The organism is Pseudomonas sp. GL-R-26, from assembly GCF_019947365.1.
Classification (GTDB): domain Bacteria; phylum Pseudomonadota; class Gammaproteobacteria; order Pseudomonadales; family Pseudomonadaceae; genus Aquipseudomonas.
Genome location: NZ_JAGYGI010000001.1, coordinates 1 through 56,812, shown reverse-complemented (window position 1 = coordinate 56,812; position 56,812 = coordinate 1). Strand labels below are relative to the sequence as shown.

Annotated in this window: 51 protein-coding genes (1 of these 51 cut by a window edge); 25 read left to right on the top strand and 26 right to left on the bottom strand. The window is 59.4% G+C overall.

Features of this window, described 5'->3' with window-relative positions; translation table 11 throughout:
* From rpoD to rpsU, 3 genes are all read right to left on the bottom strand, one after another.
* Positions 1-1,756: the 5' portion of an RNA polymerase sigma factor RpoD gene (gene rpoD / locus KGA96_RS00255; RefSeq protein WP_046039462.1), read on the bottom strand. It extends 92 nt beyond the left edge of the window; the window shows 1,756 of its 1,848 coding nt (coding positions 1-1,756); the start codon lies at positions 1,754-1,756; the stop codon falls past the left edge of the window.
* Between the two features lie 67 nt (positions 1,757-1,823).
* On the bottom strand, positions 1,824-3,791 hold the full coding sequence (gene dnaG, locus KGA96_RS00250; RefSeq protein ID WP_046039464.1) for a DNA primase: 1,968 nt from the start codon (positions 3,789-3,791) through the stop codon (positions 1,824-1,826).
* A 481-nt stretch (positions 3,792-4,272) separates the two neighbouring features.
* A complete protein-coding gene (rpsU, locus tag KGA96_RS00245) occupies positions 4,273-4,488 on the bottom strand; it encodes a 30S ribosomal protein S21 (RefSeq protein ID WP_002551877.1) in 216 nt (71 codons plus the stop codon).
* 199 nt (positions 4,489-4,687) lie between these two features.
* Between rpsU and tsaD the strand changes: the two genes are divergently transcribed.
* The gene (gene tsaD, locus KGA96_RS00240) at positions 4,688-5,713 is read left to right on the top strand and encodes a tRNA (adenosine(37)-N6)-threonylcarbamoyltransferase complex transferase subunit TsaD (RefSeq protein ID WP_046039465.1); all 1,026 of its coding nucleotides are present in this window, start codon (positions 4,688-4,690) and stop codon (positions 5,711-5,713) included.
* 23 nt (positions 5,714-5,736) lie between these two features.
* Here the strand turns inward: tsaD and plsY are convergent, their stop codons facing one another.
* Positions 5,737-6,306 carry a glycerol-3-phosphate 1-O-acyltransferase PlsY gene (gene plsY / locus KGA96_RS00235; RefSeq protein WP_046039467.1) on the bottom strand — a complete coding sequence of 190 codons (570 nt, stop codon included), beginning with the start codon at positions 6,304-6,306 and terminating at the stop codon, positions 5,737-5,739.
* A gap of 74 nt (positions 6,307-6,380) precedes the next feature.
* On the opposite strand from plsY, the gene folB reads away from it, so the two are divergent.
* Both folB and folK read left to right on the top strand, forming a co-directional pair.
* Positions 6,381-6,737, top strand: coding sequence for a dihydroneopterin aldolase (gene folB / locus KGA96_RS00230; RefSeq protein WP_046039469.1), 357 nt, complete (start codon positions 6,381-6,383; stop codon positions 6,735-6,737).
* A complete protein-coding gene (gene folK / locus KGA96_RS00225) occupies positions 6,728-7,246 on the top strand; it encodes a 2-amino-4-hydroxy-6-hydroxymethyldihydropteridine diphosphokinase (protein ID WP_046039471.1) in 519 nt (172 codons plus the stop codon). Before folB ends, folK begins: the two co-directional genes overlap by 10 nt.
* An 81-nt stretch (positions 7,247-7,327) precedes the next feature.
* Here the strand turns inward: folK and KGA96_RS00220 are convergent, their stop codons facing one another.
* The 11 genes from KGA96_RS00220 to KGA96_RS00170 form a co-directional block, all read right to left on the bottom strand.
* On the bottom strand, positions 7,328-8,557 hold the full coding sequence (locus KGA96_RS00220) for a multifunctional CCA addition/repair protein (RefSeq protein ID WP_223511205.1): 1,230 nt from the start codon (positions 8,555-8,557) through the stop codon (positions 7,328-7,330).
* Between the two features lie 63 nt (positions 8,558-8,620).
* Positions 8,621-10,183: a SpoVR family protein gene (locus tag KGA96_RS00215; RefSeq protein WP_046039475.1), complete on the bottom strand. Its 1,563-nt coding sequence runs from the start codon at positions 10,181-10,183 to the stop codon at positions 8,621-8,623.
* On the bottom strand, positions 10,180-11,451 hold the full coding sequence (locus tag KGA96_RS00210) for a YeaH/YhbH family protein (RefSeq protein ID WP_007993202.1): 1,272 nt from the start codon (positions 11,449-11,451) through the stop codon (positions 10,180-10,182). The genes KGA96_RS00215 and KGA96_RS00210 overlap by 4 nt, the downstream gene beginning before the upstream one ends.
* A 204-nt stretch (positions 11,452-11,655) precedes the next feature.
* The gene (locus KGA96_RS00205; protein ID WP_007982655.1) at positions 11,656-13,578 is read right to left on the bottom strand and encodes a PrkA family serine protein kinase; all 1,923 of its coding nucleotides are present in this window, start codon (positions 13,576-13,578) and stop codon (positions 11,656-11,658) included.
* A gap of 297 nt (positions 13,579-13,875) precedes the next feature.
* The gene (glpE, locus tag KGA96_RS00200) at positions 13,876-14,205 is read right to left on the bottom strand and encodes a thiosulfate sulfurtransferase GlpE (RefSeq protein WP_008051614.1); all 330 of its coding nucleotides are present in this window, start codon (positions 14,203-14,205) and stop codon (positions 13,876-13,878) included.
* Positions 14,206-14,238: 33 nt separating this feature from the next.
* Positions 14,239-15,120, bottom strand: a complete 882-nt coding sequence (locus KGA96_RS00195; RefSeq protein WP_046039478.1) for a symmetrical bis(5'-nucleosyl)-tetraphosphatase — start codon at positions 15,118-15,120, stop codon at positions 14,239-14,241.
* Positions 15,120-15,500, bottom strand: coding sequence for a Co2+/Mg2+ efflux protein ApaG (apaG, locus tag KGA96_RS00190; RefSeq protein ID WP_007980214.1), 381 nt, complete (start codon positions 15,498-15,500; stop codon positions 15,120-15,122). Before apaG ends, KGA96_RS00195 begins: the two co-directional genes overlap by 1 nt.
* Before the next feature lie 115 nt (positions 15,501-15,615).
* Positions 15,616-16,425, bottom strand: coding sequence for a 16S rRNA (adenine(1518)-N(6)/adenine(1519)-N(6))-dimethyltransferase RsmA (rsmA, locus tag KGA96_RS00185; RefSeq protein WP_046039480.1), 810 nt, complete (start codon positions 16,423-16,425; stop codon positions 15,616-15,618).
* A complete protein-coding gene (gene pdxA / locus KGA96_RS00180) occupies positions 16,422-17,411 on the bottom strand; it encodes a 4-hydroxythreonine-4-phosphate dehydrogenase PdxA (RefSeq protein ID WP_046039481.1) in 990 nt (329 codons plus the stop codon). Before pdxA ends, rsmA begins: the two co-directional genes overlap by 4 nt.
* Positions 17,408-18,724, bottom strand: coding sequence for a peptidylprolyl isomerase SurA (surA, locus tag KGA96_RS00175; protein WP_404942351.1), 1,317 nt, complete (start codon positions 18,722-18,724; stop codon positions 17,408-17,410). The genes pdxA and surA overlap by 4 nt, the downstream gene beginning before the upstream one ends.
* A complete protein-coding gene (locus tag KGA96_RS00170; protein WP_223511196.1) occupies positions 18,705-21,539 on the bottom strand; it encodes an LPS-assembly protein LptD in 2,835 nt (944 codons plus the stop codon). The genes surA and KGA96_RS00170 overlap by 20 nt, the downstream gene beginning before the upstream one ends.
* Positions 21,540-21,669: 130 nt before the next feature.
* On the opposite strand from KGA96_RS00170, the gene KGA96_RS00165 reads away from it, so the two are divergent.
* The 3 genes from KGA96_RS00165 to KGA96_RS00155 are packed head-to-tail and all read left to right on the top strand — an operon-like array spanning position 21,670 to position 24,126.
* Complete coding sequence (locus KGA96_RS00165) at positions 21,670-22,689, top strand: aminoglycoside phosphotransferase family protein (RefSeq protein WP_223465330.1); 1,020 nt, start codon at positions 21,670-21,672, stop codon at positions 22,687-22,689.
* Positions 22,686-23,357, top strand: a complete 672-nt coding sequence (gene murU, locus KGA96_RS00160; RefSeq protein WP_046039484.1) for an N-acetylmuramate alpha-1-phosphate uridylyltransferase MurU — start codon at positions 22,686-22,688, stop codon at positions 23,355-23,357. Before KGA96_RS00165 ends, murU begins: the two co-directional genes overlap by 4 nt.
* Before the next feature lies 1 nt (position 23,358).
* Positions 23,359-24,126, top strand: coding sequence for a TerB family tellurite resistance protein (locus tag KGA96_RS00155; RefSeq protein WP_046039485.1), 768 nt, complete (start codon positions 23,359-23,361; stop codon positions 24,124-24,126).
* Positions 24,127-24,264: 138 nt separating this feature from the next.
* On the opposite strand, the gene KGA96_RS00150 is transcribed toward KGA96_RS00155, so the two are convergent.
* Positions 24,265-25,254 carry an alpha/beta hydrolase family protein gene (locus KGA96_RS00150; protein ID WP_223465332.1) on the bottom strand — a complete coding sequence of 330 codons (990 nt, stop codon included), beginning with the start codon at positions 25,252-25,254 and terminating at the stop codon, positions 24,265-24,267.
* Positions 25,255-25,327: 73 nt separating this feature from the next.
* On the opposite strand from KGA96_RS00150, the gene KGA96_RS00145 reads away from it, so the two are divergent.
* The 10 genes from KGA96_RS00145 (at position 25,328) to trpE (ending at position 37,853) form a co-directional block, all read left to right on the top strand.
* Complete coding sequence (locus KGA96_RS00145; protein ID WP_223465334.1) at positions 25,328-27,724, top strand: PAS domain S-box protein; 2,397 nt, start codon at positions 25,328-25,330, stop codon at positions 27,722-27,724.
* 102 nt (positions 27,725-27,826) lie between these two features.
* Positions 27,827-28,456 (top strand): response regulator transcription factor, encoded by a 630-nt coding sequence (locus tag KGA96_RS00140; protein ID WP_008051638.1) that lies wholly within the window; start codon positions 27,827-27,829, stop codon positions 28,454-28,456.
* A gap of 350 nt (positions 28,457-28,806) precedes the next feature.
* Entirely contained in the window at positions 28,807-29,931 is a 1,125-nt protein-coding gene (locus KGA96_RS00135) for an ABC transporter ATP-binding protein (protein WP_046039490.1), read from the top strand.
* A gap of 48 nt (positions 29,932-29,979) precedes the next feature.
* Positions 29,980-31,023 carry an ABC transporter substrate-binding protein gene (locus KGA96_RS00130; protein WP_223465336.1) on the top strand — a complete coding sequence of 348 codons (1,044 nt, stop codon included), beginning with the start codon at positions 29,980-29,982 and terminating at the stop codon, positions 31,021-31,023.
* 226 nt (positions 31,024-31,249) lie between these two features.
* Entirely contained in the window at positions 31,250-32,497 is a 1,248-nt protein-coding gene (locus KGA96_RS00125; RefSeq protein WP_223465338.1) for an ABC transporter permease, read from the top strand.
* Between the two features lie 12 nt (positions 32,498-32,509).
* The gene (locus KGA96_RS00120; protein WP_046039496.1) at positions 32,510-33,334 is read left to right on the top strand and encodes an ABC transporter permease; all 825 of its coding nucleotides are present in this window, start codon (positions 32,510-32,512) and stop codon (positions 33,332-33,334) included.
* 214 nt (positions 33,335-33,548) lie between these two features.
* Entirely contained in the window at positions 33,549-34,697 is a 1,149-nt protein-coding gene (locus tag KGA96_RS00115) for an iron-containing alcohol dehydrogenase (RefSeq protein ID WP_223511194.1), read from the top strand.
* Between the two features lie 115 nt (positions 34,698-34,812).
* Positions 34,813-35,487 carry a ribulose-phosphate 3-epimerase gene (rpe, locus tag KGA96_RS00110; RefSeq protein WP_046039500.1) on the top strand — a complete coding sequence of 225 codons (675 nt, stop codon included), beginning with the start codon at positions 34,813-34,815 and terminating at the stop codon, positions 35,485-35,487.
* Complete coding sequence (locus KGA96_RS00105) at positions 35,484-36,302, top strand: phosphoglycolate phosphatase (RefSeq protein WP_046039502.1); 819 nt, start codon at positions 35,484-35,486, stop codon at positions 36,300-36,302. Before rpe ends, KGA96_RS00105 begins: the two co-directional genes overlap by 4 nt.
* A 69-nt stretch (positions 36,303-36,371) precedes the next feature.
* Positions 36,372-37,853 carry an anthranilate synthase component I gene (gene trpE, locus KGA96_RS00100; RefSeq protein WP_046039503.1) on the top strand — a complete coding sequence of 494 codons (1,482 nt, stop codon included), beginning with the start codon at positions 36,372-36,374 and terminating at the stop codon, positions 37,851-37,853.
* Positions 37,854-37,928: 75 nt separating this feature from the next.
* On the opposite strand, the gene estP is transcribed toward trpE, so the two are convergent.
* Complete coding sequence (gene estP / locus KGA96_RS00095) at positions 37,929-39,839, bottom strand: esterase EstP (RefSeq protein WP_046039504.1); 1,911 nt, start codon at positions 39,837-39,839, stop codon at positions 37,929-37,931.
* A 408-nt stretch (positions 39,840-40,247) separates the two neighbouring features.
* Between estP and KGA96_RS00090 the strand changes: the two genes are divergently transcribed.
* The 4 genes from KGA96_RS00090 (at position 40,248) to KGA96_RS00075 (ending at position 43,534) form a co-directional block, all read left to right on the top strand.
* Positions 40,248-40,841, top strand: a complete 594-nt coding sequence (locus tag KGA96_RS00090; RefSeq protein WP_007906885.1) for an aminodeoxychorismate/anthranilate synthase component II — start codon at positions 40,248-40,250, stop codon at positions 40,839-40,841.
* A gap of 9 nt (positions 40,842-40,850) precedes the next feature.
* Entirely contained in the window at positions 40,851-41,900 is a 1,050-nt protein-coding gene (trpD, locus tag KGA96_RS00085) for an anthranilate phosphoribosyltransferase (protein ID WP_046039507.1), read from the top strand.
* A complete protein-coding gene (gene trpC, locus KGA96_RS00080; RefSeq protein WP_223465342.1) occupies positions 41,897-42,733 on the top strand; it encodes an indole-3-glycerol phosphate synthase TrpC in 837 nt (278 codons plus the stop codon). Before trpD ends, trpC begins: the two co-directional genes overlap by 4 nt.
* A gap of 99 nt (positions 42,734-42,832) precedes the next feature.
* Entirely contained in the window at positions 42,833-43,534 is a 702-nt protein-coding gene (locus KGA96_RS00075; RefSeq protein WP_046039510.1) for a biotin/lipoate A/B protein ligase family protein, read from the top strand.
* A gap of 10 nt (positions 43,535-43,544) precedes the next feature.
* On the opposite strand, the gene crp is transcribed toward KGA96_RS00075, so the two are convergent.
* Positions 43,545-44,189 (bottom strand): cAMP-activated global transcriptional regulator CRP, encoded by a 645-nt coding sequence (gene crp, locus KGA96_RS00070; RefSeq protein ID WP_046039511.1) that lies wholly within the window; start codon positions 44,187-44,189, stop codon positions 43,545-43,547.
* 228 nt (positions 44,190-44,417) lie between these two features.
* On the opposite strand from crp, the gene KGA96_RS00065 reads away from it, so the two are divergent.
* On the top strand, positions 44,418-44,840 hold the full coding sequence (locus KGA96_RS00065; RefSeq protein ID WP_007941657.1) for an OsmC family protein: 423 nt from the start codon (positions 44,418-44,420) through the stop codon (positions 44,838-44,840).
* Between the two features lie 239 nt (positions 44,841-45,079).
* Positions 45,080-45,871, top strand: coding sequence for an adenosylmethionine decarboxylase (gene speD / locus KGA96_RS00060; RefSeq protein ID WP_007986012.1), 792 nt, complete (start codon positions 45,080-45,082; stop codon positions 45,869-45,871).
* 117 nt (positions 45,872-45,988) lie between these two features.
* On the opposite strand, the gene coq7 is transcribed toward speD, so the two are convergent.
* From coq7 to hemJ, 6 genes are all read right to left on the bottom strand, one after another.
* A complete protein-coding gene (gene coq7 / locus KGA96_RS00055; protein ID WP_008051652.1) occupies positions 45,989-46,636 on the bottom strand; it encodes a 2-polyprenyl-3-methyl-6-methoxy-1,4-benzoquinone monooxygenase in 648 nt (215 codons plus the stop codon).
* A 149-nt stretch (positions 46,637-46,785) separates the two neighbouring features.
* The gene (locus tag KGA96_RS00050) at positions 46,786-47,124 is read right to left on the bottom strand and encodes a histidine triad nucleotide-binding protein (protein ID WP_046039514.1); all 339 of its coding nucleotides are present in this window, start codon (positions 47,122-47,124) and stop codon (positions 46,786-46,788) included.
* A gap of 80 nt (positions 47,125-47,204) precedes the next feature.
* On the bottom strand, positions 47,205-47,993 hold the full coding sequence (locus tag KGA96_RS00045) for an SDR family NAD(P)-dependent oxidoreductase (protein ID WP_032829767.1): 789 nt from the start codon (positions 47,991-47,993) through the stop codon (positions 47,205-47,207).
* Positions 47,994-48,054: 61 nt separating this feature from the next.
* Entirely contained in the window at positions 48,055-49,020 is a 966-nt protein-coding gene (locus KGA96_RS00040; protein ID WP_046039516.1) for a DUF805 domain-containing protein, read from the bottom strand.
* A gap of 93 nt (positions 49,021-49,113) precedes the next feature.
* Positions 49,114-50,082, bottom strand: coding sequence for an NAD(P)H-dependent flavin oxidoreductase (locus tag KGA96_RS00035; RefSeq protein ID WP_223465350.1), 969 nt, complete (start codon positions 50,080-50,082; stop codon positions 49,114-49,116).
* Between the two features lie 33 nt (positions 50,083-50,115).
* Positions 50,116-50,544: a protoporphyrinogen oxidase HemJ gene (gene hemJ / locus KGA96_RS00030; protein ID WP_046039521.1), complete on the bottom strand. Its 429-nt coding sequence runs from the start codon at positions 50,542-50,544 to the stop codon at positions 50,116-50,118.
* 294 nt (positions 50,545-50,838) lie between these two features.
* Here hemJ and argC point away from each other — a divergent pair, with 294 nt between their 5' ends.
* Both argC and erpA read left to right on the top strand, forming a co-directional pair.
* Positions 50,839-51,873 (top strand): N-acetyl-gamma-glutamyl-phosphate reductase, encoded by a 1,035-nt coding sequence (argC, locus tag KGA96_RS00025; protein ID WP_046039523.1) that lies wholly within the window; start codon positions 50,839-50,841, stop codon positions 51,871-51,873.
* Positions 51,874-52,027: 154 nt separating this feature from the next.
* Positions 52,028-52,378 carry an iron-sulfur cluster insertion protein ErpA gene (gene erpA, locus KGA96_RS00020; protein ID WP_007906865.1) on the top strand — a complete coding sequence of 117 codons (351 nt, stop codon included), beginning with the start codon at positions 52,028-52,030 and terminating at the stop codon, positions 52,376-52,378.
* Positions 52,379-52,446: 68 nt separating this feature from the next.
* Here erpA and KGA96_RS00015 read toward each other — a convergent pair whose 3' ends face one another.
* Both KGA96_RS00015 and KGA96_RS00010 read right to left on the bottom strand, forming a co-directional pair.
* On the bottom strand, positions 52,447-53,538 hold the full coding sequence (locus KGA96_RS00015) for an anhydro-N-acetylmuramic acid kinase (protein ID WP_046039525.1): 1,092 nt from the start codon (positions 53,536-53,538) through the stop codon (positions 52,447-52,449).
* Between the two features lie 3 nt (positions 53,539-53,541).
* Entirely contained in the window at positions 53,542-54,960 is a 1,419-nt protein-coding gene (locus tag KGA96_RS00010; RefSeq protein WP_046039527.1) for a peptidoglycan DD-metalloendopeptidase family protein, read from the bottom strand.
* A gap of 211 nt (positions 54,961-55,171) precedes the next feature.
* On the opposite strand from KGA96_RS00010, the gene tyrS reads away from it, so the two are divergent.
* Positions 55,172-56,371 (top strand): tyrosine--tRNA ligase, encoded by a 1,200-nt coding sequence (tyrS, locus tag KGA96_RS00005; protein ID WP_046039529.1) that lies wholly within the window; start codon positions 55,172-55,174, stop codon positions 56,369-56,371.
* Positions 56,372-56,812 lie beyond the last annotated feature (441 nt).

Genomic DNA, 56,812 nt, shown 5'->3' with positions numbered 1-56,812 from the left:
GGGTCACGTCGAACTGCTTACCAACCTCTTCGAGGGTGTGGTCGGTATTCATGTCGATACCGAAGCGCATGCGCAGTACCTTGGCTTCACGGGCAGTGAGGCCGGACAGCACTTCGCGAGTCGCTTCTTTAAGGCTCTCAACGGTTGCAACATCGATTGGCGACTGCATGGTCGAGTCTTCGATGAAGTCACCCAGATGGGAGTCTTCGTCATCACCGATCGGGGTTTCCATGGAGATCGGCTCTTTAGCGATCTTCAATACCTTGCGGATCTTGTCCTCAGGCATTTCCATGCGTTCGCCCAGCTCTTCCGGGGTCGGTTCGCGACCCATTTCCTGCAACATCTGGCGGGAAATGCGGTTGAGCTTGTTGATCGTCTCGATCATGTGCACCGGAATACGGATGGTGCGGGCCTGGTCGGCGATCGAGCGAGTGATCGCCTGACGGATCCACCAGGTGGCATAGGTCGAGAACTTGTAGCCGCGACGGTATTCGAACTTGTCTACCGCTTTCATCAAGCCGATGTTGCCTTCCTGGATCAGATCGAGGAATTGCAGGCCACGGTTGGTGTACTTCTTGGCGATGGAGATCACCAGACGCAAGTTGGCTTCAACCATCTCTTTCTTCGCGCGGCGGGCCTTGGCCTCGCCGATCGACATGCGACGGTTGATGTCCTTGATCTCGGCGATGGTCAAGCCGGTTTCGGTTTGCAGCGCGGTCAGCTTCTGCTGGCAACGGATGATGTCCGGCTGCAGACGACCAATGGCTTCAGCATATTTGCCTTTGCCTTTGGCCAGGGCATCACTCCAGCTTTCGTCGACTTCGTTGCCCGGGAACTGGCGCAGGAAGTCGGCACGCGGCATGCGTGCATCACGAACGCAGAGCTGCATGATTGCGCGCTCTTGCTGACGCAGGCGATCCAGGGCACTGCGAACACGCTCGACCAGGCCTTCGAATTGCTTCGGCACCAGTTTGATCGGCATGAACAGTCCGGCCAGGGCCAACAGCTCGGCAATCGTTGCCTTGTTGTTGCGACCGTGCTTTTTCAGCGCCTTGCGGGTGATTTCCATCTGATCGGCCACAGCGCCAAAGCGCTGTGCAGCGATGATCGGATCCGGACCGCTTTCGGCTTCTTCCTCGTCATCCGAGGCTTCGCCGTCTTCGTCGTCGGAATCGTCATCCGCCTTGACGGCTTTCGCGTCAACCGGTGGCGGCACTTCTGCCGCAGGCGGCGCGATGCCATCGTCCGGGTCGATATAACCGCTCAGGACGTCGGACAGGCGACCACCTTCGGTGGTGACGCGGGTGTACTCGGAGAGAATATGATCAACCGTGCCGGGGAAGTGCGCGATTGCGCTCATCACCTCACGGATGCCCTCTTCAATACGTTTGGCGATTTCGATTTCGCCTTCACGCGTGAGGAGCTCCACCGTACCCATTTCGCGCATGTACATGCGCACCGGGTCGGTAGTACGACCAATGTCGGTCTCGACCGCAGCCAACGCTGCAGCGGCCTCTTCGGCTGCGGCTTCGTCGGTATCGGCGTCGGCCAGCATAAGGGAATCCTTATCTGGCGCAACCTCGAATACGTTGATCCCCATGTCATTGATCATGCGGATGATGTCTTCCACCTGTTCCGGATCTGAAATATCCTCCGGCAGGTGGTCGTTGACCTCCGCGTAAGTCAGGTAGCCCTGCTCACGACCAAGTGTGATCAACTCTTTGATACGAGACTGCTGTTGCGCTTTTCCGGACATAACACCCTATCCACTGAAGGTCTTGGCGGGCAAAAAACAAGCCGAGGATTATACCTGAGCTATGACCTCACGCGCCAGTTGAGGTCGGGTTTGATGCGGAAACATTGCGACTCAAGAGGTCGCGCAGTTGATTTTTCTCTTCGCTGGTCAATTCGCTTTGACGCGCTTTTCGCAGAAGTTGTTCCAGGTTTCGCTCGCGTTGGCGGGCTGACAAGCTAGTAATGGTGTCGAAAAACTGTTGTTCAAGGTTATCTCCATCAATCAGCCATTCCTTTTCCGCCAGGGCCTTGAGCAAACGGCCTTGTTCTGTGCCGTGCCAACGCGCAATCAGTTGAATTGAGTTTAGCTTGGGATTCTTCTGCACGGCTTCGAGCAGCGCCACCAGCAATTGCGTGTTGGTGTGATCCTCGGCGGCGAAGTGCCCGGCATCCTCGACTTTTTCGGCCAGTTGCGGGTGATGCAGCAACGTGCGCAAGGCGGCGAGGGTCGGCGGTTCTACGGCGGCGGGCACTCGTGGCGCGCGGGGTTGATCACGATCACCGCCCCGTTTACCATTCTTGTCCCACGGTTTCTTGTCCCATTTCTTGCCTCCTGCACCGGGTTTCTTCGGGGTCCATTCCTGCTGCGGCACATACATTTCCTGTGCCTGCGGCTGATGATAGTCGCTGTAGTCGGGCATCGCGTCGTAATCGATGCCAGGGTCGTAGGCCGGCGGCGCTTCTTGCGGGGCGCTTTGTGCCAGCTGACTCACCGCTTCACCGCTCAGACCGGTGATTTCGCTCAGGCGTTGACGCATCAATATGCGCAGGTTGGCGCCCGGGACTTTGTCGATCAACGGCGCAGCGAGGGTGGCCATATGGGCCTTACCCTCAAGCGAGCGCGGGTCGGCTTCCTCCGTCAGTTGCTGGAAGAAGTAATCGGCCAGAGGCTGTGCGTGCTGGTTGATCCGTGCGCGGAAGGCATCGGTGCCTTCGGAGCGGACCAGGGTGTCCGGGTCTTCGCCTTCGGGCAGGAACAGAAAGCGTGCGCGACGACCGTCCTGCAGGCTCGAAAGTGTCGCCTCCAGTGCCCGCCATGCCGCATTGCGGCCGGCCTGGTCGCCGTCGAAGCAGAATAGAACGCTGGGCACGACGCGAAACAGCCGCTTGAGGTGTTCCTCGCTGGTGGCGGTGCCCAGGGTCGCGACGGCATTGCGCAGGCCTTGCTGGGCCAGGGCAATGACGTCCATGTAACCCTCGACGACGATGATCTCGTCGAGGTTGCGGTTGGTCTTGCGCGCTTCGTACAGGCCGTAGAGTTCCTGGCCTTTATGGAAAACCGGGGTTTCCGGGGAGTTCAGGTACTTCGGCTTGTCGTCGCCCAACACCCGGCCGCCGAAGGCGATGACGCGCCCGCGACTGTCGCGGATCGGAAACATCACGCGGTCGCGGAAGCGGTCGTAGCGTTTACCGCTTTCGGCGTTTTCGATCAACAGGCCGGCATCGATCATGGCTTTTTGTTGCAGGGTATCGCTGCTCAAGTGCTTGAACAGGTTGTCCCAGCCAGGAGGGGCAAAGCCCAGACCGAAGTCCCGGGCGATTTCGCCGGTCAACCCGCGACCTTTCAGGTATTCCACGGCGGCCTTGCGCGATGGATGGCTTTTCAAGGCCTGGCGATAAAAGTCGGCAGCGGCGCTGAGTAGCGGATACAGCGGCGAATCAGTCGGCTGTCGCGGTTTGTGCGGGCGGCCGCTTTCTTCGCGGGGGATTTCCATGCCCGCGGCTTTGGCCAGTTCTTCGACAGCCTGGACGAAATCCAGGTTGTCGTGGTCCATGATGAAGCCGAGGGCGTTGCCGCCAGCGCCGCAGCCGAAGCAGTAATAGAACTGCTTGTCGGGGCTGACGCTGAACGACGGAGTCTTTTCCTTGTGGAACGGGCAGCAGGCAGTGTGGTTCTTGCCGGCTTTTTTCAGTTGCAGGCGCGAGCTGACCACGTCGACGATGTCGGTGCGGTTCAGAAGGTCGTCAATGAAGCTCTGGGGAATTAGCCCGGCCATGGCGTTCTCGTCATCTGCGCTGAAAGGAGCCCGTAACGTACTGCGATCGAACGCGGTCGTTGTTTGAGGCGCGCAAAGTGTGCGGCTCGACCAGTGTCGTCTGCGTAATCGTTGTCGGGAAGTGTATCTGCCGAAAATCCACTGACGTTAATGCCAATTCAGTATTCGACTGTTTGAATGTGTTGCGCTGAATCCGCTGCGGCCAATCATAGGCCTCGGATAGCTCATCATCTGGCACGCAAGGAGGTGCCTTGGGCTGATCGTCGTGAGAGGAATCAGTGGGTGTGCTCGTCAGTAGCCTTGAAAGGCTCGTCAGAAAAGACGTGCACCGCTGGCAAAAGAGCCAGGTCTGACGCGGTGAAGCAGATTTGTCTCGGTCGCGTCTGCGGCTTCGACAGTGAAGCATCAAGCGTTTTACGCAAATGCCATAAGCCCGGCTGAGGGCCGGGCTTGGCAGAAGCTTGCTACGATCGTCTGTGTATTAGTACAGACGAACGGCGCGGCGCTGTTCGCGCTGAACTTTCTTGGCGTGACGCTTAACAGCGGCTGCTGCTTTGCGCTTACGCTCAGAAGTTGGCTTCTCGTAAAATTCGCGGCTACGAACTTCAGCCAGTACACCGGCTTTTTCGCAGGAGCGCTTGAAACGACGCAGAGCTACGTCGAAGGGTTCGTTCTCTTTTACTTTGACGGCTGGCATCCAGAGCTACCTTCATTCATTACCGGGGTCAACATCCTCGCGGCAAAAGAGCACTTGAAGACGTCGGTTTTTAAGGGTTGCGGATGTTAACCCCTCATCGCTCGGAATGCAAAGCCTCTGATCGAAAACCGCTGGTCGGGGCATCACGCGACGACTATTATGCGCGCCTTCGAATTCAGCCTAAACAAGGCGCAAACCCATGCTAGTACTGGGATTAGAAACCTCCTGCGACGAAACTGGTGTCGCATTATATGACAGTGAGCGCGGCCTGCTGGCCGACGCGCTGTTCAGTCAGATCGACCTGCACCGCGCCTATGGTGGCGTGGTGCCGGAACTGGCTTCACGCGATCACGTCAAACGCATGCTGCCCTTGATTCGTCAGGTGCTGGCCGAGGCCGACTGCGTGCCGACCGAGATCGATGCGATCGCCTACACCGCGGGTCCTGGCCTGGTCGGTGCCTTGCTGGTTGGGGCTTCCTGCGCTCAGGCGCTGGCCTTTGCCTGGGGTATTCCGGCCCTCGGTGTGCATCACATGGAAGGCCATTTGCTGGCGCCGATGCTGGAGTCGCAACCGCCGGAATTTCCGTTCGTCGCTTTGTTGGTGTCGGGTGGTCATACGCAACTGGTTCAGGTCGACGGAATTGGCCAGTACACACTCCTGGGCGAGACCCTGGATGACGCTGCCGGCGAAGCATTCGACAAGACGGCCAAGATGATGGGCCTCAATTATCCGGGCGGACCGGAAATCGCTCGCATTGCAGAACAGGGCGTTGCAGGGCGTTTCGTCTTCCCGCGTCCGATGTGCGACCGCCCGGGCCTGGATTTCAGCTTCAGTGGCCTGAAAACCTTTGCGTTGAACACCTGGCAACAGTGCGTCAGCGCCGGGGACGACAGCGAGCAAGCCCGTTGCGACATCTCGCTGGCGTTCCAGCAGGCCGTGGTGGAGACTTTGACCATCAAGTGCAAGCGTGCCCTGAAAGCCGCCGGTATGAAGCGCCTGGTGATTGCAGGGGGCGTTAGTGCCAACAAGGCGTTGCGCACGTCCCTGGAAAAAATGCTCGGCGACATGAAAGGCGATGTGTTTTATGCCCGTCCGCAGTTCTGTACCGATAACGGCGCGATGATCGCCTTTGCCGGCTGCCAGCGCTTGCAGGCCGGTCAGCAGGAAAGTCTGGCGATCAGCGTGCAGGCGCGTTGGCCGATGGAGCAGTTGTCGGCGCTGTGATGAGCGGTGCTCATGCCTGCCCTTTAAAAATGCCGTTCGCGCCCGGCAAACAGGTCGCGTAGATTGCCGCGATGACGCCAGACGATCAGCCCGGTGAGCGTGCTCATGGGTAGCAGGGCGGCCGGTTCCTGCCAGGCCAGCAGCGGCAGGGTCAGCGGTGTGGCGATGAGGGCGGCCAGGGAGCTGGTGCGGGTCAGGTAGAACGTCAAGAGCCAGGTGCAGACCGCCAGAAGGGCGGCGGGCGGGTAGAGTCCCAGCAACATGCCGGCAGCGGTGGCGACACCCTTGCCGCCGCGAAAGCGAAAGTACAACGGAAACAGATGGCCGATGACGGCATAGACGCCGATCCAGGCCTGTTCCTGCTGCGAAAGGCCCGCAAGACGCGCAATCAGTACCGGCAGCAGGCCTTTGCAAAGGTCGCCGAGCAGGGTCAGGATGGCGAGTTTCTTGCCGGCCAGGCGCAACATGTTGGTGGCACCGGCATTGCCCGAGCCACTCATTCGCGGATCGGGGTTACCGGTCAGGCGGCTGAGCAAAATGGCAAAGGACAGAGAGCCGAGCAGGTAGGCGAGGATCGCCAATAACCAAAACATGCTAACTATTCCGGGCGAGGACGCCCTGATTCTAACGGCGCATTGCGCCCTTGTCGTGTAGCGGAGAGAAGTGCTTGGACAGAGTGTTTATCGAGGGCCTGGAAGTCGACACGGTGATTGGTGCCTACGACTGGGAACGAGGCATCCGACAGTGCTTGCGTCTTGATCTGAGCTTCGCCTGGGATAATCGCCCGGCCGCAGCCGGTGATGACCTGAGCCTGGCGCTCGACTACGCCAGTGTTTCCTCGCGCATCCAGGCGTTTGCCGAGCAGGCGCAGTTCCAGTTGGTGGAAACCTTTGCCGAGCGCCTGGTTGAAGTGCTGATGAGCGAATTCAAGATCACCTGGATGCGCCTGAAGCTGACTAAACCTGGCGCCATCCCGGCTGCCACCGGCGGTGTGGGCGTGGAGATCGAGCGCGGATGTCGCTGACTCAGGTGTACCTCGGGCTCGGTAGCAATATCGAGCGTGAAGCTCATTTGCGGGCGGGGCTCGACGCTTTGGCGGCGTTCCTTGTCGATATCCGCTGTTCGGCGGTGTTCGAAAGCCAGTCGGTGGGCATCAAGAGCGGGCCGTTCTTCAATTTCGTGGTGTCGGCGTATACCGATCTGCCGCTGATGGAGCTTGATCGTCGATTGAAGTTCATCGAGGCGGATAACGGTCGTTACGCGCCGGATCGCCGAGGTTTGCCGCTGGATATCGACGTGTTGTTGTTCGGTGACCTGGTGGGCAACTTCGATGGCTTGATCTTGCCGCGGGCAGAAATTCTGAAAAATGCGTTCGTTCTGTGGCCGTTGTCGTTGATAGCGCCGGATCGCGTGCACCCGGGTGCAGGCAAGAGCTTTGCGGCCTTGTGGGCTGAAGCACAGATTGATCAGGTGTTGGCGCCAGTGGCTTTCGAATGGCGCGGTGAGCAGCTGACACCTTCAGATTTGTTGTGACCTTACTGATGTCTTCGCAAGCAGGCTCGCTCCCACAGGGTTAGCGTAAGTCTGTGGGAGCGGGCCTGCTCGCGAAGCTTTTCAGATCGACGCGGTCTCTTTGTAGGCTTTCAAGGCTTTTAGTCGCTCGCGCTTGATCTCCTCCCCCAACTCCGGCCCCTTGAAGCCTTTCTCCAGCAACGGCTGAACCGCCACGCTACGAGCAGCGGTTGCCGCTCCGCGTAAATAATTCGCCTGTGGATAACTTCTTTCTTCCAGCCCTTTGCGCCCACGCGCATCCATCTCGCATGCCGCGATGAACTCCTCGAACCGCTGTGGGCGACGGTAAATGTCGAAGCTTTGCAGCAATTCCAGCAATGTCGATGGCTTCAGATCAAGGGCACGATGCCCGTGGGTGTGATACTCGCCCACCAGCAACGCCAGCTCCTGGCAGTCTCTCGGCGCCTTGAAGCGTTCGTTGATCGCTTTGATCAGCTTCAGGCCTTTGAACTCATGGGCAATGTGTCGCGGCCATTCTTCCTCTGGCGTCAGGCCCTTGCCCAGGTCGTGCAGCAGGCACGCCCAGCGCACGGTCAGCGGCTGTTTGTGCAACGCCGCTTGCTGCAACACGCTCAGTGTATGTGCACCTGTATCGATTTCCGGGTGGTGGGCGGGTGGTTGCGGTACGCCAAACAGCGCGTCGACCTCTGGCATCAGTACCTTGAGTGCGCCGCATGCGCGCAAAACCTCCACAAACACCTGTGGCTGATCTTCCATCAGGGCGCGGGAAATTTCCTTCCAGCTGCGCTCCGGGGTCAGCGCCTCAAGCTCGCCTGATTCGCTGAGTTGGCGCATCAGCGCCAGGGTTTCCGGGGCGACGGTAAAACCCAGCGTCGCGTAGCGCGCCGCGAAGCGGGCAACACGCAGGACCCGGAGCGGGTCTTCGGCAAATGCCGGGGAAACATGGCGAAGCAGGCGCGCTTCGAGATCGCGCTGGCCGTGGTACGGGTCGGTCAGGTTCTGCTGGTCGTCTTCGGCCATGGCATTGATGGTCAGGTCGCGACGGATCAAGTCTTCTTCGAGGGTGACTTCAGGGCTGGCGTGAAAAGTGAAGCCGCCGTAACCGCGCCCGCTTTTGCGCTCGGTGCGGGCGAGGGCGTATTCCTCACCGCTTTTTGGATGAAGGAACACCGGAAAATCCGCGCCCACCGGGCGAAAGCCCTTGGCGAGCATTTCTTCGGTGGTGGCGCCGACCACGACCCAGTCGATATCGGTAACCGGTTTGCCCAGCAGGCGATCACGTACCGCGCCGCCGACTTTATAAATACGCATAAAAAACCTCCGTTAGCTCGACAGGATAACCGTTGCATCGAGCTTTCGGAGGCACAAACCGGATCAAAGATGGATGACGGCCAGGTCCAGGCGGCCGTAATCGCCTTCGCTGTGCTCGCTCCGGGGCGGCACATGATGGGTTTTCATGACCTGATCGCCCTGCAGCGTTTCCAGGTGAATGTCGAAACCCCAGAGGCGGTGCAAGTGCTTGAGCACTTCCTCGGTGGACTCTCCCAGCGGTTTGCGGTCGTGTTGTTGGTGGCGCAGGGTCAGGGAGCGGTCACCACGCCGGTCGATGCTATAGATCTGCACGTTGGGTTCGCGATTACCCAGGTTGTACTGTGCCGCGAGGGTTTCACGGATGATGCGGTAGCCACCTTCGTCGTGAATGGCGGGTACCAGCAGGTCATCCTTCTGGTCGTCATCGAGAATGCTGAACAGCTTCAGGTCGCGGATCACCTTGGGCGACAGGTACTGCAGGATGAAGCTCTCATCCTTGAAGCTGCTCATAGCGAACTTGATGGCTGCCAGCCAGTCGGTGCCGGCAATTTCCGGGAACCAGCGGCGATCTTCCTCGGTGGGTTCTTCGCACATGCGCCGGATGTCCCGGTACATGGCAAACCCGAGAGTGTAGGGGTTGATTCCGCTGTAGTAAGGGCTGTCGAAGCCCGGCTGAAAGACCACGCTGGTGTGGGATGTCAGGAACTCCATCATGAAGCCGTCGGTGACCAGGCCCTCGTCGTACAGGTCGTTCATCAGGGTGTAGTGCCAGAACGTGGCCCAGCCTTCATTCATCACCTGGGTCTGACGCTGTGGATAAAAATACTGGGCGATCTTGCGCACGATGCGCACGATTTCCCGCTGCCATGGCTCCAGCAGTGGCGCGTGTTTTTCGATGAAGTACAGGATGTTTTCCTGAGGTTCGGCGGGGAAGCGTGCGTTGTCCTTGTCGCTGTACTTGTCCGCGCCCTTGGGAATGGTGCGCCACAGATCGTTGATCTGTTTCTGCAGATGTTCTTCCCGGTCCTTTTGCCGGCGACGTTCTTCTTCCGCGGAGATCGGGTAAGGGCGTTTGTAGCGGTCGACACCATAGTTCATCAGGGCATGGCAGGAGTCGAGCAAGTCCTCGACCGCGTCGATACCGTGGCGTTCTTCGCACTGCATGATGTACTGCTTGGCAAACACCAGGTAATCGATGATCGAGCTGGCGTCAGTCCAGGTGCGGAACAGGTAGTTGCCTTTGAAAAAGCTGTTGTGCCCATAGCAGGCATGGGCCACCACCAGCGCCTGCATGCAGATGGTGTTTTCTTCCATCAGGTAGGCGATGCAGGGGTCGGAGTTGATCACGATCTCGTAAGCCAGCCCCATCTGGCCGCGGCTGTAGGACTTTTCGGTGCTGAGGAAGTGCTTGCCGTAGGACCAGTGGTGATAACCCAGCGGCATACCGACCGAGGCATAGGCGTCCATCATTTGCTCGGCGGTGATCACTTCGATCTGGTTGGGGTACGTATCGAGTGCGTAGCCAGCCGCAATACGACTGATTTCGCGGTCGTAGGCCTGGATCAGCTCGAACGTCCATTCGGAGCCGGTGGAAATGGGTTGGCGTTTCTGCTCTTTGGCGGTCATGTCACTAACCTGCGCTGGAAGAGTTCACGGAAGACCGGATAGATATCCCCGGCCGAGACCAGTTGTTGCTGGGCAAAAGTGTCGGAAAAGGCTTCGGCGATGCGCTCGTACTCGAACCACAGGGCCTGGTGTTCGCGCGGGGTGATCTCAACGTAAGTGTAGTACTGCACGAATGGCATGATCTGGTTGATCAGGATGTCGCGGCAGATCGGAGAGTCGTCGTTCCAGTTGTCACCGTCGGAGGCCTGGGCGGCATAGATGTTCCACTCGTTGCTCGGATAACGCTCGGCCATGATCTCCTGCATCAGTTTCAGGGCGCTGGAGACGATGGTGCCGCCGGTTTCCCGGGAGTAGAAAAATTCCTCTTCATCCACTTCGCGGGCGCTGGTGTGATGGCGGATGAATACGACGTCGATCTTTTCGTAGTTACGCTTGAGAAACAGGTACAGCAGGATAAAGAAGCGCTTGGCGATGTCCTTGGTCGCCTGGGTCATCGAGCCGGACACGTCCATCAGGCAGAACATCACGGCCTTGGAACTGGGGTTGGGTTGCTTGATGAGCAGGTTGTACTTGAGGTCGAATGTGTCGAGAAACGGTATGCGGTGAATGCGCGCGCTGAGTTTTTCGATTTCTGCTTCGATTTCTTGAATATCGCCGAAGTTATCCGGTTCCTCCTGCTTGAGTCGCAGAAGTTCCTCTTTGGCTTCGCGCAGTTTTGCCCGGCTGCTGCCGGACAGGGCGATTCGCCGGGCGTGGGCTGAGCGCAGGGTGCGGATGATGTTGATCCGCGACGGGTTGCCCTCATTACTGATTCCGGCCCGCACGGTCTTGAAGGTGTCGGTGCCGGTCAGGTTGCGCTTGACCAGGTTGGGCAGTTCGAGGTCCTCGAACATGAATTCGAGAAACTCTTCCTGGGTGATCTGGAAGACGAATTCGTCCATCCCTTCGCCGGAATTGCCAGCCTTGCCGGGGCCTCTGCCGCCACCGCCTCCCGGTGGACGGGCGATATGTTCGCCGCTGGTGAATTCCTTGTTGCCCGGGTGCACGACCGTCTGCTTGCCACCGCGACCGTGGTGAAGCACCGGCTCGTCGATGTCGCGACCGGGAATGCTGATTTGTTCGCCGTGTTCCATATCGGTAATGGAGCGCCGGCTGACCGCCTCTTCGACAGCCTTTTTGATGTGATCACGGTAGCGCCGCAGAAACCGCTGGCGGTTCACCGTGCTCTTGTTCTTGCCATTGAGACGTCGGTCGATCACATAGCTCATGACTGCTCCTTAGAAGCTGTCCTGAAAGGGGCGAGCGGTGATGCAGCAAAGGACTGAGAGCCAAGGGATGTACGACGCTCCCCCAAGCGCTGTGGATGCTGCTTGAACTCGCTACCGACTTTCGAACACCTTCCAGAGGCTTGTGTAACAGAAAATGCATACACAGGCCTCTGGCTGACGACAACCGGTCTGACCGGCAGCGGGTTATTGTGATTTTCTGACCCGCAGGTACCACTCGGACAGCAGTCGTACCTGTTTGTCGGTGTAGCCCCGCTCGACCATCCGTGTGACGAAGTCGTTGTGTTTCTGCTGGTCCTCTTTGCTTGCCTTGGCATTGAAGCTGATGACTGGCAGCAGGTCCTCGGTGTTGGAGAACATTTTCTTCTCGATGACCACCCGCAGTTTTTCGTAGCTGAGCCAGGTCGGGTTCTTGCCGTTGTTGTTGGCCCGGGCGCGCAGGACGAAGTTGACGATTTCGTTGCGGAAGTCCTTCGGATTGCTGATGCCGGCCGGTTTTTCGATTTTCTCCAGTTCTTCGTTCAACGCTACGCGGTTGAGGATCTCGCCGGTTTCCGGGTCGCGGTATTCCTGGTCCTGGATCCAGAAGTCGGCGTACAGCACATAACGATCGAAGATGTTCTGGCCGTACTCGCTGTAGGACTCGAGGTAGGCAGTCTGGATCTCCTTGCCGATGAATTCGATGTAGCGCGGTGCCAGGTACTCCTTGAGGAAGCGCAGATAGCGTTCGCGGGTCTCGGCCTGGAACTGTTCCTGCTCGATCTGTTGTTCCAGCACGTAGAGCAAGTGCACCGGGTTGGCGGCAATTTCGTGCGGATCGAAGTTGAATACCTTCGACAGGATCTTGAACGCGAAGCGGGTCGAGAGTCCGTTCATGCCTTCGTCGACGCCCGCATTGTCGCGGTATTCCTGGATCGACTTGGCTTTCGGATCGGTGTCCTTGAGGTTCTCGCCGTCGTACACGCGCATCTTCGAGTAGATGTTGGAGTTTTCCGGCTCCTTGAGGCGCGAGAGCACGGTGAACTGGGCCAGCATCTTCAGGGTATCCGGCGCGCAATGCGCCTTGGCCAGCGAACTGTTGAACAGCAGCTTGTCGTAGATCTTCACTTCGTCACTGACCCGCAGGCAGTACGGCACTTTGACGATGTAGATCCGGTCGATGAAAGCTTCGTTGTTCTTGTTGTTGCGGAAGGTGTGCCACTCCGATTCGTTGGAGTGCGCCAGCAGGATCCCGGTGAACGGAATTGCGCCGAGGCCTTCGGTACTGTTGTAGTTGCCTTCCTGGGTGGCGGTCAGCAATGGGTGCAGCACCTTGATCGGTGCCTTGAACATTTCGACGAACTCCATCAGGCCCTGGTTGGACCGGCACAGTGCGCCCGAGTAGCTGTATGCATCAGCGTCGTTCTGTGGGAATTCTTCCAGTTTGCGGATATCGACCTTACCCACCAGTGCCGAGATGTCCTGGTTGTTTTCATCGCCTGGTTCGGTCTTGGCCACGGCGATCTGGTTGAGGATCGACGGATAGAGTTTCACCACGCGGAACTGACTGATGTCGCCACCGAATTCAGCCAGGCGCTTGGTCGCCCATGGCGACATGATGGTGTTGAGGTAGCGCCGTGGAATGCCGAAGTCCTCCTCCAGGATCGCTCCATCTTCAGTGGAGTTGAACAGGCCCAGGGGCGACTCGAAAACCGGCGAGCCCTTGATGGCATAGAAGGGCACTTTTTCCATCAGTTGTTTGAGCTTCTCGGCCAGGGACGATTTACCACCACCGACAGGGCCGAGCAGGTAAAGGATCTGTTTCTTCTCTTCCAGGCCCTGAGCGGCATGGCGGAAATACGACACGATCTGGTCAATGCATTCTTCCATCCCGTGGAAGTCTTCAAAGGCCGGATAGCGGCGGATGACCTTGTTGGAGAAGATGCGCGACAGTCTCGAGTTGGTCGAGGTGTCGAGCAGTTCTGGTTCACCGATGGCCAGTAACAGACGCTCGGCGGCAGAAGCGTAGGCGCTGCGGTCTTTTTTGCACAGCTCAAGATACTCTTGCAGAGAGAGTTCTTCCTGGCGTGTGGACTCGAAGCGTTGTTGGAAGTGGCTAAAGATACTCATGACGTCACCTCGCTCGATACGTGGAGCCGACGCCGGATCACTCAGTCGATGCTGGCAGCAACCGTACAGGCGATTGCTGTTTACCCCCCAGAACTCTCCCGGAGCTGACTACTCCGAAAGCTACTCCCGATGACCCGTGCGCCGGTGTACCGGCTCTCCCCTGTTTTGGATGGCCTGGGCTTAAGGATAGTTGGGAATTCGGGAGGTAAAGGCGAGATACGTAATTAGTTGTGGCAGACCGTTCGTCTGCCACCGCGCCAGCCCGCGAGAGTCGGGGCTTGCAACGTTACAAAAAAATTATTCAGTGGTGCCTTGCGCCGTTTCCGCAGGATACGTCGTACGCCACAACTCGAATCCGCCATCCATGCTGTAGACGTCGGAGAAGCCCTGGCTGATCAGGTAGGCGGCCGCGCCCTGGCTGGAATTGCCGTGATAGCAGACCACCACGGTCGGTGCATCGAGGTCGGCACCCTGGATGAAAGCGTGCAGGGAATGATTGTCCAGATGCTTCGAGCCTGCGATGTGCAGGGCGGCAAAAGTGGCCGGGTCGCGGACGTCGACCACCACTGCGCCTTGTTCGCGCAGGGCCTGGGCCTGTTCCGGGGGGATACGTTTGAATTCGCTCATGGCGGGCTCCTGTGGCTCGGCTGAATGGGCAGTCTAGCGCGGGGCGCTGGCTGGCGATGTTTGGGGAATGGATGAGGCGACTGGCGGCACGGCATGACCGTGTTCGTCGCATTTGCAGGACCGGCGCTCAAGGCTGTCGACGTTCATCAGGGTCAGGGCGCCGCCCCAGACGCAACCGGTGTCGAGGGCCGAGATACCCGGCTCGTCGCACTTGCCTTCCAGTGCTGCCCAGTGACCGAAGATGATCTTCAGATCCTTGGTCTTGCGTTCCTTGTGCTGGAACCAGGGCTTGTAGCCTGCTGGTGCGGTATCAAGACCTTCCTTGCTCTTGAGGTCGAGTTTGCCTTCGGCGGTGCAAAAGCGCATGCGCGTGAGATAGTTGGTGATCACCCGCAGGCGCGTCACGCCTTTGAGGTCGTTGTCCCATTTCGCCGGATCGTTGCCGTACATGCCATCGAGGTAGGGCGGCAACATGTTGTCGTCACGCAAGGCGGTCTCGACTTCGGCAGCACATTTCAAGGCTTTGCGCAGCGACCACTGCGGTGGAATGCCGGCATGGACCAGTGCAAGGTTGCGCTGTTCGTCGTAGTGCATGAGTTTTTGCTGGCGCAGCCATTCCAGCAGTTCGGCGCTATCGGGCGCTTCAATGATCTCGCGCAGGGTGTCGGCCTTCTTCAGGCGTTCGATGTTGCGTCCGGCCGCCAGCAGGTGCAGGTCATGGTTGCCGAGCACGCACACCAGCGATTCGCGAATGCTGTAGAGGAAGCGCAAGGTTTCCAGCGACTGCGGGCCACGGTTGACCAGGTCGCCCACCAGCCACAGACGATCCCGTTGTGGGTCGAACGCCACTTGTTTGAGCAGGCATTGCAGGGCTTGAAGACAGCCTTGCAGGTCACCGACAGCGTACGTTGCCATCAGTGCAGGGCTCCGGGCACCGCCAGGCGGAAGGGCGCGATGATGGCATCGAAGTGTTTGCCGTCGTCGGACAGCATCTGATAGGTGCCTTGCATGGTGCCGACCTTGGTGGTCATGACCGTGCCGCTGCTGTAGGTGTGGCTCTTGCCGGGGTCGATCAGCGGTTGTTGGCCGACTACGCCTGCGCCGCGCACTTCTTCGACATGCCCGTCACCATCGGTGATGACCCAGTGCCGTGAAAGCAGTTTTGCTGGCATTTCGCCATTATTTTGCACGGTGATGGTGTAGGCGAAGGCAAAGCGGTCATGCTCGGGTTGCGATTGTTCTGCCAGATAGCGGGTGACGACGCTGACGTCGACCTGATAACGAGGATCGGACATGCAAGGGGCCTTAAAAACGAAGCGGGACGCGGGGCGTAGCTGTTGGGGTTCAGTCTAGGCCAAGTATCGGGTAGTAGACCAGAGTGGCGCCCTACCCGATAGCGTTCATCGCCTGTCAGTCAGCGGCAGGCTTTTGTTCGCTGAGCTTGTCAGCCAGGCGCACGAACGCGGCCAGGTCGAGTTGCTCGGGGCGCAGGCTGCCATCGACGCCGGCGGCTTCGATTTCGGCATTGCTCAGCAGCAGCTTGAGGGTGTTACGCAGGGTTTTGCGGCGCTGGTTGAAAGCTTCGCGCACGACGCGTTCCAGCAGGCGGTGATCCTTGGCCGGGTGTGGCAGTACCGCGTGGGGCACAAGGCGCACGATGGCCGAGTCGACTTTCGGCGGCGGATTGAACGCGCCCGGTCCGACGTTGAACAGGTGCTCGACCCGGCAATGGTACTGAACCATGATCGACAAGCGACCCCAGTCACCGCCGCCAGGCCCAGCGGCCAGGCGTTCGACCACTTCCTTTTGCAGCATGAAGTGCATGTCGCGGATCAGGTGCGAGTTGTGCAGCAGGTGAAAAATCAGCGGCGTGGAGATGTTGTACGGCAGGTTGCCGACCACACGCAGGCTGCCAGGCGCGGCATTCAGGCTGTTGAAGTCGAACTTCAGTGCATCGCCCTGATGCAGGTTGAAGTTGCTCTTGCCGGCAAACTGCTGGTTGAGGATCGGGATCAGGTCCTTGTCCAGTTCCACCACATCGAGTTGCGCGCCGCTGCTGAGCAGGCCTTGGGTCAGTGCGCCCTGGCCCGGGCCGATTTCCAGCAGGCGGTCTTCTGCCTTGGCATGAATGGAGCGCAGGATGCGGTCGATAACGCCGGCATCGTGCAGGAAGTTCTGGCCAAAGCGTTTGCGCGCCTTGTGTTGGTAGTGCTCGGTCATAAACGGGTCTCGGCCATCTGGTAGGCGGTTTCCAGGGCGACTTGCAGGCTGCCGGTGTCGATCTTGCCGCTGCCGGCCAGGTCCAGGGCTGTGCCGTGGTCGACCGATGTGCGGATGATCGGCAAGCCGAGGGTCACGTTGACTGCCGCGCCGAAGCCTTTGTACTTCAGCACCGGCAGGCCCTGGTCGTGGTACATCGCCAGCACTGCATCGCAGTGCTCCAGATATTTGGGGGTAAACAGAGTGTCGGCGGGCAGGGGGCCACGAAGGTCCATACCCTCGCCGCGCAGGCGCTCTAATGTGGGTTCGATGATATCGATTTCTTCATGGCCCAGGTGTCCGCCTTCGCCGGCATGGGGGTTGAGCCCGCAGACCAGGATGCGTGGCCGGGCGATGCCGAACTTGTTTTGCAGGTCGGCATACAGGATTCGCGTGACGCGTTCCAGGCGCTCCGGCGTGATTGCGTCGGCAATTTCGCGAAGGGGCAGGTGAGTGGTCACCAGGGCCACGCGCAAACCGCGTGTGGCCAGCATCATCACCACTTGCGCGGTGTGGGTCAGGTCGGCGAGGAATTCCGTGTGCCCGGAAAAGGCGATGCCGGATTCGTTGATGACACCCTTGTGCACCGGCGCGGTAATCATGCCGGCGAAATCTCCGTCCAGGCAGCCCTGGCCGGCGCGGGTCAGGGTTTCCAGTACGAAGGCGGCATTGGCCTTGTCCAGTTGCCCGGCGACGACTTTGGCTTTGAGCGGTGTATCCCAGACATACAGGCTGTTGGCTGGCGCGGGTGCATCCGGCCAGTTGTCCGGTGTGACCGGCAGCAAATCGACAGCCACACCCAGTTGCGCAGCCCGCTCAATGAGCAGGTCGCGGCTGGTAATGGCAATCAGGGGGTGAGGCTGGGCTTGCGAGGCGAGCAGCAGGCACAGGTCGGGACCTATGCCGGCCGGCTCGCCGGGTGTCAGCGCGAAACGTTGGGGTTTCACTGCGCTGCCTGGTCGGTGCCAGGGAGTTTGATTTCCACGTACGCTTCGTCACGGATCTGACGCAGCCAGGTTTGCAGCTCTTCGTCGTATTTGCGGTTACGCAAAGCGGTCATTGCTTGCTGCTCGCGAGCCTGTGTAGTGCTGTCGGTGGCGCGACGGCCAAGGACTTCCAGGACATGCCAGCCGTATTGAGTCTGGAACGGCTTGGACAGCTGACCTTGCGGGGTCTTGGCCATCACTTCGCGGAACTCGGGCACCAGTGCGTTCGGGTCGATCCAGTTCAGGTCGCCGCCGTTGAGGGCAGAACCCGGGTCTTCCGAGTAGCTTTTCGCCAGCTCGCCGAAGTCTTCGCCAGCCTCGATTCGGCTGTAGAGCGATTCAGCCAGGGCCTTGGTTTTTGCTTCGTCGCGAATCGGGCTCGGTTTGACCAGGATGTGGCGCACATGCACTTCATCGCGCATCTGGGTCTGGCCGCCACGCTTTTCGAGGATCTTCAGGATGATGAAGCCGCCCGGGGTGCGCATTGGCTGGGTGACGTCACCCACCGGCATGGTGCTCAGCAGGCGATCGAACGGCGGAGGCAATTGAGCGGCTTTACGCCAGCCCATTTCCCCACCTTCCAGTGCTGTTTCGCTGGCGGACTTGGCGATTGCCAACTGAGCGAAGTCAGCGCCTTGCTTGAGTTGCTGGTAAATCGCATCGGCCTGCTTGGCTGCACTCTGAATCGCGTCGGAGTTGGCGCTTTCCGGTGTAGGAATCAGGATGTTGGCCAGGTGGAACTCTTCAGACAGCTGCATTTTGCCCAGGTCGGATGCCAGGAAGTTCTTCACTTCCTGCTCGGAGATCTGGATGCGTTCGGCGACCCGACGCTGGCGTACACGGCTGATGACCATTTCGCGGCGAATCTGCTCACGTGCGTCGTCGTAGGATAGACCGTCGCGAGTCAGGGCGGCGCGGAACTGCTCGACCGACATGTTGTTGCGCTGGGCAATGGTGCCGACAGCCTGGTTCAACTCTTCGTCGGTAATGCGGATGCCGGAGCGCTCGCCGATCTGCAATTGCAGGTTTTCGACGATCAGGCGCTCAAGTACCTGCTGCTCCAGCACGCTGGCCGGCGGCACGGCAGAACCACGCTTGGCAATGGTTTGCTGAACTTCATGAACCCGTTGGTCCAGTTGGCTCTGCATGACCACGTCGTTGTCGACGATGGCCACCACTTTATCGATGGACTGCACTGCAGCGCTTGCCGCAGTACTCAGGAACAGCGCGCCCAGCATCAGCGGGCGCAGACAATCAGAAAGCTTGGTCTTCACGTTCACGATAACCTTGAATGCCTTTGTCGAGGAAGCTCTCTACTTTGGCGCCAGACAGGCCGCCGAGTCCCTTCAGAACAATTTGGAGGAAGACGCCATGGTCGCCTTTTTCGTTTTGCGGTGCTTCCTGACTGAACTCGTCATAGGAAACAAAGTAACGGTTGATCAGGCGCAGTTTCCAGCAGCAGTTGTCGTACTCAAAGCCACCGAAGGCTTCCAGGGTACGGTTGCGGTTGTAGTCATACTGCCAACGGCTGATGGCGTTCCATTGCGGCACGATCGGCCAGATCACCGAGAAGTCGTGCTGCTGGATCTTGTAGTAATCCTTCACGAAGCCAGGCTGGCCAGGGGTGCCGTAGTCGCCACCGAACTGCCATTGACCGGTGGTCTGGTTGTAGATCACCTGGTCGTTACGATAGCGATATCCGGCGTTGATAACCTTGTTCGGGTTGTCTTCAGGCTGGTAGTGGAACATCGCGCTGCCCGAGCGAGGGCTGCGGCTGTCCGGGTCCCAGTTGTAATCGGCCGTGGTGCGCCAGTCGCGGTTCCAGCGATATTCGTATTCCAGTGCGTACGGCGAAACGCTGGCTTGGGCATCGGCGCGGAGTTTTGGATCGACACCCGGCAACTGAACTTCGCGGTCCTTGAAGTACAAGGCCTGGCCGACACTGATTCGTTGACGCTCGAAACCGTTGTCTTCGATCCAGCGGCTGGTCACGCCCAGGGACAATTTGTTCTCGTCGCCGACACGGTCGGAACCGGAGAAACGATTGTCACGGAACAGCGACGCATAGTTGAAGGTGTATTCGCTGGTATCGAATACCGGGATATCTTCCTGGTCGACCTCAGGCACGTACAGGTAGAACAGGCGCGGCTCGAGGGTCTGGCGATAGTTCTTGCCGAAATACTGGGTATTGCGATCGAAGTACAGGCCGCTGTCGATGCTGGCGATCGGTACGCCGCGGTTCTGGTTGCTGTCGAATTGGCCGTTGAAATTTTCAGTCCCGTTTGCAGCTGCGGTTTGATTTTGCTGCACGATTTGGCTTTTGCCGGTGCTGTCCAGGTCCAGTTGGTACTGGGTGTACTGGTACTTGAGCTTCGGTGTCAGGAAGCCGTACGTCGTGTTCATCGGCAGGCTGATGGCAGGCGCGAGATTCAGGCGGTCGCCATTGGCGCGAGCCAGGCCTACAACGTTGGTATCGAGCCGAGGAGTACCGATGGTACCGTCGGCATTAACCGGTCCACCGTCTTCATCAAAGTAAGTACCGGTTTTCAGATCCCGGTCAAACCGCACGATTTCGGTGTTGTACGAAAAATCCAGACCGTTTGGATGATACGGCAGCGCACCATCAAAGGTGATCTGCGGCAAGCGGTCATACGGCGTAATGTTCGATACGGTCGCCAGCTGATAAGCCTGAGCGTTCACGCGAGCGACATAGTTGTCGCCACGATAGCTGACGGAACCTTGCTGGTTTACGAAGTCAGCACTTTTCACGCCGATCTGGTCAGTTTGCAGATCCTGGAAGTAATACGGATCGCTGATCTTGGTGTAGTCGACTTGTGTGTATACACGCGAGTCGAGACCACCCCTGTGCTGCCAGTTGTACATGTAGCGGGTTTTTTCGGCGTCGGTCTGCTTGTCGCGCTCGTCGCTTTCGTCGTTGAGGTACGCCGCACCGAACTGGCCTTCGCTGGACTTGGTCAGGTAGCGGAATTCGCCTTCCATCAACAAGCCGTGCTTTTCCATGTAGCGCGGGTACAACGTGGCGTCGTAGTTCGGTGCCAGGTTGAAGTAGTAAGGTGTGACAAGCGCGAAGCCGGTATCGCTGCCGGTACCGATGGTCGGCGGCAGGAAGCCGGATTGGCGACGGTCGTCGATCGGGAAATAGATGTACGGCGTGTACAGGACCGGAATGTCCTTGACCCGCAGCGTTACGTTGGTCGCAGTACCAAAACCGGTGGCCGGGTTCAGGGTGATGTTGTTGCCCTTGAGCTGCCAGGCGTTGCTGTTCGGTTCGCACGTGGTGTACGTACCGTCCTTGAGGCGGATGATCGCGTTCTCGGCACGTTTGGCGTACAGCGCATTACCGCGGATGCGCGATTTGTGCATCACGTATTCGGCGTTATCGACCTTGGCTTCACCGGTGTCGAGCTGCACGTCGGCGTGGTCGCCGACGATCAAGGCGCCGTTGTCGCGAATGCGCACGTTGCCGTTCAGGTCGCCACGGCTCTCGGCCTGGTACAGGTTGGCTTCGTCGGCTTCGACCTGCATGCTGCCCTGACGCATGACAACGTCACCGGCCAAGGTCGCGACCTGCTCATCCTGCTTATAGCGGGAGGCTTTTGCGCCGATAAAGGTGGGAGCATCACTTTTATCCGTCTTGTCATTCATGCCAGGACGAATCGGTTCGATATAGGAACCAGAGCAATAAGGACCGGTTTCGGCCAATTGTGCGGCGGTGAGCTGCTCGCGGGGAACCCAATCGAGGTGACTGTAGTCTGCGCTACGCGACTTCAGGCCACGGCCTTTGGATTCGGTGACCAGCACCGGCTTGGCGCCGACGTCTTCGCTGGAACCGTTCTCGGCTGGGGCTTCACCGGTGGCGGAAACTGCGCTGCCGTCATGGACGGGACGCGGTGGCAATGCAGCCGCCGGCGTCTTTGGCGCACAGTCCCAGGAACCCGAAGCAGAGACTGAGCAGTCAAACTGTTCCGCGGCGACCACGTAGGAAGTGGCAAGGGGTTGCAGCGCCAGCAAACTGCCGGTAACCAACAACGGAAATTTTTTACGAAACGCGGGGGATTTCAATGCCATCTTATTAGTCCGGGCTTCCTGCGTGCCATCTGCCCGCGGTGTGGGCCGCACGCCTCTCGATGGTCTGAAAAAGATGCTGGATAATAAAGCATGACCCGCTTGACGGCTAGCGCCGTCGGAGACCCTTGCAATGCCTGATCAAGATGTACGCTTGCAACACCTGAAAGTTTGGCTCGATGAACAATTGGCGACCCTTTTTGCCGAGCAAGGCTGGGGCGTCGTACCCCCGGCCACGTTGACTGCGGCCAGCAGCGACGCGAGTTTCCGGCGGTATTTCCGTTGGGAAGGCGATGGCAAAAGTTTCATCGTGATGGACGCGCCGCCCCCCCAGGAAAACTGTAAACCTTTCGTGGATATCGCCTTTTTGCTGGCGAAATCCGGAATAAATGTGCCGAAAATTTATGCCGACGACCTCGAGCGCGGTTTTCTTTTGCTCAATGACCTGGGCAACAAGACCTATCTGGACGTCATCGACAGCGAAAACGCCGACGATTTGTTCAAGGATGCCCTGCAAGCGTTGCTGGCTTTCCAGCAGTTGCCGATGGTTGCGCCTTTGCCGAGCTATGACGTGGCCTTGCTGCGTCGCGAGCTGGAGCTGTTCCCCGAGTGGTACGTGAAGCGCGAACTGGGCATCGAATTCGACGCGGCGCAGCAAGTGCTCTGGCAGCAGGTCAGCGAACTGTTGATCGACAGCGCCCTTGCACAGCCAAAAGTCCTGGTGCATCGCGACTACATGCCGCGCAACCTGATGCTCAGCGAACCCAATCCCGGTGTGCTGGATTTCCAGGATGCGGTGTATGGCCCGGTGACCTACGACGTGACCTGCCTTTTCAAGGACGCATTCCTCAGTTGGCCCGAGGAGCGCGTGCACGGCTGGCTCGAAAGCTACTGGCAGCAAGCGGGTGCCCTCGGGATTCCGGTTCAGTCCGACTTCGAGGACTTCCAGCGTGCCAGCGACCTGATGGGCGTGCAACGTCACCTGAAAGTCATCGGCATTTTCGCGCGCATTTGCCATCGCGACGGCAAACCGCGTTATCTGGGCGACGTGCCGCGTTTCTTTGCGTACATAGAAGCGGTGATCGCTCGCCGTCCTGAACTGGCCGAGCTGGATGTGTTGCTGGCCAGTCTGCGCGCCGGAGTGCAAGCATGAAGGCAATGATTCTGGCCGCAGGCAAAGGCGAGCGCATGCGCCCGCTGACCCTGACCACGCCAAAACCGCTGGTTCTTGCCGGCGGTGTGCCGCTCATCGAGTATCACCTGCTAGCGCTGGCCGCCGCCGGGTTCATAGACATCGTGATCAATCACGCTTGGCTCGGTCAGCAGATCGAAGACTACCTAGGCGATGGTTCGCGTTATGGCGTGAACATTCAGTACTCGGCCGAAGGTGAGCCCCTGGAAACCGGCGGCGGGATTTTCCGCGCGTTGCCGTTGCTGGGGGATGAAGCGTTTGTCGTGGTCAACGGCGACATCTGGACCGATTACGACTTCAGCGTGTTGCATCAGCCCATCAACGGCCTGGCGCACCTGGTGCTGGCCAGCAACCCGCCCCATCATCCGGCCGGGGACTTCAGCCTGGTCGGAACTCAGGTGCACGATGGTCAGCCGGAGGCCGCCACTCTGACCTACAGCGGTATCGCCGTGTTGCATCCGCAGCTGTTCGACGGTTGCACTGCGGGGGCCTTCAAGCTCGCGCCGCTGTTGCGCAAGGCCATGGCTGACGGGCAGGTGAGCGGCGAGCAGTTGAGGGGGCACTGGGTCGATGTCGGCACTCACGAGCGTCTGGCCGAAGTTGAAACATTAATAGAAGCGAGCCGCTGAGATGCTTTGGCCAGGGACTCTGATCGGAGCCGGAGCAGGCTTTGCCATAGCCAGCATTCCGGGGGCCATGCTCGGCGCGTTGTTGGGGCAGGCGCTGGACAGGCGCTTGCACCTGCAAAGCTGGGGGCACTTGCGGGAAAAACTGGGCGGTCGCCCGGTGCTGCGTAACGATGAATTGCTGTTTGTCCTGTTGGGGCGCCTGGCCAAGTGTGATGGCCAGGTGAAGGCCGGGCATATCGAACAGGCCCGGGCGGAAATGCGCTCGCTGGACATGTCCGAGTCGGCCCAGCGTCGTGCGATTGCCGCATTCAATCGCGGCAAGTCGGGCCGCGACCGGCTGCGCGGTTATCTGCGTCGCCTGAGTGCCCAGCCCCATGCGGCAGAAGGTGTGTTGCGCGCCTGCTGGCGAATGGTCTGGGCCGATGGTCGTGCCGGCAGCAGTGAACGTCAATTGATCGGCCAATGGGGCAAGTGGCTGGGCTGGACATCCCATCAGGTGCAGGCGTTGGCCCACGACTATGAGCCGCAGAAGCGACCATTGGGTAACAGCGTGCCCAGTTATCAGGACGCGCTGAGGCTTTTGGGGGTGTCGGCCACCGCTGAGCCGGCACAGATCAAGCGTGCTTATCGGCGCCTGCTCAGTCGCCATCATCCGGACAAGATTGCCGGCACTGGCGCGACGGCGACGCAGGTTCGTGAAGCCACCGAGCGAACGCGTGAACTGCATAACGCCTACACGCTGATTCGGGAGCGGCGGGATTTTCGCTAGCCCGGAAAATTTGCGTCGCCAGTGATGCCGCTATCGCGAGCGAGCTCGCTCCCACAGGTTTTGTGTCGATCGCAATTTTGTGATCGGCATAAAACCTGTGGGAGCGTGGCTTGCCCGCGATGAAGGCTCTTCGGTCTGTCAGTCCGCCGGGTTCTGCGGATTCAACCAACCCCGCACCCGACGGAACAGTTGCTCCTGTTCGGCCTTGGTATCCGGCAACGCCTTGAGCGCGACCTGGCTGAATGCCGATGATTTCTGGCGTTTGCTGGCCTGCAGGCGTTCCAGTGCTGCGTTGCGATCCTGCGCGTTGTCCTTGTAGAAAATATCCGCGGTCGGCAGTTTCAGGGTCGGGGTCAGCTCTGCCAGCCCGGGCGTGGCCGCCACAGGTGTCCGGGCGGCAACCATCACCAGTTTTTCGACCTGCGATGGCTGCTTATCGCTCAGGTAGCGCGCGGCCCAATAGGCGCCCGAACCATGCCCCAACACCACAATACTGCGGGCGCTTTGCTGTTCGGCGAAGGCGATCGCGGCGTCGATCCGGGCAAAGATGCGCTCGGCATCTGCCTTGGACTGTTCCTCGGTGGTTTCGGCGATGGCCTTGTCGGCCATATCGGCCTCGCCACCGGCCACTTGTTCGATAGGGGCTGCTGTGGTCGAGTCTTTACTGCCGGTTTCGGAGGGCTTGGGTGCCGGCGCGGCTTCGACGATTCGTGGCGCAATGGCATCGCTTTGCAGGTCCGGCAAGGTGATACTCAGGCTGCTCCATTCGGCATCCGGCAATTTGCGCCGCAAAGGGCCGATCGCTTGCGGCCAGTCAACGGTTTCGCCGGCGCCCGGGATGATAATCACCGCGCCTTTGGGTTCGGCGGTATTGGCCGGCTTCCACAAGGCCAGGAATGTGTCGGTGCCCGCTTGCAGTTGTTGCTGTTCCTGAGGCGGGATTTTTCGCTCAAGTGCAGCCGCTTCCTCCTGACTGCGCTCAGGCAGCGGCTGACGTTCGAGTGGTTTTTCTTCGGCGGTTTTTTCCTCCGCGGCGGGCGCCGGGTCGGCCGCCTTGACGGAAAAAGCGCAAGGCAGGATCAGCGACAGGCACAATGCTGGCAGTGCCAGGCGGTAGACAGGGGGCATCGGATATTCCAGGCCAGAAGATGTTCCGGCAGCCTAATGGGTTGGTCAGTATTTGTCAGTGTGTGAGAGTTCAATGATGCGTTTTCGCTGCCTGTGGGTTATCGGCTGTTTGTGGTTTCCCTTGATGGGCTGGGCGGCCGCCGCGCCTCCGGCGCCCATTGCCCAACTGTCCCCGAAACAACAGCACTGGCTGGCGCAGCAGAGCGAGTTGCGGGTCGGCGTGGTGTTGCAGGCGCCCTATGCGCAATACGATCGCCGCTTGCAGCGCCTGTCCGGGGTGAACGTCGAGTTGATGAAGTGGCTCGCAAAAAACCTCAATGTCGAACTGAGCTGGCGCAATTTTCCCGACCTTGAGCAATTGGAAGCCGCGGCCCGCGAGGGCGAAATCGACATCGCCCCGGGGCTGACCCAGACCCCTGGCGGGCTGCGCCTCTGGCAGTTTTCCGACCCCTACATGCGGGTGCCGCAGCTGGTGGTCAGCGACCAGAAAAGCGCTGGCGCTGTCGAGCTGGAAAAGCTCGACAGCCAGACCCGCGTCGCCGTGCGCATGCCCAGTGCCATCGCCGATTACCTGCGCGGCAACTACCCGCACCTGAATCTGCAAGGCGTACCGATGGAGCGCCAGGCATTGCAATTATTGGTCGGCCAGCAGGCAACTTATGCGGTGATCGATGAGGCGCAGCTGGGACGCTTGTCGGTCGAGACGGAGTTCTCCGGATTAGTGGTAGTGGGGGATGTCGGCCTGCCGCAGTTGCTGCGGGTGGCCACGCTCCGCGACAAGCCGGAACTGGCGGACATCGTCGAAAGTGCATTGCGGGCGATCCCGGCCAAGGATCTGGAGCAACTGCACAATCAATGGCTGCAACCCAAGTATCCGCGGCTCACCGAGTCGCCGGGGTTTTGGCAAAACCTCTGTCTGTTGCTGGCCGTGCTGGCGTTGAGTTGCATGGCCATTGTGTTCTGGCAGCGTCGCCAGCAGCACAGCCTGGAATTGCGCCTGCTGGCCGCGCAAGAAGACATCGCCTTGCGCGCCGCCAGCGAAGAGGCCTTGCGACTTACGCAGTTTTCCATCGACCAGAGCACCGTCGGCATCCTCTGGGTCAACTGGGACAGCCATGTGCGCTACGCCAACCGCGCGGCGGAAAACATGCTGGGCTATCCGGCCGGCGGGATCATCGATCGGCCCCTGATCGATTTCGAGCCTGGCCTGCACATGGACCGTTGGCTGAACCTGTGGAAGCGCGCCCGGGCCAGTGAAGACGGCCCGCAAAGCTTCGAATCCAATTGCGTGCGGGCCGATGGCAGCATCCTGCCGGCCGATGTCTCGTTGAGTTTTCTGCGCTTTCGCGATGGCGAATACCTGGTGGTTTACCTCAACGATGTCACCGAGCGGCGTCGTGCCCTGGCGGCCTTGCAGGAAAGCGAGGCGCGGCTGCAGGGCATCGCCGCCAACGTTCCGGGACTGGTCTTCCGGCTGGAGCGGGCGCCGGTGACCGATCAGATCGACTTTGCCTACATCAGCGAAGGCAGCGAAAGCCTGGTGGGTTACTCGCCGGCCACGCTGGCCCATCGCGATAAAGGCCTGCGCAGTCTCGTGCATCCGGATGACAAGGCCAGCTATCACCAGACCCAGGATCATGCGCTGGATACCGACAGCGACTGGTCGTGGCAGGGGCGAATCCTCACGCGTCAGGGCGAACAGCGCTGGGCGGAAATCAAGGCCATCACCCGTCGGCTGGAGGACGGCGCCTATGTGTGGGACGGGATCGTCTGGGACATCAGCGAGAGCAAGCGCATCGAACTTGAACTGGCCAGTTCCCGGGAGCAACTGCGTGAGTTGTCCGCGCACCTGGAAAGCGTGCGCGAAGAAGAAAAGGCGCGCATTGCCCGGGAAGTTCACGACGAGTTGGGTCAGATGCTCACCGTGTTGAAGCTGGAAACCTCCATGTGTGAACTGGCCTACGCCCAGCTTGATCCGGGTCTGAACGAGCGCTTGAACAGCATGAAGCGCTTGATCGCTCAGTTGTTTCAGTTGGTCCGCGATGTGGCCACAGCATTGCGACCGCCGATTCTCGACGCTGGCATCGCCTCGGCCATTGAGTGGCAGGCCCGACGATTTGAGGCGCGTACGCAGATCCCGTGTCTGGTGCAGGTGCCGGACAATTTGCCAATGCTCAGCGATGCAAAGGCAATCGGCCTGTTTCGAATCCTTCAGGAGGCGCTGACCAATGTCATGCGGCACGCCCAGGCGCATACTGTTGAACTGACACTGACCCTTGAAGGCGGCGAGTTGTGTCTGACGGTCAGCGATGATGGCGTAGGATTTGTCGCCGCGCCTGGCAGGCCAACGTCCTTTGGGATCGTCGGCATGCGTGAGCGGGTGTTGATCCTGGGCGGCGAGTTGTCGCTGGAGAGTGAGCCGGGTGAGGGCACGACGTTAGAAGTGCGCGTGCCTCTGGACGAAGCCTGAAGAATTTTTGGTATCTGTGCTGACGCTTTCGCGAGCAGGGGAAACGCATTCCAAATGTGGGAGCGAGCCTGCTCGCGATAGATCTTGAACCTGGAGAAGAACGTGATCCGTGTACTGGTAGCCGAAGACCACACCATTGTCCGCGAAGGCATCAAGCAGTTGATCGGCCTGGCCAAGGACTTGCTGGTAGTGGGGGAGGCGAGCAATGGCGAGCAGTTGCTCGATACGTTGCGTCATGTGCCCTGCGAAGTGGTGTTGCTGGATATCTCCATGCCGGGCGTCAACGGCCTGGAAGCGATTCCGCGGATTCGCGCCCTGAACAATCCACCGGCGATCCTGGTGTTGTCGATGCATGACGAAGCGCAGATGGCCGCCCGGGCGTTGAAGGTGGGCGCTGCCGGTTATGCGACCAAGGACAGCGACCCGGCGCTGTTGCTGACGGCCATTCGCAAAGTGGCGTCAGGTGGGCGTTATATCGATCCTGAACTGGCCGACCGCATGGTTTTCGAGGTCGGTCTTACCGACTCGCGTCCATTGCATTCGTTACTCTCCGAGCGCGAATTCTCCGTGTTCGAACGCCTGGCCCAGGGCGCCAACGTCAACGACATCGCCCAGCAACTGGCGCTGAGCAGCAAAACCATCAGTACCCACAAGGCGCGGCTGATGCAGAAGCTCAACATCACCTCGCTGGCGGAGCTGGTGAAGTATGCGATGGAACACAAGCTCCTCTAACAACACCGCAATCAAAACTGTAGGAGTGAGCCTGCTCGCGATCGCGGTGGATCAGTCAATGCAATGTTGACTGACAAGACGCCATCGCGAGCAGGCTCACTCCTACAAGGGATCTCCGTCTGGTTTGGGATGGCAGGCATATCCAATAGCGACAGCCGTTTTGCTCGCTTTTGTGGCTTGCAGCTCGACACTTGTAGCAGCCTTATCCATTTGCGCCATCCTTGTAGGGCAATCCCTACCCCCAACCTTCCATCCGGCTGAGGCCAATCTCTCTTGCGCCCCGATTTGCGCGGTCCCCAGCGTCCACTAGGCTTAGTCCCACAGCAGTCATCAATAACAAAGGTGTGGGTATGAGCCAGGTCGATTCAAGCGCAGGGGCCAATGATGTTCTGGTCAGCTTTCGTGGAGTGCAGAAGAGCTACGACGGCGAGAACCTGATCGTCAAGGACCTCAACCTGGACATTCGCAAAGGCGAATTCCTCACGTTGCTCGGGCCGTCCGGCTCCGGCAAGACCACCAGCCTTATGATGCTCGCCGGCTTCGAAACGCCGACCGCGGGCGAAATCCTGTTGGCCGGGCGCGCCATCAACAACGTGCCGCCGCACAAGCGCGACATCGGCATGGTGTTCCAGAACTACGCATTGTTCCCGCACATGACGGTGGCCGAGAACCTGGCGTTCCCGCTGACCGTACGCGGCATGAACAAGAGCGACGTCAGTGCCCGGGTCAAGCGCGTGTTGAGCATGGTCCAGCTCGATGCCTTCGCCCAGCGCTACCCGGCGCAGCTTTCCGGCGGTCAGCAACAGCGTGTGGCATTGGCCCGCGCGCTGGTGTTCGAGCCGCAACTGGTGCTGATGGACGAACCCCTCGGCGCACTCGACAAACAACTGCGTGAACACATGCAGATGGAAATCAAGCACCTGCACCAGCGTCTGGGCGTCACCGTGGTCTACGTGACCCACGATCAGGGCGAAGCCTTGACCATGTCCGACCGTGTGGCGGTGTTCCATCAGGGCGAAATCCAGCAGATCGCGCCACCGCGCACCCTCTACGAAGAGCCGAAAAACACCTTCGTCGCCAACTTCATCGGTGAGAACAACCGCCTCAATGGCCGACTGCACAGCCAAACCGGCGACCGTTGCATTGTGGAGCTCGGGCGCGGTGAGAAGGTTGAAGCCTTGGCGGTCAACGTCGGCCAGACCGGCGAGCCGGTGACCCTGTCCATTCGTCCGGAGCGAGTGAGCCTCAATGGCTCCAGCGACCAATGCGTCAACCGCTTCTCCGGGCGAGTCGAGGAATTCATCTATCTGGGCGACCACGTCCGGGTTCGCATGGAAGTCTGCGGCAAGACCGACTTCTTCGTGAAACAGCCGATTGCCGAGCTTGATCCCTCGCTCGCCGTCGGCGACGTGGTACCGCTTGGCTGGCAGGTCGAGCACGTTCGCGCACTCGATCCTCTTTTAGAGGCGCATTGATCGCCCCGGCAACACCAACACCAACCCTGCACGTGGAGAGAACAATAAATGTTGAGATCCCTGAAATTCACCGCTTTGGCACTGGGCATGATGGGCGCGGCACACGCAATGGCGGCCGGCCCGGACCTGACCGTGGTGTCCTTTGGCGGCGCGAACAAGGCAGCTCAGGTCAAAGCCTTCTACGCACCGTGGGAAGCGGCAGGCAACGGCAAGATCGTGGCCGGCGAGTACAACGGCGAAATGGCCAAGGTCAAGGCCATGGTCGACACCAAGAGCGTGTCCTGGGATCTGGTAGAGGTTGAATCGCCGGAGCTGTCCCGTGGTTGCGACGAAGACATGTTCGAGCAGCTTGATCCTAAGTTGTTCGGCAAGACCGAAGACTACGTCAAGGGCGCGATCCAGCCTTGCGGCGTGGGTTTCTTCGTATGGTCGACCGTGCTGGCCTACAACGCCGACAAACTGAAAAGCGCACCGACCAGCTGGGTGGATTTCTGGGACACCAAGCAGTTCCCGGGCAAGCGTGGCCTGCGTAAAGGCGCCAAGTACACCCTGGAATTCGCACTGATGGCCGACGGCGTTGCGCCGAAGGACGTCTACAAAGTGCTGGCCGGCAAGGACGGTCAGGACCGCGCGTTCAAGAAGCTCGATGAGCTCAAGCCAAACATCCAGTGGTGGGAAGCTGGCGCACAACCGCCGCAATACCTCGCTTCCGGTGACGTGGTCATGAGCTCGGCCTACAACGGTCGTATCGCTGCCGTGCAGAAAGAAAGCAACCTGAAAGTCGTGTGGAACGGCGGCATCTACGACTTCGACGCATGGGCCATTCCAAAAGGTCTGGATGCCAAGCGCGCTGAAGCGGCGAAGAAGTTCATCGCCTACTCGGTGATGCCACAGCAGCAGAAGACCTATTCGGAAAACATCGCCTACGGCCCGGCCAACACCCAGGCCGTACCGCTGCTGGGCAAGGATGTCCTGAAAGACATGCCGACCACCCCGGAAAACATCGCCAACCAGGTGCAGATCGATGTCAGCTTCTGGGCTGACAACGGCGAGCAACTGGAACAGCGCTTCAACGCCTGGGCTGCGAAGTAAGCACAAGCCAATGTGGGCGCGGTTTTTTGTGGCGAGGGAGCTTGCTCCCGCTTGAGTGCGCAGCACTCACAAAATTGGCAATTGCCAACAGAATTTTGGGGCCGCTTCGCAGCCCAGCGCGAGCAAGCTCGCTCGCCACATAAATCGCTCCCACTGGTTGCGGTGTTTCAACACAACAGGGGCGGTTCGCCGCCTCTGTAACGATCAAAGATTCCCGGAGTACGTCATGGCTATCGCCGTTCCCCTGAACGAGGGCACCAGCCCCACCTTGAAGCAGCGGCTCAAGCACGCCGAGCGGGTCAACCGCTGGAAGGCCCAGGCGTTGATCGCGCCGCTGGTGCTGTTTCTGTTGCTGGTGTTCCTGGTGCCGATCGTGGCGCTGCTCTACAAAAGCGTTGGCAACCCGGAAGTGGTCGGCGGCATGTCGCGCACCGTGACCGCCATCGCCAGTTGGGACGGCCGCGGCCTGCCCGCTGAACCGGTTTATAAAGCAGCGGCCGAAGACCTCGCCGAGGCTCGCAAGAATCAGACCCTGGGTGATCTGTCCAAGCGCCTGAACATGGAACTGGCCGGCTACCGCAGCCTGCTGACCAAAACCGCCCGCGCCTTGCCGCTCGCCACTGAGCCGGCTTCTTATAAAGAAGCACTGGAAGGCCTCGATGAGCGTTGGGGTGACCCGGCCTACTGGCAAGCGGTACGCCGCAACACCAGCAGCATTACCCCGTATTACCTGCTGGCGGCTGTCGATCATCGCATCGACGACCTCGGCGAAGTCGCCCCGGCCACCCCGGATCAGGCGATCTACCTCGACATCTTCGCCCGCACCTTCTGGATGGGTCTGGTCATCACCGTGATCTGCCTGGTGCTGGCGTATCCACTGGCTTACCTGCTGGCCAACCTGCCGTCGCGCCAGAGCAACTTGCTGATGATTCTGGTGCTGTTGCCGTTCTGGACGTCGATTCTGGTTCGAGTCGCGGCGTGGATCGTTTTGCTGCAATCGGGTGGCCTGATCAACAGCGGCCTGATGGCCATGGGCATCATCGATAAGCCGATCGAGTTGGTGTTCAACCGCGTCGGTGTCTATATCTCGATGGTGCATATCCTGCTGCCGTTCATGATCCTGCCGATCTACAGCGTGATGAAAGGCATCTCGCCGACCTATATGCGCGCTGCGATTTCCCTCGGCTGCCATCCGTTCGCCAGTTTCTGGCGGGTGTACTTCCCGCAGACCTATGCCGGTGTAGGCGCCGGTTGCCTGTTGGTGTTCATCCTCGCCATCGGCTACTACATCACCCCGGCATTGCTGGGCAGCCCGAACGACCAGATGGTCAGCTACTTCGTCGCCTTCTACACCAACACCAGCATCAACTGGGGCATGGCGACCGCACTCGGTGGGCTGCTGTTGCTCGCGACGGTCGTGCTTTATCTGATTTACAGCTGGCTGGTGGGCGCAAGCCGCCTGCGCCTGAGCTAAGGGGAGAACGAAATGCTGAGTCCTTATATGTCGCCCATCGAACGGGTGTGGTTCTACAGCTTGCGGATTCTCTGCGGCTTGATTCTGTTGTTCCTGATCCTGCCGGTGCTGGTGATCATTCCGCTGTCGTTCAACTCGGGGAGTTTTCTGGTCTATCCGCTGCAAGGCTTTTCGCTGCACTGGTACCAGGATTTCTTTGCCTCGGCGGAATGGATGCGTTCGTTGAAGAACAGCATCATCGTGGCCCCGGCAGCGACGGTACTGGCGATGATCTTCGGCACGCTGGCGGCGATCGGCCTGACCCGAGGCGATTTCCCGGGCAAGCCGCTGGTGATGGCGCTAGTGATTTCGCCGATGGTGGTGCCGGTGGTGATCATTGGTGTGGCCAGTTACCTGACCTTCGCTCCACTGGGATTTGGCAACAGCTATACCTCGCTGATCGTCGTGCATGCCGTGCTCGGTGTCCCGTTTGTGATCATCACAGTGTCGGCGACCTTGCAGGGGTTCAACCAGAACCTGGTACGGGCTGCGGCAAGCCTGGGCGCTTCGCCGCTGACCACGTTCCGCCGGGTGACCTTGCCACTGATTGCGCCGGGCGTGATCTCCGGGGCGCTGTTTGCCTTTGCGACTTCGTTCGATGAAGTGGTGGTGACGCTGTTCCTTGCCGGCCCCGAACAAGCGACCCTGCCACGGCAGATGTTCAGCGGTATCCGCGAAAACCTCAGCCCGACCATCGCCGCCGCCGCGACGCTGCTGATTGCCTTCTCGGTGATCCTGCTGCTGACCCTGGAATGGCTGCGTGGGCGTAGCGAGAAACTGCGTACTGCGCAGGTTTAAGCCTCCACACCAATCAACTGTAGGAGCGAGCCTGCTCGCGATAGCGGACGATCAGTCGACATCCATAGTGACTGTCAGTCCGTCTTCGCGAGCAGGCTCGCTCCTACATTGGATCTCCAGTGTCTGTTTGGTCATTCACGACCTGAATGGCAGACAAAGCCCAATCCCCAGCTACTATTGTGCCCAGCTCCCCTACCTATAAGAGGCTGCGCACATGAGTCTTTCCTCTTTCAAAATCGCTCACAAACTGATCACCGGCGCAGGTGCCATCGAGCAGTTGGCCGCCGAGCTGACACGCCTGGATATCGACAACCCGCTGATCGTCACTGATGCCGCCCTGGTCAAGTCCGGCACGGTTGAACTGGCACTGGCGCAGCTGGGCGAACGCAGTTACGAGATTTTCGACCGGGTGTTGCCGGATCCGGAAATCGCCATCGTTGAAGATTGCATGCAGGCCTATCGTGACGGTGGGCATGACGGCTTGATCGGCCTCGGCGGCGGCAGTGCCATCGACATTGCCAAGAGCGTGGCGGCCTACGCCGGGTACCACGGTGCGCTGGAGGATCTGTTCGGTATCGATCAGGTCCCGCGCAAAGGCCCGCCGTTGATCGCCATCCCGACTACCGCCGGCACCGGCTCGGAAGTGACCAACGTCGCCATCCTTTCCGACAAGGTCGCGCAACTGAAGAAGGGCATTGTCAGCGACTACCTGTTGCCGGATGTGGCGCTGGTCAGTCCGCAAATGACCCTGACCTGTCCGCGCAGCGTCACGGCGGCCAGCGGCGTCGATGCGCTGGTGCATGCCATCGAATCCTATCTGTCGGTCAACGCCTCGCCGATTACCGATGCCCTGGCCATCGGCGCCATCAAGTTGATCGCCAAGGCGTTGCCCAAGGCCTACGCCAATCCGTCGAACCTGCAAGCCCGGGAGGATATGGCCACTGCCAGCCTGATGGCCGGCATGGCGTTCGGCAATGCCGGGGTTGGCGCGGTGCATGCGCTGGCGTATCCGCTGGGCGGGCGTTTCAACATTGCCCATGGCGTCAGCAATGCCTTGCTACTGCCCCATGTCATGACCTGGAACAAGATGGCCTGCATCGAACGCATGCAGGATATCGCCGAGGCCATGGGCGTGAAGACCGCTCACTTGAGCATCAACGAAGCGGCCGACAAAGCCGTGCAAACCATGACCGAACTGTGTGCCGCGGTGGAAATTCCCCAGGGGCTGCGCAGTTTCGGTGTACCCGAGGACGCCATCCCGTCCATGGCCGTGGAAGCGGCGGGGATCGAGCGCTTGATGCGCAACAATCCTCGTAAGTTGAGTGCCGTCGATATCGAAAAGATCTATCGCGCGGCGTACTAGGGGCCTTGCCGTCGATGGATGATGGCAAGGTCCAATCATCGCGCTCACGGTGCGCGCGTCAAAGCATGAGGTATACAATGCGCGCCATCGTGATTCTGCTCAGAAAAGGTGCGTCATGCAGCCCTTCGTAATTGCTCCGTCGATTCTCTCCGCCGACTTCGCCCGCCTGGGTGAAGAAGTGGACAACGTCCTGGCCGCCGGCGCCGACTTCGTGCACTTCGATGTCATGGACAATCACTACGTGCCCAACCTGACCATCGGCCCGATGGTCTGCTCGGCGCTGCGCAAGTACGGCGTGACCGCGCCGATCGACGCGCACCTGATGGTCAGCCCGGTGGACCGTATCGTCGGCGACTTCATCGAAGCCGGCGCGACCTACATCACCTTCCACCCGGAAGCCTCCCAACACGTCGACCGCTCCCTGCAACTGATCCGCGACGGCGGCTGCAAGTCGGGCCTGGTGTTCAATCCGGCGACCCCGCTGGATGTGCTCAAGCACGTCATGGACAAGGTCGACATGATCCTGTTGATGAGCGTCAACCCGGGCTTCGGCGGGCAGAAGTTCATCCCCGGCACCCTCGACAAGCTGCGTGAAGTGCGGGCGCTGATCGATGCGTCGGGCCGTGACATTCGCCTGGAAATCGACGGTGGCGTGAACGTGAACAACATTCGCGAAATCGCTGCGGCTGGCGCTGACACCTTCGTCGCCGGCTCGGCCATCTTCAATGCGCCGAACTATCAGGAAGTCATCGACAAGATGCGTTCCGAACTGGCGCTGGCTCGCCCATGAGTGGATTTGAGCAGTTGTTCCCGGGGCAACTGCCGCGGCTGGTGATGTTCGATCTGGACGGTACCTTGATCGACTCGGTCCCGGACCTGGCAGTGGCTGTGGACAAGATGCTGCTCAAACTCGGTCGTAAGCCCGCGGGCCTGGACGCGGTACGCGAATGGGTCGGCAACGGCGCGCCGGTGCTGGTGCGCCGTGCGCTGGCTGGCGCTATCGATCATTCGGCGGTCGATGACCACGAGGCCGAACGGGCGCTGGAGCATTTCATGCAGGCTTATGGCGAGAGCCATGAGTTGACCGTGGTTTACCCCGGCGTACGCGACACCCTCAAATGGCTGCAAAAGCAGGGCGTCGAGATGGCGCTGATCACCAACAAGCCGGAGCGTTTCGTCGCGCCGCTGCTGGATCAGATGAAAATCGGCCGTTATTTCCGCTGGATCATCGGCGGCGACACCCTGCCACAGAAAAAGCCCGATCCGGCCGCGCTGTTTTTCGTGATGAAAATGGCCAACATTCCGGCTTCGCAGTCGTTGTTTGTCGGCGATTCGCGCAGCGATGTGCTGGCGGCGAAAGCGGCGGGGGTCAAGTGCGTGGCCCTGAGCTACGGCTATAACCACGGTCGGCCGATCGCGGAAGAATCTCCGGCACTGGTGATCGACGATCTGCGCAAACTAATTCCCGGTTGCCTGGATCCGGCCGCTGAGATAACGTTGGCCGACGCTGTCAAACCCCCTTCTGGAAACGCCATTGTGGTGGTCACTCGCAAACTCTGGATGAAAGTCATCAAGGCCCTGGCCCGCTGGCGTTGGCGCGCCTGACTTGATCCTGGCCGGTTTCCGGCGCGTTTGCATACCTGACTGTTCGACCCTCAAGCCACGAGGCACCTCATGATCCGCGAAGAATTCCTGCGTTTGGCCGCTGCCGGCTACAACCGCATCCCGCTTGCCTGCGAAACCCTGGCCGATTTCGACACGCCGTTGTCGATCTACCTGAAGCTGGCCGACGAGCCCAATTCCTACTTGCTGGAGTCCGTACAGGGGGGCGAGAAGTGGGGCCGTTACTCGATCATCGGCCTGCCGTGCCGCACCGTGATGCGGGTTCACGATCATCACGTCAGCGTGACCGTCGATGGCGTCGAAACCGAAAGCCACGACGTGGAAGACCCGCTGGCCTTCGTCGAGGCCTTCAAGGCGCGCTACAACGTGCCGACCATTGCCGGCCTGCCGCGTTTCAACGGCGGCCTGGTGGGTTACTTCGGCTATGACTGCGTGCGTTATGTCGAGAAGCGCTTGGGCAAATGCCCGAACCCGGACCCGCTGGGCGTACCGGACATTCTGCTGATGGTGTCGGACGCCGTGGTGGTGTTCGATAACCTGGCCGGCAAGATGCACGCCATCGTACTGGCCGACCCAGCGCAGGAAGACGCCTTTGAGCAAGGTCGCGCGCGCCTGGAAGAGCTGCTGGAAAAACTCCGTCAGCCGATCACTCCACGCCGTGGCCTGGACTTCAGCAAGCAGCAATCGGCTGACCCGGTATTCCGCTCCAGCTTCACCCAGGACGATTACGAAAAAGCCGTCGACACCATCAAGGAATACATCCTGGCCGGTGACTGCATGCAGGTCGTGCCGTCCCAGCGCATGTCGATCGACTTCAAGGCAGCCCCCATCGATCTGTATCGCGCGCTGCGCTGCTTCAACCCGACGCCTTACATGTACTTCTTCAACTTCGGCGACTTCCACGTCGTCGGCAGTTCGCCGGAAGTACTGGTGCGGGTGGAGGACAACCTGATCACCGTGCGCCCGATTGCCGGTACCCGTCCGCGGGGCGCCAACGAAGAGGCTGACCTGGCGCTGGAAAAAGACCTGCTGTCGGACGACAAGGAAATCGCCGAACACTTGATGCTGATCGACCTCGGCCGCAACGACACCGGTCGCGTTTCGGAAATCGGCTCGGTGAAGCTCACCGAGAAGATGGTGATCGAGCGTTACTCCAACGTGATGCACATTGTGTCCAACGTCACCGGGCAACTGAAAGCAGGGCTGACGGCGATGGATGCACTGCGGGCGATTCTGCCGGCGGGCACCTTGTCCGGCGCGCCGAAGATCCGCGCGATGGAAATCATCGACGAACTGGAGCCGGTCAAGCGTGGCGTCTACGGCGGTGCAGTCGGTTACTTCGCCTGGAACGGCAACATGGACACCGCCATTGCGATCCGCACGGCGGTGATCAAGAACGGCGAGCTGCATGTGCAGGCCGGTGGTGGCATCGTTGCCGACTCGGTGCCGGCGCTGGAATGGGAAGAAACCCTGAACAAGCGCCGCGCGATGTTCCGCGCCGTTGCCCTGGCTGAACAGACCACGGAAAACTGAGTTCACCACAAAGACCTCACCACCATAAAAAAACGCGGCGCCTGTGAGGGCGCCGCGTTTTTTATTGGCTGCACATCAGAAGTCCAGCGCAACACCTACGTTGATGCCCTGTTGGGTGAAGTCATCGTCCTTGCGGATGTTGTAGCTGGCGCGCAGTGCCAGGTCCTTGGTGAGGTTGTGGCTCACACCCAGGTTCACTCGTTGCAAGTGACTTTGCGGGGTGTAGCCTTCCAGCGTGAACTGGTTGTTTGGCAGGGTATTGAGGTTGATGTCCACGTCCTGGGTATCGTCGTTGTACTCGCGCTCGATTGCCGCTTCGCCGAAAACCTGGGTTTGTGGGGTGATCTGGTATTTGCCCTGCAGGCCAGCGCCCAGGCGCCGGGAAATACGCTCCTGATCGGCGAAGGTCAGCGCCGTGGAGTTGTTGCCGTCCTCCGAGTAACCATCGACTTGCACCTTGGAGAAGTCGGCGCTGACAAACGGCGACAGGTGCCAGGGGCTGCTGGCTTGTTGCGCAATGTCGTAACCCACGCGTGCGCTGAAGGCTTCGACGTAGCCGCTTGTATCACCTTTTTCGCCGCGTTCGTTGGCGCCCAGCTGGAATTTACGCTTGAGGCTGTCGTAATCCAGATGCCCGGCCGTCAACGCCGCATCAGCCCACACACGATTTTGCTGGTACTGGGCGAAAGCCGTGCCCAGGTAAGTGTTGAGCTTGTAGTCGGAGTCGTTGTTGCCGGCCTCGAGTTTCTGGTTGTAGAAACCGGCCACCAGACCAACACGCCAGGCGTCATCGAGACGATAGCTGCCACCGATGTTCAGGTTGGCGCCGTTGCCGTCGGCGCTTGCCACGCTGTCCTGACCGTCAAAGTCCTGATGCTGTCCGCCGCCGGAAACAATGGCTCGCCATTGGCCGACGCCTTGCCAGTTTTCCCAATCGGCCAGCCACTGGTTGCGCAATTCATCCTGATGCGCGCGCACGGTGCCCTGGGCCATTTCCGGCAGCAAGGTCAGCTCCCATGGCGCCGCCAGCAGGGAGTAGGCGTAATCGGCAATCAGGCGCTGCCCGGCTTCGGTGGGGTGCACCGAGTCGTTGTAGATCAGCTTGGTCGGGTCCGGCGTCGCGCTGTTGATGCCGTAGCGGGCGTTCTCGGTGCAACCGTTGCCGCTGAAGCAGGTGGTGATGAGGTTCTGGTCGGTGGCCAGGCCAAACTGTGCCGGGTTGGCGAACGTCTCTTTGAGCAGTACCGGAATGTTGAGCGGGATGACTTCGGCATTGATGTTTTGCAGTCGGCTTACCAGTTCAGTGTTGAACTGGGCGCTGAGTTGGGACGTGAACGCTTGCAGCGGGGTGCCGTTGAACGCCGGGGTAAAGCCGATATCGGGCAGCAACCAGACCATGACGTATTTGGCGCCGGCGGTTTGCAGCGTCTGCACGCTGTCGGCCAGGCGGTCGGCGGCGGCACTGGCCTGGGGCAGGCTGGTCACGCGACCTTGCAGGAAGTCATTACCGCCACCCGACAGGTAATACAGTGCATTCGGGTCGGCACGGAAGTTATTGGATGGAAGATAGCCGGCCCGGGTGCGCTCGCCAGTGGCGGAGGTGCTGGTAATCGAATCAAGAATCTGGTCGGTACGGTAGCCGCCTACAGCCCAGTTGTTACCATCAGGCAGGCCTTCGTTGGCGCGAACGGCTGAAGCAGAGGATGCCGTTTGGTCCGGTGAAAACCCCAGTTTCCCACCCAGGATCTGTGTGGAGTTGAGAGAGCGGACTTCGCCGCTGCCATCCAGGTACACCGGCCCCGTCCGGTTGGTGAAGCGCTGTGTCGCCCCGGCAGGCCCGCCCGTGTCGGCAAAGGTCCCAGCGTCGTTAAGGCTGTCCCCGAAGACAATGAAACTTGTATAAGGATTAGGTGCGGCGTTCGCCTGGGCGCATGCCATCGCGAGCAAGCATCCTGCGAGCGGTACAAACAACGACTGTTTGATCATGAGCAAGTCCGTTTATTTATTGTTTTAGTGAACGAAACGACAGTACCAAAAACTTCCGGCCTTTTGCCATCTGTCGCGAAGCCTTTGATAGTTTCGCGGGCAGTGCCCCCGGCGATATTGCGCGCTCTGCCCAGCTAAGTTACTGTGCCGGGACGTACGAACGAGACCTTCCCCGTGTTGATCATCAGTAAACTCCTGGATCAAGTCATCAAGGCACACGCCCGCTGGCGTTGGCGCGCCTGAATTCTTTTGCCGGCTTCGCCGGACCTGTACCGCTTTGCCTTATTTACCTGTTTGAAATGCCGCTTTGCTGGCGCTACTCCGGCACCTGACAAAGCGCAGCACTCTGCGGGTAAATCATTCGAAGGCCATCTTCAAAGTCAGTGAATTCAAGAGGTTCTATACGCCATGTTGCTGATGATCGATAACTACGACTCCTTTACCTACAACGTTGTGCAATACCTGGGCGAGCTCGGCTCCCAAGTCAAGGTCGTGCGCAACGATGAACTGACCATCGCTGAAATCGAAGCCCTCAACCCTGAGCGCATTGTTGTATCCCCCGGTCCTTGCACCCCGACCGAGGCCGGCATCTCGATTGAAGCGATCAAGCATTTCGCTGGCAAACTGCCGATTCTAGGTGTCTGCCTCGGCCACCAGTCCATCGGCCAAGCCTTTGGCGGTGATGTTGTGCGCGCCCGCCAAGTGATGCACGGTAAGACTAGCCCGGTATTTCACGAGGACAAGGGTGTCTTCGAAGGCCTGAATCGTCCGCTGACGGTCACGCGCTATCATTCATTGATCGTCAAGCGCGAAACCCTGCCAGATTGCCTGGAGCTGACCGCCTGGACCCAACTCGAAGACGGCTCGGTCGACGAGATCATGGGCCTGCGCCACAAGACTCTGAACATCGAAGGCGTGCAGTTCCACCCTGAGTCGATCCTCACCGAACAGGGCCACGAACTGTTCGCCAACTTCCTCAAACAAACCGGCGGCACGCGCTAAGGACTTTTCATGAATATCAAGACAGCCCTGAGCCGTATCGTCGATCACCTCGACCTCAGCACCGATGAAATGCGCGATGTCATGCGCGAGATCATGACCGGGCAATGCTCGGACGCGCAGATTGGCGCGTTCATGATGGCCATGCGCATGAAGAGCGAAAGCATCGACGAAATCGTCGGTGCGGTGTCGGTGATGCGCGAACTGGCGGACAAGGTCGAGCTCAAGACCCTCGACGGTGTGGTCGATGTGGTGGGCACCGGCGGCGACGGCGCCAATATCTTCAACGTGTCGACCGCTTCTGCGTTCGTGGTTGCCGCTGCTGGCTGCACCGTGGCCAAGCACGGCAACCGTGCAGTCTCGGGCAAGAGCGGCAGTGCCGATCTGCTGGAGGCGGCCGGTATCTACCTGAACCTGACGCCGGTTCAGGTGGCACGCTGCATCGACAACGTTGGTATCGGTTTCATGTTTGCCCAGACCCATCACTCTGCGATGAAATACGCCGCCGGCCCGCGCCGGGATCTGGGCTTGCGTACCTTGTTCAACATGCTCGGCCCGCTTACGAATCCGGCCGGTGTGAAACATCAGGTGGTAGGCGTATTTACCCAGGCCTTGTGCCGGCCGCTGGCGGAAGTGTTGCAGCGTCTGGGCAGCAAGCATGTGCTGGTGGTGCATTCGAAGGATGGCCTGGATGAGTTCAGCCTGGCAGCACCGACCTTCGTGGCAGAGCTGAAAAACGACCAGATCACCGAGTATTGGGTCGAGCCGGAAGACCTGGGCATGAAGAGCCAGAGCCTGCATGGCCTGGCCGTGGAAAGCCCGGCGGCTTCCCTGGAACTGATTCGCGATGCCCTGGGCAAGCGCAAGACCGAAAACGGTCAAAAAGCGGCCGAGATGATCGTGCTCAATGCCGGTGCCGCACTGTACGCGGCCGACCATGCCAGCAGCCTGAAAGAAGGCGTTGCCTTGGCGCACGATGCGTTGCACACCGGCCTCGCTCGAGAAAAGCTTGAGGAACTGGGTGCATTTACCGCGGTATTCAAAGTGGAGAATGAGGGATGAGTGTACCGACGGTTCTGGAAAAGATTCTGGCGCGCAAGGTCGAGGAAGTCGCCGAGCGTAGCGCTCGCGTCAGCCTCGCCGAGCTGGAAAACCTGGCCAAGGCGGCCGATGCACCCCGTGGTTTTGCCAAGGCCTTGCTGGCTCAGGCCAAGTTGAAGCAGCCGGCAGTCATTGCTGAAATCAAGAAAGCCTCGCCGAGCAAAGGCGTGATCCGTGAGAACTTCGTTCCCGCCGATATCGCCAGAAGCTACGAGAAGGGCGGCGCGACCTGCCTGTCGGTACTCACCGATATCGATTATTTCCAGGGCGCTGACGCCTACCTGGAGCAGGCCCGTGCGGCATGCAAGTTGCCGGTGATCCGCAAGGACTTCATGATCGATCCGTACCAGATCGTCGAAGCCCGGGCCCTGGGCGCCGATTGCGTGCTGTTGATCGTTTCCGCACTGGATGACGTGAAAATGGCCGAACTGGCAGCCGTGGCCAAAAGCGTCAACCTCGACGTGTTGGTGGAAGTCCATGATGGCGATGAGCTGGAGCGGGCCTTGAAAACCCTCGATACTCCGCTGGTTGGTGTGAACAACCGCAATCTGCACACTTTCGATGTCAGCCTGGAAACCACCCTCGACCTGTTACCGCGCATTCCACGCGATCGTCTGGTCATCACCGAGAGCGGCATTCTCAACCGCGCCGATGTCGAACTGATGGAAATCAGCGACGTCTACGCGTTCCTGGTCGGCGAAGCATTCATGCGCGCCGAAAGCCCGGGTACCGAGTTGCAGCGTCTGTTCTTCCCTGAGCGCGGTATTCCCGTCAGCGGCTCGACCCTCGACTGAATACATCTTCACAGGCAATCCGCTTCCACTGTGGGAGCGGGCTTGCCCGCGAAGAGGCCCGCAAATCCCCTGAAGACCTCTGGTCTGTCGGAGCCTTCCATGTCGCTGCCAACCTCCCTCACCATCGAAGCCGGCCTGCAAGCCGAGCAGGATCTGTTGGCCTCGGTCTGTGCCGGCGACGCGGAGTTCGGCCTGCTGTTCTGGCAGCCGAGCGATCGGGCGCTGGTCATGCCGCGCCGTTTGAATCGCTTGCCGGGTTTCGAGGCTGCATGTGAAGTGTCGGCGGCGGCAGGTTGGCCAGTGCTGCTGCGCGATACCGGCGGCGAGCCGGTTCCACAATCGGCCACAACGATCAACATCGCCCTGGTTTACGCACCACCACGCAGCGAAGGTGATTTGAACCGCATCGAAACCGGTTACCGGCGCCTGTGCGATCCCATCTGCCAGTTGCTGGATGAATTGGGTGGTTCGTCGTCCCTTGGCGAAATCGACGGCGCGTTCTGCGATGGCCGCTTCAACGTCAACCTTGATGGACGCAAGATGGTCGGCACCGCGCAACGCTGGCGCCAGAGCCAAGGTGGTCAGCGACCGGTGGGGTTGGTGCACGGTGCGATGCTGATGGACAATGACCGAGAGTCGATGGTCGCCGCAGTCAATCGTTTCAACGAGGCCTGCGGTCTGGAGCAACGAGTACGCGCCGAAAGCCACATCGCGTTACATGAGAAGTTCGCGGCGCACGATGCCCTGGCGCGCCTCGACGAACTCTACCGGTTGATGCTGGCGCAGATGTTCAGCGGCTAGGTTTTCGAGCTTATCGCGTACCGAAGACCACCATGGTCTTGCCTTTGACGTCCACCAGGTTGCGCTCCTCCAGATCCTTGAGCACGCGACCGACCATCTCCCGCGAACAACCGACAATCCGCCCGATTTCCTGACGGGTCACCTTGATTTGCATGCCATCGGGGTGCGTCATGGCGTCTGGCTGTTTGCACAGCTCCAGCAGACAGCGGGCGACTCGGCCGGTTACATCAAAGAATGCCAGGTCACCGACCTTGCGCGTGGTGTTGCGCAGGCGTTGTGCGATTTGTCCGCTGAGGACGTAAAGAATGTCCGGATCCTGCTGGGACAACTCGCGGAATTTCGCGTAGCTGATTTCCGCGACTTCGCATTCAACCTTGGCCCGCACCCAAGCGCTGCGCTCCTGCTCCAGGCCGGCTTGCTCAAACAGGCCCAACTCGCCGAAAAAGTCCCCGGCGTTCAGGTAGGAAATGATCATTTCCCGGCCGTCGTCATCTTCGATCAGGATGGTGACTGAGCCTTTGATGATGAAGAACAGCGTTTCCGAGCGGTCGCCGGCACAAATGATGTTGCTCTTGGCCTGATAACGGCGGCGCTGGCAATGCATCAACAGCTTGTCGAGGTTCTTGATCTTGGAGTTGGGGGCAATAGCAACCATGGTTGTATCCCGAAAAAACTGCACGGTATGTTTGGTTTTTATAAAAAGTGAATGCTGGAGTAAAGCTGGCTATGCGCCATAGAATTGGCGTCAGCTTAACAGACACTTCCAGCAATATTCGAGCATTTACCTACAAGGCAGTGGGATATGTCCTAGGACGCCGGGCGCTGTCAATCACGGGGCCTGTGCTAAGCTGGCGACCCTTTTTTATACAGTGGAGTCTTGGCGATGAAGGCACGCATCCAATGGGCTGGCGAAGCCATGTTCCTCGGCGAATCCGGTAGCGGTCATGTCGTGGTCATGGACGGTCCGCCCGATGCCGGCGGACGTAACCTGGGTGTCCGGCCGATGGAAATGCTGCTGCTGGGTGTCGGCGGTTGCAGCAATTTCGATGTGGTCAGCATCCTCAAGAAGTCCCGCCAGGCGGTCGAAAGCTGTGAAGCCTTCCTCGAAGCCGAGCGTGCGACCGAAGATCCAAAGGTGTTCACCAAGATCCACATGCACTTTGTGGTCAAGGGCCGCGGGCTGAAAGAGGCCCAGGTCAAACGCGCCATCGAGCTGTCTGCCGAGAAGTATTGCTCGGCCTCGATCATGCTCGGCGCGGCTGGTGTGGCAATTACCCACGACTACGAGATCATCGAGCTCGGTTGAATCGACATTCAACTATCATAAAAGCTGTGCAGACTCTGGCGATCCCAAGCTGACGTCTGCATAATGCGCCACTTTTTTCAGGGTAGTGGCCCGTCAGCCGACAGGCCGCGCTCCCGAACAGACAACCAAAATCGCCATCGCGAAGAGGTGTTAACCGTCCTACGCAGGTGCGTTGTTCGCATTTGACGGGCATGCTTGATCACGCGGCCGGGCCGCAAACACATAGAGAGTTTTTAACGGTGAAAAGCAAACTCAAGCTCCACGGGTTCAATAACCTGACAAAGACCTTGAGCTTCAACATCTATGACATCTGCTACGCGGAAACCCCGCAAGACCAGCAGGCTTACGTCGAGTACATCAATAAAGAGTACAACGCGAAACGCCTGACGCAGATCCTCACGGAAGTTGTCGATATCATTGGTGCCAACATCCTGAACATTGCCAGTCAGGACTATGAGCCGCAGGGCGCCAGCGTCACGATCCTGATCTCGGAAGAGCCGGTAACCCCGACCGACAGTCAGATCGAAGAGTCTCCGGGCCCGCTGCCCGAAATCATTCTGGCCCACCTCGACAAGAGCCACATCACGGTGCACACCTATCCGGAAATCCATCCGGTCAGTGGTATTGCAACCTTCCGTGTGGACATCGATGTGTCGACTTGCGGGGTCATTTCACCGCTTAAAGCGCTCAACTTCCTGATTCACCAGTTCGATTCGGACATCGTGACCGTGGATTACCGTGTGCGCGGCTTCACCCGTGACGTTGAAGGCAAAAAGCACTTCATCGACCACGAGATCAATTCGATCCAGAACTACCTCTCCGACGACACTTACGACGCGTACCAGATGACCGACGTGAACGTGTACCAGGAAAACCTGTTCCACACCAAGATGCTGCTGAAGAACTTCGAACTGGATAACTACCTGTTCGGCGACGCCACCAGCAACCTGTCCTCTGAGCAACGCGCCCAGGTGACCGAGCGGGTGAAACACGAAATGCTCGAAATCTTCTACGCGCGCAATATGGCGTAAGATTCTCGAACACAAAAAAAGGCGACTCCATCACGGCAGTCGCCTTTTTTATTGTTATCACCGAACCCTGTGGGAGCGAGCCTGCTCGCGAAGAGGCCCGGACCGACAAAGCAACCATCAGATCCGATAAGTACTCTTGGTCATCACCTTGGCCATCAGGCTCATCCCGAACTTCACCGGTGCCGGAAAGCGGAACCCGCCAGCATCCAGCGCACTTTCGGCATGCTGTTCTTCATCGATGCGCATCTGCTCAAGAATCGCCCGGGATTTTTCATCCTCGGCCGGCAATTGCTCCAGATGTTCGTTCAGGTGTTTGCACACCTGGTCTTCCGTCGCCGCAACGAAACCGAGGCTGACTTTGTCGCTGATCAGGCCGGCCACTGCGCCGATCCCGAACGACATGCCATAGAACAGCGGATTGAGGATGCTGGTGTGGCTACCCAGTTGATGAATGCGTTGTTCGCACCAGACCAGGTGATCGATTTCTTCTTCGGCGGCATGTTCCATCGCGGCACGCACTTGCGGCAGTTTGGCGGTCAGCGCCTGTCCTTGGTACAGCGCTTGGGCGCAGACTTCGCCGGTATGGTTGATGCGCATCAGGCCGGCAACGTGGCGCGTGTCTTCGTCGCTCATTTTCGCATCCGGCTGCACGATGGCGGGCGACGGACGGTACGGCTGGCCGCTGAAGGGCAGCAGGGTGCGCATCGCGGCATCGGCTTGCAGCAGAAGGCGGTCAATCGGCGAGTAGTGACGTTGGGTAGTCATGCTGACCTCCGAGGGGAATTTCGGCGGCCAGTTTAACCCAATCGGCCGGGGAAGGTTTGCGCTGGGTCATTGTGATGCAGAGGCTGTGACAGTGTTGTGATGCCTTTTGTGGAAGCGGCTGTGCGCCGCTTCCACAGGGTTTGGCGCAATCAGCCCGGCGGCCAGTGCATCTGGCGCTGACCCAGCACGTGCATATGAATGTGGTAGACGGTTTGCCCGCCTTCTTCATTGCAGTTCATGACGACGCGGAAACCTTTTTCACAGCCCAGTTCCAGTGCCAGGCGCTGGGCGGTGAACAGTATGTGCCCGGCCAATGTCTTGTCGTCCTCGGTCAGGTCGTTCAAGGTGCGAACCGGTTTCTTCGGGACCACCAGGAAATGTACCGGTGCCTGTGGGGCAATGTCGTGGAAGGCCAGTACCTGGTCGTCCTCGTAAATGATCTTCGCCGGGATTTCCCGGTTGATGATCTTGGTGAACAGAGTATCCACAGCTGTTTTCTCCGTTGTTTGGGCTGGCCTGAGTGTACTCATGGCGTATGCCAGCGCCCAGCTTTTTACCTTGGGTTGGATCAGCGCGGGCAGTAGGCCTTGTTGACCATGCCGGCGATCGTGCGAGTCAGCCAGCGCGAGCCGAGCCGCGGCAGGAAGGCGAACCAGCGGTTGCGCCGCCCGGGAATGATGATCGCTTTATTCTTTTCCAGTGCGCGCACGGTGTAGAGCGCCACTTCCTCGGGGCTCATCAGCAGTTTGCTGTTGGTCAGTTTTTCGCTGTCGAGTTGCGCGGTACGGAAAAACGCCGTTCGGGTCGGCCCGGGGCAGAGCACCGAAACCTTGATCGCACATTTTTTCAGCTCGACGCGCAATCCTTCGGAAAAGTGCAGTACATACGCCTTGCTGGCGTAATAAGTACTCATCCACGGCCCGGGTTGAAACGCCGCTACCGAGGCCACATTCAGAATCTGCCCGCCGCCTTGCAGGGCCATGCTGTTGCCGATGGCGTGGCACAGGCGGGTGAGGGCGAGAATGTTCACTTCGATCAGGTCCTGCTCGGTCATCCAGTCCTGGGCCAGAAACGGGCCGCATGTACCGATACCGGCGCAATTGACCAGCAGATCGATCTGCCGGTCGCCTTCTTCCAGCTCCAGCAGGAATCCGGACAGGCGCAGCGGTTCGCCCAGGTCACAGGCACGGAACAGCACTTCCACGCCGAACCTTTGGGTCAGTTCAATCGCAATACTTTCCAGCTGATCACGTTGTCGGGCCACCAGAATCAGGCTGCGGCCGCGCCGGGCCAGCGCTTCGGCCATTGCCAGGCCGATGCCGCTGGAGGCACCAGTGATCAGAGCGTAACGGGTCATGCAGTTCTCCATCGCAACAGCTCCGCGCCGCGACGCAGGTGTCACGGGCCAGGAGCGCTGTTCATTCTTTCGCAGAGTCTACAGGGGGCTGGGCCTCTTCGGCTGCATCGTCGGTGGAATTTGGCACCGGTTCGACCTCGACGTCGATTTCATCGGTGGTGACCGAACTGCTTTCGTAGCTGCTCTGGGCGGCGCTTTTGTATTCTTCCCGTATCGCCGTGAGACCACCGGCCAGCGTGCCGAACAGAATCAGCGCGATAACGATCAGCCACAGCGAAGACAATACCTTGACCGCGGTACTGTTCGGCGGAGGCGGTGGGCCGTAGCGGTTGGCAGTGTCGTTGCCCGGTACGACCATGATCACGAACGGAAAGAAACTGCCAACGAACGGCACCAGGTTCAGCAACCACAGCCAGCCGGACCAGCCGACATCGTGCAAGCGTTGAACGGTGATCTGGATGCTGACGAAGGCAAATCCGACGAACAGGATCAAGGCCAGCAAGCTGCCCAATATCAGGCCGGCGGTCGAATCCGCGCCGATGATAGCCAGGGCGACCAAGGCAAACACCCCGCAAACGACCAGGAGCACAGTTGACAGCACCAGCGTCCAGGCGAGGTAGCGCAAACGGCCGATACGGCCATCGAAACTGAATGGCTTGAGCGTTGCGAATTCGGCTACGGCTTCGCCGACGGGCGCGCGAGGCGGCGCGTAAGGGGACTGTGGATCTGCCAAAGGCTCCTGGCTGCTGGCCGGAGCATGGTCATGAACGTCGGCGAGGTTCAGTTCGATCGGCGTTTCAGCTTCGATGCGGGCGTCGATACCGGTTTTGCTCAGTGCCTGGAGATAGGTCTGGGCATCGGCTTGCGACAGGTTGCGTTTGAGCGCTACCGGACGCCCGGCGAACAAGCGCTCGATGGCTGTGACATCGCTTTTAAACAAATCGGCAAGATTGAGCTTTGCCGTGGTGATGTCGACACCGGGCAGCAAGGCGCCTTCGAATACGATCTTGAAACGATTTTCGCCCATGTGCGAGGCATCCTTGTCGCGAGAGGTTGAAAGAAGAAGCTTGTGCCTGGGTGAGTGTAGGGCCAGCCGGGCAAGACTGGCCAAGATTTGCTGTCAGCGCGGCCAGCGTTTTGGCAGCCGGGCGGCATGCTCCAGGGCCTGGCGGTACTCCGCGTCGAGACGCGTAATCAACTGCTCGACACTCGGCAAGTCTTCGATTTCTCCCACGCCCTGGCCGGCAGACCAAACGGTCTTCCAGGCTTTGGCCTCATCGCTGACGGGTTTGAGCTTGGAACCGAAGTTGATCTCGCCCTTGCCTTGCAAGGCGGCCATGTCGAAACCGGCGGCCTCCAGGCTCTTGCGCATGAAGCTCGCGGGGACACCTGACACGGCTGGAGTATGGATGATGTCTGCCGCTTTGGATGTCAGCAGCATTTCTTTGTAGGCGTCGGGCGCGTGACTTTCGGTCGTGCCGATAAATCGTGTACCAAAGTAGGCCAAATCCGCGCCGAGCAATTGAGCGGCAAGAATTTCGTGGCCGTGGTTCAAGCAGCCGGCCAGCAACAGGGTCTTGTCGAAGAACTGGCGGATCTCGGCAATCAGCGAGAACGGGCTCCAGGTCCCAGCATGTCCACCGGCGCCAGCAGCCACGGCTATCAATCCATCCACGCCGGCTTCGGCCGCTTTCTCGGCATGACGGCGTGTCGTTACATCATGGAACACCAGGCCGCCGTAGCTGTGCACCGCGTCGACCAGTTCTTTCACGGCGCCGAGGCTGGTAATCACGATCGGCACTTTGTGTTCGACGCAGATCTCCAGATCCGCCTGTAAACGTGGATTGCTGTTATGGACGATCAGGTTCACGGCATAAGGCGCGGGATTTTCCATTGTCGCCAGCCCGGCTTCGATTTCTTCCAGCCAGGCCTTGAAGCCGCTGCTTTCACGCTGGTTCAGCGCCGGGAAGCTGCCGACCACGCCCTGGCGACAACAGGCGAGTACCAATTGCGGATTGGATATCAGGAACATCGGCGCCGCCACCACGGGCAGACGTAAACGTTGTTCGAGCAGAGCGGGCAGCGACATTGGAAGTACCCCGGTGAGTGGTGCCTGTTGGATTTAGAACGGCCGAACGACGACCAGAATTACGATAGCCAGCAATATCAGAACCGGCACTTCATTGAACCAGCGATAAAAGACATGGCTGCGGGTGTTCTCGCCACGGGCAAAACGTTTTACCTGGGCGCCGCACATGTGGTGGTAGCCGATCAGCAACACGACCAAGGTCAGTTTGGCGTGTATCCAGCCACCTTGGCTGAAGATGCCTGGATTGAGGTAGATGAGCCAGCCACCGAAGATCAGCGTGGCGATCATCGCCGGGCCCATGATGCCCCGGTACAGCTTGCGCTCCATGACGCTGAAGCGTTCCTTGCTGATCGTGTCTTCACTTTGTGCGTGATAAACGAACAGGCGCGGCAAATAGAACAGGCCGGCAAACCAGCACACGACGCTGACGATATGAAACGCTTTGAGCCACAGATAGAGCATTTTTGGTTATTCCAGGTTCACGGTAGCCTGAATAGTAGAGAAAGAGTCCCATCTCGGACATAACTGTTCAATTTTGACGGTGTCTTTTGTCGCCATACTGCGTTGCCGCTCCTCGCCATAGCGGGCTATGACTCGTCGCGGCGCCTTGTCTGGCAACAAAATCCACTCGCCAAAACTTGAACGTATGCCCGAGACGGGACTCGTGAGCGTCCGCACGTCACCTTGACGGTTGTCGCAGGGGCGCACGGCCCCTATTATCGACGGCTTTCCAGTGGGTTCGTTGAGGGCAGGTTTATGGTCAAGGTCGGTATCGTCGGCGGCACGGGTTACACAGGTGTCGAACTGCTGCGTCTGTTGGCGCAACATCCGCAAGCTGAGGTGGTTGTCATCACTTCCCGATCCGAGGCTGGCCTGGCCGTCGCCGACATGTACCCGAACCTGCGAGGCCATTACGACGGCCTGGCGTTCAGCGTTCCGGACATCAAGACCCTGGGTGCCTGCGATGTGGTGTTCTTCGCCACACCGCACGGTGTTGCCCATGCCTTGGCGGGCGAACTGCTGGCGGCCGGGACCAAGGTCATCGACCTGTCGGCCGACTTCCGTCTGCAAGACGCGGATGAATGGGCCAAGTGGTACGGCCAACCGCACGGTGCACCGGAGTTGCTGGACGAGGCGGTCTACGGCTTGCCGGAAGTCAATCGCGAGCAGATCAAGAAAGCGCGCCTGATTGCGGTGCCGGGTTGCTACCCAACTGCAACGCAATTGGGCTTTCTGCCATTGCTCGAAGCCGGCCTGGCCGATGTTGCGCATCTGATTGCTGACTGCAAGTCCGGCGTCAGCGGTGCCGGTCGTGGTGCTTCCGTAGGCTCGCTGTACTCCGAAACGTCGGAAAGCATGAAGGCCTATGCGGTCAAAGGTCACCGTCACCTGCCGGAGATTCGCCAGGGGCTTCGTCGTGCAGCAGGCAAGGACGTCGGCCTGACCTTCGTTCCACACCTGACGCCGATGATTCGTGGCATTCACTCCACGCTCTACGCAACCGTTGTTGATCGCTCGGTGGATCTGCAGGCGTTGTTTGAAAAGCGTTATGCCAACGAGCCGTTCGTCGATGTGATGCCGGCCGGCAGCCATCCGGAGACTCGTAGCGTACGGGGTGCCAACGTCTGCCGTATCGCTGTGCATCGCCCTCAGGATGGTGATCTGGTGGTCGTGTTGTCGGTGATCGACAATCTGGTCAAAGGCGCTTCGGGTCAGGCCGTGCAGAACATGAACATTCTGTTCGGGCTGGATGAGCGTCTGGGCCTGTCCCACGCCGGCATGCTGCCTTGAGAGGAGCTACAAGCTTCAAGTTGTAAGCGGCAAGCTTGAAGCTCACAGCTTGAAGCTTGTCGCTGCTCCTAGAATAGTTGACCGCTTTTCTAGGAGAAGCGGATAATGCGCGTCATCACGCAATATGACGGCGTAACGCCGGGAGATAGTCAGCATGAGCGTCGAATCCTTCACCCCCACGGCTTTGCAATTCACCCACGGTGCCGCGCACAAGGTGAAGAGCCTGGTCGATGAAGAGGGGAATGATCGCTTGAAGCTGCGCGTATTCGTTACGGGCGGCGGTTGTTCAGGTTTTCAGTACGGCTTCACCTTCGATGAAGAAGTGGCCGATGACGACACCATCGTCGAGCGCGAAGGTGTGAGTCTGGTTGTCGATCCGATGAGCTTCCAGTACCTGGCAGGTGCCGAGGTGGACTACCAGGAAGGTCTGGAAGGTTCGCGTTTCGTCATCAAGAACCCGAATGCAACCACCACCTGTGGCTGCGGTTCTTCGTTCTCGATCTGATCAGCGCACCTGTTTCACAGAACGCCGCACGGCCTCAGGGTCTTGCGGCGTTTTGCTGTGTGGAGGATTTATGCGGGGTAGATGGCGCCGAGTACGCGCAAGCCGCGGGCACCGGTGACGCTTGGACGGTTGGCTGCGATGCCTTCGAGGCAGCAATGAGCCAGCCACGCGAAGGCCATGGCTTCAACCCAGTCGGGGTCCACGCCGTAGGTGGCAGTGCTGCTGACGCTGGCGTTTGGCAGCAGGCTGGCCAAGCGAATCATCAAGGCCGTGTTGTGGGCGCCGCCGCCGCAGACCAGCAGCTCCTGCGTGTCTGCCTGGGCGCTTTGCAGTGACTCGATGATGGTCAGCGCGGTCAGCTCAAGCAGCGTCGCCTGAACATCTTTGGCGGCGAAGGCTGGCAGTTGTGCCAGATGTCGTGTCAGCCATGGCAGGTTGAACACTTCCCGGCCGGTACTCTTCGGGCCTTTGGTCACAAAGAACGGATCACTGAGCAGTGCATTCAACAGCACCGGTTCTACATTGCCGCTGGCAGCCCATTGGCCGTCACGGTCAAAGTGGTCGCCGCGTTGCTGGTGAATCCAGGCGTCCAGCAGCACATTGCCCGGGCCACAGTCGAAACCGGCGACCGGCTTGCCGGGCTGGATAAGGCTGAGATTGCTGAAGCCGCCAACGTTCAGTACTGCGCGATTTCCAGCCCGCTCTTCAAACAAGGCTTCATGAAAGGCGGGAACCAGCGGTGCGCCTTGTCCGCCGGCAGCAACGTCGCGGCTGCGGAAGTCGCTGACCACGGTGATGCCGGTCAGCTCGGTCAGCAGGGCCGGGTTGCCAATCTGCACGGTGAAACCGCGTGCCGGTTCGTGGCGGATGGTCTGGCCATGACTGCCAATCGCACGAATGTCGTCAGTCTTCAGTTGCTGCTGAGCGAGAAGGGCATGAATCCCTTGGGCTGCCAGCTTCACCCAGTTTTGCTGGGCGATGGCGGAGCGGGCGATTTCGTCCGGGCCGCTGGCGCACAAGCCGAGCAGCTCAGCGCGCAGGGTATCGGGCATCGGGATGTAGTGGGAGGCGATCAGTCTGATCGCCGGAGCTTGCTCGATCAGTGCGATGTCCAGGCCATCAAGGCTGGTTCCGGACATCACACCTATATAGAGCGCCATGGCTTAGCGCTTGCTCGAAGCCAGCAGAGTGGCTTTTTCCTGTTCCATGCGCGCCATCAGTGGCTGGCTTTGGGCGAGGAAGCGTGCGCGTTCGGCCTTGGCAATCGGATCAGCCATTGGCAGTTTCTGGCCCAGCGGGTCGACGTGTACACCATTGACCTGGAACTCGTAGTGCAGGTGCGGACCGGTGGAGAGACCGGTGGTGCCGATATAGCCAATCACTTGGCCCTGTTTCACAGTGCCGCCAGTCTTCACGCCTTTGGCGAAGCCTTGCATGTGGCCGTAGAGCGTGGTGTAGGTATTGCCGTGCTGGAGGACCACTGTATTGCCGTAGCCACCACGGCGACCGGCCAGCAAGACCTTGCCATCACCGGCTGCCTTGATTGGAGTGCCGCGCGGTGCTGCGTAGTCGACGCCTTTGTGGGCGCGGATCTTGTTCAGGATCGGGTGTTTGCGGCCCATGGAAAATTTCGAGCTGATGCGAGCGAAGTCCACCGGTGTGCGGATGAACGCCTTGCGCATGCTGTTGCCGTCAGCGGTGTAGTAGCTGCTGTTGCCTTGTTTGTTGGTGTAGCGCACGGCGGTGTAGGTCTTGCCGCGGTTGGTGAAGCGCGCCGACAGGATCGGGCCAGTGCCGACGGCCTTGCCGTTGACCACCTTTTGCTCGTAGATCACGTCGAACTCGTCGCCCTGGCGAATATCCTGGGCGAAGTCCACGTCGTAGCCAAACACACTGGCCATGTCCATGGTCAGGCTGTGAGACAGGCCGGCCCGGGCTGCGGACTGCGACAGCGAGCTGTTGATCACACCATGTACATAGGCGGAGCGCACGGTCGGTTTCGCGGTAATGCGGTTGAAGGTGTAGCCCTTGTCGTTCTTGGTCAGGCTGATGCTTTCGAGGTCGTTGAGTTTGCTGTGCAGGTTGCTCAACTGGCCGTCAGGACTCAGTTCGAATTCGAGTTTTTGCCCATGCTTGAGTTGGCTGAACTGCTTGGCCTGCTTGTCGCTGGCCAGCACGTCATGCACTGAGGTTGCTGGGAGGCCGACCTTCTCGAACAGTGTAGAGAGGGTGTCACCCTTGGTGACGATCACTTCCCTGTGGCTTGCCGGCTTCTTTTCTTCGGCGACCGGCGCAGGCTCGGCTTGAGCTGTTTCCTGGGTGTCTTCGGCGCTGTTGTCGATCTGCGCGAAGGGGGAGGTTGCTGGTTCATTTGTGGCTTGAACGGCCTCAGCAGCGTCTTGATCTTGTGTCAGTTGTTCAGCGGGGCTTTCCAGTTCAAGACTCAGGGTTGTCTTTTTGGCTTCGACATCGCTGGAAGGGAATACCAGGAGCGCCAGGCTGAGAAGGGCGGCGATGCCACTTGCGGCAAGCAAGTGGGTCTTCGGGTAAAGCGGCGGCGCTTTAGACGATTCTGTGGTCATAAGTGGTTTTGACTTTGAAAAAGATGAATTGGAAAAGATGAATGACATGATGAAGATGAAATAACTGTATAAAATATAACCAAATCATCTCTGAAGCAAGTCCGCAGGCGCTCTGTCTGCGGATTGGCGTCCGTGCGCCGGGCAAACCTTGTATTTGACGCGCGATCTTGTATGGTTGGTTCCCTTTGAATCTGAGCCTTGCGGGTCTGTTATGAAGTCGGTTGAAGAGCAGCTAGCGCTGATCAAACGTGGTGCGGAAGAACTGTTGGTCGAGTCCGAGCTGATTGAAAAGCTCAAGCGTGGCCAACCGCTACGTATTAAGGCGGGCTTCGATCCAACGGCTCCGGACCTGCACTTGGGTCACACCGTGCTTATTAATAAGCTGCGTCAGTTCCAGGAGCTGGGGCATCAGGTGATCTTCCTTATAGGTGACTTCACCGGGATGATCGGTGATCCGAGCGGCAAGAGTGCCACGCGCCCGCCGCTCACTCGCGAGCAAGTCCTTGAGAATGCCGAGACCTACAAGACTCAGGTGTTCAAGATTCTCGATCCGGCAAAAACCGAAGTGGCTTTCAACTCCACCTGGATGGATCAGATGGGGCCGGCCGACTTCATTCGCCTGACTTCGCAGTACACCGTGGCTCGCATGCTCGAGCGCGATGACTTCGACAAGCGCTACACGACCAATCAGCCAATCGCCATTCATGAGTTTCTTTATCCGCTGGTTCAGGGTTATGACTCGGTAGCTCTGCGCGCGGACGTCGAGCTCGGCGGCACTGATCAGAAGTTCAACTTGCTGATGGGGCGTGAGCTGCAGCGTGGTTATGGTCAGGAAGCCCAGTGCATTTTGACCATGCCGCTGCTTGAGGGTCTGGATGGCGTGAAGAAGATGTCCAAGTCCTTGGGCAACTACGTCGGTATCCAGGAAGCGCCGGGTGTGATGTATGGCAAGCTGGTTTCCATTCCGGATGTGCTGATGTGGCGTTACTTCGAGTTGCTCAGCTTCCGCTCCATGGAAGAGATCAATGGGTTCCGCGCAGATGTAGAGGCGGGTGCCAATCCGCGTGACATCAAGATCAAGCTGGCTGAAGAGATCGTCGCGCGCTTCCATGGTGAGGAAGCTGCTGCCAATGCTCACCGTGCTGCCGGTAACCGTATGAAGGATGGCGAGCTGCCGGATGATCTGCCGGAAATCGAATTGACTGCTGCCGAGGATATGCCGATTGCTGCTGTCCTTAATAAGGCTGGCCTGGTCAAGAACTCGGCGGTGGCGCGAGATCTCCTGGGTTCTGGTGGTGTGCGTATAGATGGTGAGGTTGTTGATCGCACCTTTATGTATGCACTGGGCGCGACCCATGTTTGCCAGGCCGGGAAGAAGGCATTTGCGCGTATTACGCTCAAATCCGAATAAAGCTGAAATAAGGGGTTGACGGCAGATTCTGGAGGCCTATAATTCGCCCCACTTCCGGCGCAGTCGAAACGGAAAACTCCTTGGTAAACAAAGAGTTACGCAGTTTTCGACAGCGGGTTGCTTCAGTTCATCGAAGCCGAAAGGGAGTTGAAGAAGAGGTGTTGACAGCAGCGTGTAACGCTGTAGAATTCGCCTCCCGCTGACGAGAGATCTGAAGCGCAAGTGGTTGAAGTTGTTAAAGATTTCCAAGCGAAACTTTGAAAACTTCTGAAAATAATCACTTGACAGCAAATGAGGCTGCTGTAGAATGCGCGCCTCGGTTGAGACGAAAGATCTTAACCAACCGCTCTTTAACAACTGAATCAAGCAATTCGTGTGGGTGCTTGTGGAGTCAGACTGCTAGTCAACAGATTATCAGCATCACAAGTTACTCCGCGAGAA

What these genes read in the sequence shown, in the direction of transcription:
- KGA96_RS00010 (WP_046039527.1), bottom strand. Translation starts at nt 54,960, where the DNA reads ATGACCACAGAATCGTCTAAAGCGCCGCCGCTTTACCCGAAGACCCAC.
- KGA96_RS00015 (WP_046039525.1), bottom strand. Translation starts at nt 53,538, where the DNA reads ATGGCGCTCTATATAGGTGTGATGTCCGGAACCAGCCTTGATGGCCTG.
- erpA (WP_007906865.1), top strand. Translation starts at nt 52,028, where the DNA reads ATGAGCGTCGAATCCTTCACCCCCACGGCTTTGCAATTCACCCACGGT.
- KGA96_RS00115 (WP_223511194.1), top strand. Translation starts at nt 33,549, where the DNA reads ATGAGTCTTTCCTCTTTCAAAATCGCTCACAAACTGATCACCGGCGCA.
- KGA96_RS00205 (WP_007982655.1), bottom strand. Translation starts at nt 13,578, where the DNA reads ATGAGTATCTTTAGCCACTTCCAACAACGCTTCGAGTCCACACGCCAG.
- KGA96_RS00195 (WP_046039478.1), bottom strand. Translation starts at nt 15,120, where the DNA reads ATGGCAACGTACGCTGTCGGTGACCTGCAAGGCTGTCTTCAAGCCCTG.
- coq7 (WP_008051652.1), bottom strand. Translation starts at nt 46,636, where the DNA reads ATGACTACCCAACGTCACTACTCGCCGATTGACCGCCTTCTGCTGCAA.
- KGA96_RS00210 (WP_007993202.1), bottom strand. Translation starts at nt 11,451, where the DNA reads ATGAGCTATGTGATCGACCGACGTCTCAATGGCAAGAACAAGAGCACG.
- apaG (WP_007980214.1), bottom strand. Translation starts at nt 15,500, where the DNA reads ATGTCCGATCCTCGTTATCAGGTCGACGTCAGCGTCGTCACCCGCTAT.
- folK (WP_046039471.1), top strand. Translation starts at nt 6,728, where the DNA reads ATGTCGCTGACTCAGGTGTACCTCGGGCTCGGTAGCAATATCGAGCGT.
- crp (WP_046039511.1), bottom strand. Translation starts at nt 44,189, where the DNA reads ATGGTTGCTATTGCCCCCAACTCCAAGATCAAGAACCTCGACAAGCTG.
- trpE (WP_046039503.1), top strand. Translation starts at nt 36,372, where the DNA reads ATGATCCGCGAAGAATTCCTGCGTTTGGCCGCTGCCGGCTACAACCGC.
- KGA96_RS00145 (WP_223465334.1), top strand. Translation starts at nt 25,328, where the DNA reads ATGATGCGTTTTCGCTGCCTGTGGGTTATCGGCTGTTTGTGGTTTCCC.
- estP (WP_046039504.1), bottom strand. Translation starts at nt 39,839, where the DNA reads ATGATCAAACAGTCGTTGTTTGTACCGCTCGCAGGATGCTTGCTCGCG.
- KGA96_RS00040 (WP_046039516.1), bottom strand. Translation starts at nt 49,020, where the DNA reads ATGGGCGAAAATCGTTTCAAGATCGTATTCGAAGGCGCCTTGCTGCCC.
- murU (WP_046039484.1), top strand. Translation starts at nt 22,686, where the DNA reads ATGAAGGCAATGATTCTGGCCGCAGGCAAAGGCGAGCGCATGCGCCCG.
- plsY (WP_046039467.1), bottom strand. Translation starts at nt 6,306, where the DNA reads ATGTTTTGGTTATTGGCGATCCTCGCCTACCTGCTCGGCTCTCTGTCC.
- KGA96_RS00165 (WP_223465330.1), top strand. Translation starts at nt 21,670, where the DNA reads ATGCCTGATCAAGATGTACGCTTGCAACACCTGAAAGTTTGGCTCGAT.
- KGA96_RS00045 (WP_032829767.1), bottom strand. Translation starts at nt 47,993, where the DNA reads ATGACCCGTTACGCTCTGATCACTGGTGCCTCCAGCGGCATCGGCCTG.
- KGA96_RS00120 (WP_046039496.1), top strand. Translation starts at nt 32,510, where the DNA reads ATGCTGAGTCCTTATATGTCGCCCATCGAACGGGTGTGGTTCTACAGC.
- hemJ (WP_046039521.1), bottom strand. Translation starts at nt 50,544, where the DNA reads ATGCTCTATCTGTGGCTCAAAGCGTTTCATATCGTCAGCGTCGTGTGC.
- glpE (WP_008051614.1), bottom strand. Translation starts at nt 14,205, where the DNA reads ATGAGCGAATTCAAACGTATCCCCCCGGAACAGGCCCAGGCCCTGCGC.
- KGA96_RS00215 (WP_046039475.1), bottom strand. Translation starts at nt 10,183, where the DNA reads ATGACCGCCAAAGAGCAGAAACGCCAACCCATTTCCACCGGCTCCGAA.
- KGA96_RS00125 (WP_223465338.1), top strand. Translation starts at nt 31,250, where the DNA reads ATGGCTATCGCCGTTCCCCTGAACGAGGGCACCAGCCCCACCTTGAAG.
- KGA96_RS00135 (WP_046039490.1), top strand. Translation starts at nt 28,807, where the DNA reads ATGAGCCAGGTCGATTCAAGCGCAGGGGCCAATGATGTTCTGGTCAGC.
- KGA96_RS00130 (WP_223465336.1), top strand. Translation starts at nt 29,980, where the DNA reads ATGTTGAGATCCCTGAAATTCACCGCTTTGGCACTGGGCATGATGGGC.
- rsmA (WP_046039480.1), bottom strand. Translation starts at nt 16,425, where the DNA reads ATGACCGAGCACTACCAACACAAGGCGCGCAAACGCTTTGGCCAGAAC.
- KGA96_RS00035 (WP_223465350.1), bottom strand. Translation starts at nt 50,082, where the DNA reads ATGTCGCTGCCCGCTCTGCTCGAACAACGTTTACGTCTGCCCGTGGTG.
- KGA96_RS00220 (WP_223511205.1), bottom strand. Translation starts at nt 8,557, where the DNA reads ATGCGTATTTATAAAGTCGGCGGCGCGGTACGTGATCGCCTGCTGGGC.
- tsaD (WP_046039465.1), top strand. Translation starts at nt 4,688, where the DNA reads ATGCTAGTACTGGGATTAGAAACCTCCTGCGACGAAACTGGTGTCGCA.
- KGA96_RS00075 (WP_046039510.1), top strand. Translation starts at nt 42,833, where the DNA reads ATGTCGCTGCCAACCTCCCTCACCATCGAAGCCGGCCTGCAAGCCGAG.
- tyrS (WP_046039529.1), top strand. Translation starts at nt 55,172, where the DNA reads ATGAAGTCGGTTGAAGAGCAGCTAGCGCTGATCAAACGTGGTGCGGAA.
- argC (WP_046039523.1), top strand. Translation starts at nt 50,839, where the DNA reads ATGGTCAAGGTCGGTATCGTCGGCGGCACGGGTTACACAGGTGTCGAA.
- KGA96_RS00155 (WP_046039485.1), top strand. Translation starts at nt 23,359, where the DNA reads ATGCTTTGGCCAGGGACTCTGATCGGAGCCGGAGCAGGCTTTGCCATA.
- trpD (WP_046039507.1), top strand. Translation starts at nt 40,851, where the DNA reads ATGAATATCAAGACAGCCCTGAGCCGTATCGTCGATCACCTCGACCTC.
- trpC (WP_223465342.1), top strand. Translation starts at nt 41,897, where the DNA reads ATGAGTGTACCGACGGTTCTGGAAAAGATTCTGGCGCGCAAGGTCGAG.
- rpe (WP_046039500.1), top strand. Translation starts at nt 34,813, where the DNA reads ATGCAGCCCTTCGTAATTGCTCCGTCGATTCTCTCCGCCGACTTCGCC.
- KGA96_RS00090 (WP_007906885.1), top strand. Translation starts at nt 40,248, where the DNA reads ATGTTGCTGATGATCGATAACTACGACTCCTTTACCTACAACGTTGTG.
- KGA96_RS00065 (WP_007941657.1), top strand. Translation starts at nt 44,418, where the DNA reads ATGAAGGCACGCATCCAATGGGCTGGCGAAGCCATGTTCCTCGGCGAA.
- KGA96_RS00150 (WP_223465332.1), bottom strand. Translation starts at nt 25,254, where the DNA reads ATGCCCCCTGTCTACCGCCTGGCACTGCCAGCATTGTGCCTGTCGCTG.
- KGA96_RS00105 (WP_046039502.1), top strand. Translation starts at nt 35,484, where the DNA reads ATGAGTGGATTTGAGCAGTTGTTCCCGGGGCAACTGCCGCGGCTGGTG.
- dnaG (WP_046039464.1), bottom strand. Translation starts at nt 3,791, where the DNA reads ATGGCCGGGCTAATTCCCCAGAGCTTCATTGACGACCTTCTGAACCGC.
- KGA96_RS00170 (WP_223511196.1), bottom strand. Translation starts at nt 21,539, where the DNA reads ATGGCATTGAAATCCCCCGCGTTTCGTAAAAAATTTCCGTTGTTGGTT.
- rpsU (WP_002551877.1), bottom strand. Translation starts at nt 4,488, where the DNA reads ATGCCAGCCGTCAAAGTAAAAGAGAACGAACCCTTCGACGTAGCTCTG.